At 69.9% G+C, this 57,179-nt stretch carries 49 protein-coding genes and 5 tRNA genes (1 of these 54 running past the window's edge); 27 read left to right on the top strand and 27 right to left on the bottom strand.

Going from position 1 to position 57,179, the window contains the following annotated elements; genetic code table 11:
• On the bottom strand, positions 1 to 447 hold the 5' portion of the coding sequence (locus Vlu01_RS26185; RefSeq protein WP_204004490.1) for an extracellular solute-binding protein. Its footprint begins 849 nt before the window's first position; only the first 447 of its 1,296 coding nucleotides appear in the window; the start codon lies at positions 445 to 447; the stop codon falls past the left edge of the window.
• 253 nt (positions 448 to 700) lie between these two features.
• Here Vlu01_RS26185 and Vlu01_RS26180 point away from each other — a divergent pair, with 253 nt between their 5' ends.
• The 3 genes from Vlu01_RS26180 (at position 701) to Vlu01_RS26170 (ending at position 4,703) form a co-directional block, all read left to right on the top strand.
• Positions 701 to 2,323, top strand: coding sequence for a glycoside hydrolase family 43 protein (locus Vlu01_RS26180; RefSeq protein WP_204004487.1), 1,623 nt, complete (start codon positions 701 to 703; stop codon positions 2,321 to 2,323).
• A gap of 430 nt (positions 2,324 to 2,753) precedes the next feature.
• Complete coding sequence (locus Vlu01_RS26175) at positions 2,754 to 3,947, top strand: endo-1,4-beta-xylanase (RefSeq protein WP_204004484.1); 1,194 nt, start codon at positions 2,754 to 2,756, stop codon at positions 3,945 to 3,947.
• A gap of 96 nt (positions 3,948 to 4,043) precedes the next feature.
• Positions 4,044 to 4,703: a polysaccharide deacetylase family protein gene (locus tag Vlu01_RS26170; protein ID WP_204004482.1), complete on the top strand. Its 660-nt coding sequence runs from the start codon at positions 4,044 to 4,046 to the stop codon at positions 4,701 to 4,703.
• A 151-nt stretch (positions 4,704 to 4,854) separates the two neighbouring features.
• Here the strand turns inward: Vlu01_RS26170 and Vlu01_RS26165 are convergent, their stop codons facing one another.
• Positions 4,855 to 6,396, bottom strand: coding sequence for a lysyl oxidase family protein (locus tag Vlu01_RS26165; RefSeq protein WP_204004480.1), 1,542 nt, complete (start codon positions 6,394 to 6,396; stop codon positions 4,855 to 4,857).
• A gap of 150 nt (positions 6,397 to 6,546) precedes the next feature.
• Between Vlu01_RS26165 and Vlu01_RS26160 the strand changes: the two genes are divergently transcribed.
• A complete protein-coding gene (locus Vlu01_RS26160; RefSeq protein WP_204004478.1) occupies positions 6,547 to 7,290 on the top strand; it encodes an AfsR/SARP family transcriptional regulator in 744 nt (247 codons plus the stop codon).
• A 32-nt stretch (positions 7,291 to 7,322) separates the two neighbouring features.
• Here Vlu01_RS26160 and Vlu01_RS26155 read toward each other — a convergent pair.
• Together Vlu01_RS26155 and Vlu01_RS26150 are read right to left on the bottom strand one after the other, a co-directional pair.
• A tRNA-Val gene (locus Vlu01_RS26155) sits at positions 7,323 to 7,397 on the bottom strand.
• 38 nt (positions 7,398 to 7,435) lie between these two features.
• A tRNA-Gly gene (locus tag Vlu01_RS26150) sits at positions 7,436 to 7,508 on the bottom strand.
• 151 nt (positions 7,509 to 7,659) lie between these two features.
• Here Vlu01_RS26150 and Vlu01_RS26145 point away from each other — a divergent pair.
• Positions 7,660 to 7,905 (top strand): DUF6458 family protein, encoded by a 246-nt coding sequence (locus Vlu01_RS26145; RefSeq protein WP_204004476.1) that lies wholly within the window; start codon positions 7,660 to 7,662, stop codon positions 7,903 to 7,905.
• Between the two features lie 48 nt (positions 7,906 to 7,953).
• Here the strand turns inward: Vlu01_RS26145 and Vlu01_RS26140 are convergent, their stop codons facing one another.
• The 5 genes from Vlu01_RS26140 to Vlu01_RS26120 all read right to left on the bottom strand — a co-directional run bounded on the left by Vlu01_RS26140 (position 7,954) and on the right by Vlu01_RS26120 (position 10,165).
• Positions 7,954 to 9,174: an FAD-dependent monooxygenase gene (locus Vlu01_RS26140; protein ID WP_204004474.1), complete on the bottom strand. Its 1,221-nt coding sequence runs from the start codon at positions 9,172 to 9,174 to the stop codon at positions 7,954 to 7,956.
• Positions 9,171 to 9,767: a PadR family transcriptional regulator gene (locus Vlu01_RS26135; RefSeq protein WP_204004472.1), complete on the bottom strand. Its 597-nt coding sequence runs from the start codon at positions 9,765 to 9,767 to the stop codon at positions 9,171 to 9,173. The genes Vlu01_RS26140 and Vlu01_RS26135 overlap by 4 nt, the downstream gene beginning before the upstream one ends.
• Before the next feature lie 133 nt (positions 9,768 to 9,900).
• Positions 9,901 to 9,975: transfer RNA gene (locus tag Vlu01_RS26130), tRNA-Val, on the bottom strand.
• 12 nt (positions 9,976 to 9,987) lie between these two features.
• A tRNA-Cys gene (locus tag Vlu01_RS26125) sits at positions 9,988 to 10,058 on the bottom strand.
• A gap of 34 nt (positions 10,059 to 10,092) precedes the next feature.
• Positions 10,093 to 10,165, bottom strand: a tRNA-Gly gene (locus tag Vlu01_RS26120).
• Positions 10,166 to 10,340: 175 nt separating this feature from the next.
• Here Vlu01_RS26120 and Vlu01_RS26115 point away from each other — a divergent pair.
• Positions 10,341 to 10,943: a TetR/AcrR family transcriptional regulator gene (locus Vlu01_RS26115; RefSeq protein WP_204004470.1), complete on the top strand. Its 603-nt coding sequence runs from the start codon at positions 10,341 to 10,343 to the stop codon at positions 10,941 to 10,943.
• An 82-nt stretch (positions 10,944 to 11,025) separates the two neighbouring features.
• On the top strand, positions 11,026 to 11,601 hold the full coding sequence (locus Vlu01_RS26110; RefSeq protein WP_204004468.1) for a TIGR03086 family metal-binding protein: 576 nt from the start codon (positions 11,026 to 11,028) through the stop codon (positions 11,599 to 11,601).
• Between the two features lie 49 nt (positions 11,602 to 11,650).
• Here the strand turns inward: Vlu01_RS26110 and Vlu01_RS26105 are convergent, their stop codons facing one another.
• Positions 11,651 to 12,562, bottom strand: a complete 912-nt coding sequence (locus Vlu01_RS26105) for a hypothetical protein (RefSeq protein WP_204004465.1) — start codon at positions 12,560 to 12,562, stop codon at positions 11,651 to 11,653.
• A gap of 176 nt (positions 12,563 to 12,738) precedes the next feature.
• On the opposite strand from Vlu01_RS26105, the gene Vlu01_RS26100 reads away from it, so the two are divergent.
• Positions 12,739 to 13,407 carry a class I SAM-dependent methyltransferase gene (locus Vlu01_RS26100; RefSeq protein WP_204004462.1) on the top strand — a complete coding sequence of 223 codons (669 nt, stop codon included), beginning with the start codon at positions 12,739 to 12,741 and terminating at the stop codon, positions 13,405 to 13,407.
• A 9-nt stretch (positions 13,408 to 13,416) separates the two neighbouring features.
• Positions 13,417 to 14,607 carry a cytochrome P450 gene (locus tag Vlu01_RS26095; RefSeq protein WP_204004459.1) on the top strand — a complete coding sequence of 397 codons (1,191 nt, stop codon included), beginning with the start codon at positions 13,417 to 13,419 and terminating at the stop codon, positions 14,605 to 14,607.
• Between the two features lie 13 nt (positions 14,608 to 14,620).
• On the opposite strand, the gene bioD is transcribed toward Vlu01_RS26095, so the two are convergent.
• On the bottom strand, positions 14,621 to 15,349 hold the full coding sequence (gene bioD, locus Vlu01_RS26090) for a dethiobiotin synthase (RefSeq protein WP_204004457.1): 729 nt from the start codon (positions 15,347 to 15,349) through the stop codon (positions 14,621 to 14,623).
• Positions 15,346 to 16,482 (bottom strand): 8-amino-7-oxononanoate synthase, encoded by a 1,137-nt coding sequence (locus Vlu01_RS26085; protein WP_204004455.1) that lies wholly within the window; start codon positions 16,480 to 16,482, stop codon positions 15,346 to 15,348. The genes bioD and Vlu01_RS26085 overlap by 4 nt, the downstream gene beginning before the upstream one ends.
• A gap of 180 nt (positions 16,483 to 16,662) precedes the next feature.
• Here Vlu01_RS26085 and bioB point away from each other — a divergent pair, with 180 nt between their 5' ends.
• Genes bioB through Vlu01_RS26075 form a run of 3 tightly spaced genes read left to right on the top strand, consistent with a single transcriptional unit; the run spans position 16,663 to position 18,376 of the window.
• Positions 16,663 to 17,658: a biotin synthase BioB gene (gene bioB / locus Vlu01_RS26080; RefSeq protein ID WP_204004452.1), complete on the top strand. Its 996-nt coding sequence runs from the start codon at positions 16,663 to 16,665 to the stop codon at positions 17,656 to 17,658.
• A 5-nt stretch (positions 17,659 to 17,663) separates the two neighbouring features.
• Positions 17,664 to 17,864 (top strand): biotin synthase auxiliary protein BsaP, encoded by a 201-nt coding sequence (bsaP, locus tag Vlu01_RS27870; protein WP_308440987.1) that lies wholly within the window; start codon positions 17,664 to 17,666, stop codon positions 17,862 to 17,864.
• A gap of 2 nt (positions 17,865 to 17,866) precedes the next feature.
• A complete protein-coding gene (locus tag Vlu01_RS26075; protein ID WP_204004449.1) occupies positions 17,867 to 18,376 on the top strand; it encodes a GNAT family N-acetyltransferase in 510 nt (169 codons plus the stop codon).
• Between the two features lie 74 nt (positions 18,377 to 18,450).
• Here Vlu01_RS26075 and Vlu01_RS26070 read toward each other — a convergent pair whose 3' ends face one another.
• Positions 18,451 to 21,294, bottom strand: coding sequence for a glycoside hydrolase family 9 protein (locus Vlu01_RS26070; protein ID WP_204004495.1), 2,844 nt, complete (start codon positions 21,292 to 21,294; stop codon positions 18,451 to 18,453).
• Between the two features lie 317 nt (positions 21,295 to 21,611).
• Complete coding sequence (locus Vlu01_RS26065) at positions 21,612 to 22,313, bottom strand: ACT domain-containing protein (protein WP_204004446.1); 702 nt, start codon at positions 22,311 to 22,313, stop codon at positions 21,612 to 21,614.
• Positions 22,314 to 22,461: 148 nt separating this feature from the next.
• Between Vlu01_RS26065 and Vlu01_RS26060 the strand changes: the two genes are divergently transcribed.
• The gene (locus tag Vlu01_RS26060) at positions 22,462 to 23,514 is read left to right on the top strand and encodes a phosphotransferase family protein (protein ID WP_204004443.1); all 1,053 of its coding nucleotides are present in this window, start codon (positions 22,462 to 22,464) and stop codon (positions 23,512 to 23,514) included.
• Positions 23,514 to 24,734 (top strand): acyl-CoA dehydrogenase family protein, encoded by a 1,221-nt coding sequence (locus Vlu01_RS26055; protein WP_204004440.1) that lies wholly within the window; start codon positions 23,514 to 23,516, stop codon positions 24,732 to 24,734. Before Vlu01_RS26060 ends, Vlu01_RS26055 begins: the two co-directional genes overlap by 1 nt.
• A 478-nt stretch (positions 24,735 to 25,212) precedes the next feature.
• On the opposite strand, the gene Vlu01_RS26050 is transcribed toward Vlu01_RS26055, so the two are convergent.
• From Vlu01_RS26050 to Vlu01_RS26025, 6 genes are all read right to left on the bottom strand, one after another.
• The gene (locus Vlu01_RS26050) at positions 25,213 to 26,259 is read right to left on the bottom strand and encodes a LacI family DNA-binding transcriptional regulator (protein ID WP_204004436.1); all 1,047 of its coding nucleotides are present in this window, start codon (positions 26,257 to 26,259) and stop codon (positions 25,213 to 25,215) included.
• Positions 26,260 to 26,341: 82 nt separating this feature from the next.
• Positions 26,342 to 27,775 (bottom strand): GH1 family beta-glucosidase, encoded by a 1,434-nt coding sequence (locus Vlu01_RS26045; protein WP_204004433.1) that lies wholly within the window; start codon positions 27,773 to 27,775, stop codon positions 26,342 to 26,344.
• Positions 27,772 to 28,614 (bottom strand): carbohydrate ABC transporter permease, encoded by an 843-nt coding sequence (locus Vlu01_RS26040; RefSeq protein WP_204004430.1) that lies wholly within the window; start codon positions 28,612 to 28,614, stop codon positions 27,772 to 27,774. Before Vlu01_RS26040 ends, Vlu01_RS26045 begins: the two co-directional genes overlap by 4 nt.
• Before the next feature lie 10 nt (positions 28,615 to 28,624).
• A complete protein-coding gene (locus Vlu01_RS26035; RefSeq protein ID WP_204004427.1) occupies positions 28,625 to 29,593 on the bottom strand; it encodes a carbohydrate ABC transporter permease in 969 nt (322 codons plus the stop codon).
• A 110-nt stretch (positions 29,594 to 29,703) separates the two neighbouring features.
• Complete coding sequence (locus Vlu01_RS26030) at positions 29,704 to 30,993, bottom strand: ABC transporter substrate-binding protein (protein ID WP_204004424.1); 1,290 nt, start codon at positions 30,991 to 30,993, stop codon at positions 29,704 to 29,706.
• A gap of 291 nt (positions 30,994 to 31,284) precedes the next feature.
• Positions 31,285 to 31,830, bottom strand: a complete 546-nt coding sequence (locus Vlu01_RS26025) for a plasmid pRiA4b ORF-3 family protein (protein ID WP_204004421.1) — start codon at positions 31,828 to 31,830, stop codon at positions 31,285 to 31,287.
• A gap of 151 nt (positions 31,831 to 31,981) precedes the next feature.
• On the opposite strand from Vlu01_RS26025, the gene Vlu01_RS26020 reads away from it, so the two are divergent.
• From Vlu01_RS26020 to Vlu01_RS25980, 9 genes are all read left to right on the top strand, one after another.
• Positions 31,982 to 32,728, top strand: coding sequence for a pyrimidine reductase family protein (locus Vlu01_RS26020; RefSeq protein WP_204004418.1), 747 nt, complete (start codon positions 31,982 to 31,984; stop codon positions 32,726 to 32,728).
• 215 nt (positions 32,729 to 32,943) lie between these two features.
• Positions 32,944 to 34,695, top strand: coding sequence for an ATP-binding protein (locus tag Vlu01_RS26015; protein ID WP_204004415.1), 1,752 nt, complete (start codon positions 32,944 to 32,946; stop codon positions 34,693 to 34,695).
• Between the two features lie 20 nt (positions 34,696 to 34,715).
• On the top strand, positions 34,716 to 35,864 hold the full coding sequence (locus Vlu01_RS26010) for an exonuclease SbcCD subunit D (RefSeq protein WP_204004412.1): 1,149 nt from the start codon (positions 34,716 to 34,718) through the stop codon (positions 35,862 to 35,864).
• Positions 35,864 to 38,338 (top strand): AAA family ATPase, encoded by a 2,475-nt coding sequence (locus tag Vlu01_RS26005; protein ID WP_204004409.1) that lies wholly within the window; start codon positions 35,864 to 35,866, stop codon positions 38,336 to 38,338. The genes Vlu01_RS26010 and Vlu01_RS26005 overlap by 1 nt, the downstream gene beginning before the upstream one ends.
• 7 nt (positions 38,339 to 38,345) lie before the next feature.
• Positions 38,346 to 39,314 (top strand): hypothetical protein, encoded by a 969-nt coding sequence (locus Vlu01_RS26000; RefSeq protein WP_204004407.1) that lies wholly within the window; start codon positions 38,346 to 38,348, stop codon positions 39,312 to 39,314.
• Positions 39,314 to 40,171 (top strand): spermidine synthase, encoded by an 858-nt coding sequence (locus Vlu01_RS25995; protein WP_204004404.1) that lies wholly within the window; start codon positions 39,314 to 39,316, stop codon positions 40,169 to 40,171. The genes Vlu01_RS26000 and Vlu01_RS25995 overlap by 1 nt, the downstream gene beginning before the upstream one ends.
• 83 nt (positions 40,172 to 40,254) lie before the next feature.
• Entirely contained in the window at positions 40,255 to 40,947 is a 693-nt protein-coding gene (locus tag Vlu01_RS25990) for a sigma-70 family RNA polymerase sigma factor (RefSeq protein WP_204004401.1), read from the top strand.
• Positions 40,944 to 41,720: an anti-sigma factor family protein gene (locus Vlu01_RS25985; protein WP_204004399.1), complete on the top strand. Its 777-nt coding sequence runs from the start codon at positions 40,944 to 40,946 to the stop codon at positions 41,718 to 41,720. The genes Vlu01_RS25990 and Vlu01_RS25985 overlap by 4 nt, the downstream gene beginning before the upstream one ends.
• Positions 41,721 to 41,929: 209 nt before the next feature.
• Positions 41,930 to 42,598, top strand: a complete 669-nt coding sequence (locus Vlu01_RS25980) for a COG4315 family predicted lipoprotein (protein ID WP_373307517.1) — start codon at positions 41,930 to 41,932, stop codon at positions 42,596 to 42,598.
• A 63-nt stretch (positions 42,599 to 42,661) separates the two neighbouring features.
• On the opposite strand, the gene Vlu01_RS25975 is transcribed toward Vlu01_RS25980, so the two are convergent.
• From Vlu01_RS25975 to Vlu01_RS25965, 3 genes are all read right to left on the bottom strand, one after another.
• On the bottom strand, positions 42,662 to 44,428 hold the full coding sequence (locus Vlu01_RS25975) for a stealth family protein (protein WP_204004397.1): 1,767 nt from the start codon (positions 44,426 to 44,428) through the stop codon (positions 42,662 to 42,664).
• 55 nt (positions 44,429 to 44,483) lie between these two features.
• On the bottom strand, positions 44,484 to 47,213 hold the full coding sequence (locus tag Vlu01_RS25970; RefSeq protein WP_204004395.1) for a bifunctional glycosyltransferase/CDP-glycerol:glycerophosphate glycerophosphotransferase: 2,730 nt from the start codon (positions 47,211 to 47,213) through the stop codon (positions 44,484 to 44,486).
• A 66-nt stretch (positions 47,214 to 47,279) separates the two neighbouring features.
• A complete protein-coding gene (locus Vlu01_RS25965) occupies positions 47,280 to 49,094 on the bottom strand; it encodes a stealth family protein (protein WP_204004393.1) in 1,815 nt (604 codons plus the stop codon).
• Positions 49,095 to 49,588: 494 nt separating this feature from the next.
• On the opposite strand from Vlu01_RS25965, the gene Vlu01_RS25960 reads away from it, so the two are divergent.
• A complete protein-coding gene (locus Vlu01_RS25960) occupies positions 49,589 to 50,506 on the top strand; it encodes a DNA-3-methyladenine glycosylase family protein (RefSeq protein ID WP_204004391.1) in 918 nt (305 codons plus the stop codon).
• 19 nt (positions 50,507 to 50,525) lie between these two features.
• On the opposite strand, the gene Vlu01_RS25955 is transcribed toward Vlu01_RS25960, so the two are convergent.
• Entirely contained in the window at positions 50,526 to 50,738 is a 213-nt protein-coding gene (locus tag Vlu01_RS25955; protein WP_204004389.1) for a hypothetical protein, read from the bottom strand.
• Positions 50,739 to 50,874: 136 nt separating this feature from the next.
• Here Vlu01_RS25955 and Vlu01_RS25950 point away from each other — a divergent pair, with 136 nt between their 5' ends.
• Both Vlu01_RS25950 and Vlu01_RS25945 read left to right on the top strand, forming a co-directional pair.
• Entirely contained in the window at positions 50,875 to 51,975 is a 1,101-nt protein-coding gene (locus tag Vlu01_RS25950) for an ATP-dependent DNA ligase (protein WP_204004386.1), read from the top strand.
• 54 nt (positions 51,976 to 52,029) lie between these two features.
• Positions 52,030 to 53,592: an alpha/beta hydrolase gene (locus Vlu01_RS25945; RefSeq protein ID WP_239096132.1), complete on the top strand. Its 1,563-nt coding sequence runs from the start codon at positions 52,030 to 52,032 to the stop codon at positions 53,590 to 53,592.
• Between the two features lie 41 nt (positions 53,593 to 53,633).
• On the opposite strand, the gene Vlu01_RS25940 is transcribed toward Vlu01_RS25945, so the two are convergent.
• From Vlu01_RS25940 to Vlu01_RS25930, 3 genes are all read right to left on the bottom strand, one after another.
• Complete coding sequence (locus tag Vlu01_RS25940) at positions 53,634 to 54,785, bottom strand: Clp protease N-terminal domain-containing protein (RefSeq protein WP_204004379.1); 1,152 nt, start codon at positions 54,783 to 54,785, stop codon at positions 53,634 to 53,636.
• 187 nt (positions 54,786 to 54,972) lie between these two features.
• Positions 54,973 to 55,866 carry a hypothetical protein gene (locus tag Vlu01_RS25935; protein ID WP_204004376.1) on the bottom strand — a complete coding sequence of 298 codons (894 nt, stop codon included), beginning with the start codon at positions 55,864 to 55,866 and terminating at the stop codon, positions 54,973 to 54,975.
• 269 nt (positions 55,867 to 56,135) lie between these two features.
• Positions 56,136 to 56,804, bottom strand: a complete 669-nt coding sequence (locus Vlu01_RS25930; protein ID WP_204004373.1) for a winged helix-turn-helix transcriptional regulator — start codon at positions 56,802 to 56,804, stop codon at positions 56,136 to 56,138.
• A 62-nt stretch (positions 56,805 to 56,866) separates the two neighbouring features.
• On the opposite strand from Vlu01_RS25930, the gene Vlu01_RS25925 reads away from it, so the two are divergent.
• On the top strand, positions 56,867 to 57,179 hold a 313-nt coding region (locus Vlu01_RS25925), incomplete at its 3' end, for a DUF899 family protein (protein WP_204004370.1).

The raw sequence follows: 57,179 nt of genomic DNA, 5'->3' as shown, positions 1-57,179 counted from the left end.
GTCGAACGGGATGCCGTAGATCTTGTCGTTCACCGTGTACGGCTGCAACGAGGCGGGCAGCAGCTGCCCGATCCACCCTTGGACCTCGCTGGTGATGTCCTTGACCAGGCCGGCCTCGACCTGCTGTTGCAGAGCGCCGCCGCCCCACGACTGGAACAGGTCCGGCGGCATCGCCGCCTCGACCGCGCCGTTCAGCTTGGTCTTGAACGCCTCGACCTCCAGCGGCTGAACCTCGATCGTGACGTTCTCGTGGGTGTTCTCGTACTGCCGTGCCATGTCAGCCCAGACGCTGAGCATCGGCTCCGCGTCCTGGACGTGCCACCATCTGATCTTCTGCGGGCTCGCGGAAGCGCCGCCGTCCCCATCCCCGCAGGCGCTGAGCAGGAGCGCGCCGGCGCCTGCGCCGGCCAGCCCCAGCAGCGACCGGCGGGAGAGGTGCGATGTCATGGTTCATCCCTTCGGGAGGCGAGATGCACGGAGGGAGCACCACCGCGTTCAGCGGCGGCCATGAAAACGGGATCGCGCAAGTTTCGCTTTGATACCGATATTTTCGAGGTGATGGCCGGCACGTTACGACGGCTCTGCGTCGCCGGTCAAGGGGGTGACGAGAGCCGACGCCAGCCGATACCGTGAGCGCAATCTTGGCACTTCCGGAGTATTTCCGGGAAGAAACCGGGATCGTGACCTGAAGGAGTCGAACATGTCGACCGACATCGCAGACGTGGCTATCGGCCGGTCGATCCGCAACCCCGTCCTGTCCGGCTTCCATCCGGACCCGTCCATCCTGCGGGTCGACGACGACTACTATCTGGCAACCTCCACCTTCGAGTGGTACCCGGGCGTACGGGTGCACCACTCGAGAGACCTCGTCCACTGGCGGGAACTGGGCGGGATCATCACCGAACGGCGTCTGCTCGACCTGCGGGGTTGCGGCGACTCCAACGGGATCTGGGCACCCGACCTGACGTACCACGACGGGCTGTTCCACCTCGTCTACAGCGATGTCGCCAGCTTCGCCAGCGGGTACTGGGATGCACAGAACTTCCTCACCACCGCGCCGACCATCACGGGACCGTGGTCGGACCCGGTACGGCTGCACTCGCACGGCTTCGATGCCGCGCTGTTCCACGACGACGACGGCACCTCCTGGCTGTTGGCGATGAGTGCTGACTGGCGGCCGGGTCGCGACCGCTTCGGCGGCATCGAGATTCAGCAGTATGACCCGGCCCGCCGGCAACTGGTCGGCCGACCCCGGATCATCTTCACCGGTACCGAGGCAGGTCTGACCGAGGGACCACACATCTACCGGCACGACGGCTGGTACTGGCTGGTCACCGCCGAGGGTGGCACGAGTTGGGAGCACCAGGTCACGGTCGCCCGGTCACGGGATCTGTTCGGACCGTACGAGGTGGACCCGGCCGGACCGCTGCTCACCTCGGTCGGCCGGCCGGACCTGACGTTGCAGAAGGCCGGCCACGGCAGTCTGGTCCGCACCCAGCGTGGCGAGTGGTACCTGGCCCACCTGGTGGCCCGCCCCTACAGTCCGCTCGGCAACTGCGTCCTCGGACGGGAGACCGCGCTGCAGAAGGTCGACTGGTCGCCGGGCGAATGGCCGTCCGTTCCCGGCCGGGTTCCGGCCGACGAGATCCCCGCTCCGGACCTGCCGGCCCATCCCTGGCCCGACGAGCCGGCCACCGACCACTTCGACGCCGCACAGCTGGGTGCCGGCTGGTCGACCCTGCGCCGGCCAGCGACGGACGATTGGATCGATCTGCGCTCCCGCCCGTCGCACCTACGCGTGTACGGCGGTCAGTCCCCGGTCGGCAAGCAGACGCCGAGCCTGGTGGCGCGGCCGGTGGGGGCCGTCCGCTGCTCGTTGGAGACCGTCGTCGAGTTCGACCCGGGCGACCACCGGCACCTGGCGGGCATCGCCGGTTACTACAACACCGAGAACTGGCACCACCTCTACCTGACCCGGGCCGACGACGGACGATCCGTGCTGGAGCTGCTCAGTTGCGACGGCGGTCACCGCACCGCGTACCCGCAGCTGACCGTCGACACCGAGGGCCGGCTACGGGTGGGCCTGCGGGTCACCTTCGACGGCCCGGTGCTGCGCTTCGCGTACGACCTGGGTGACGGCTGGCAGCAACTGCCGGTGGAGTTGGATGCCACCATCCTCTCCGACGAGCACGCTGCCCGGATCATCGACGGCGAGCCGGCGGCCTGGGGTTTCACCGGTGCCCTGCTCGGTCTGTGGGTGCAGGACCTGGGCGGCGACGGTCGCTACGCCGACTTCGACCACGCCACCTATCTCGAACACTGATCCGGTCGACCGGCGGCCTGCGGCCGTCCGCCGACCACCCCGCTGCCGGCGGGCCCCTGGACCCGGGCCGGCTCGATCCCGTCACGGAACCCGCGGGAGCGAGCCGGCCCGGCCCTCTTCACGAGGTGTGTCGGGAGCTTGACCGAGCGCCACGCAGCGGAGTGGATCCGGAAGTTTCCGGTTGGAAACCGCCCGTTCCAGCAGTGCACACGGCCTACTTCCGGAAGTTTTCGTGGTTGACGACGCCCATTGATGGCCCTAACGTTTCGACCAAGTTACCGATCGACATCCGGAAAAATATCGGTGCCCTCCGCGACCACGTTCACACCCGGTCACGGCGCCGCGTACCACCTCCAACCTGCTCGGCACCGGCCCGAACCCCTGCACTTCATGATCGATGTCTGTCGATCGTAGATCGAGAGGAATGCAGATGAAGTTGAGACGGTGGATGACCGTCGGCACGGTCGCCGTGGTGACCGCGGCGACGTTGAACATGGTGCCGGCCACCGCCGGCCGGCCGTACGACCCGACCGCACAGACCCTGGGCGCCCTCGGCCTGCGCCACGGCCTGCAGATCGGCACCGCGGTCAGTATGGACGCCCTCAACGACAGCGCCGACCCGCAGTACCGCAAGATCACCGCATCCGAGTTCGTCTCGGTCACCGCGGAGAACGCGATGAAGTGGGAGAGCCTCGAACCCACCCGCGGCAACTACAACTGGGGCCCGGCCGACGAGCTCGTCGCGTTCGCCAAGCGCAACCGGCAGAGCGTACGCGGGCACGTGCTCGTCTGGCACAACCAACTGCCGCAGTGGCTGACCGAAGGGGTCGCCGACGGCTCCATCAGCAAGCAGGAGCTGCGCGAGCTGCTGCGCAAGCACATCACCACGGTGGTCAAGCGCTACAAGGGCAAGGTCTGGCAGTGGGACGTCGTCAACGAGGCGGTCAGCGACCCCTGGGACAACCCGCCCACCCTGCACTACAAGGGCTTCTGGGCTGAGAACCTCGGCCCCGGCTACCTTGCTGACGCGTTCCGGTGGGCCCGCGCCGCCGATCCCAAGGCCCTGCTCTTCTACAACGACTACAACATCGAGGCGTTCGGCTCCGGCAACCCGGCCGACGACAAGACCCAGTTCGTCTACGACATGGTCAAGCGGCTGCGCGCCCAGGGCGTACCGATCGACGGTGTCGGCGCGCAGGGCCACCTCGGCACCCAGTACGGCAACTTCAGCACCTTCCAGGTGACCGAGGCGTTGAAGAAGTTCACCTCGCTCGGGGTGGCGACCGCGTTCACCGAGGTCGACGTCCGCAGCCAGATGACCGAGGCCGTCCAGGCCGGCAACTCCGAGGAGATCAACCCCCGGTTGCAGGCGTCGGCCGCCAACCACAGCGTGCTGATGAAGGCCTGCCTGGCCGTCCGTAGCTGCCTGTCCTACACCGTCTGGGGCTTCAGCGACAAGCACTCCTGGGTGCCGGGCTGGTTCAGCGACCCGCCCGAGGGCCTGGCCACCATCATGGACGAGAACTACCAGCCCAAGCTGGCCTACCACGAGATCAAGTCTGACCTGATCCTGGCCGGCCCGCCGTACGTACTGCCCCGCACCGCACCCAAGCCCCGCCGCTGACGCTGCTCACGGCGGGCGGACCAGCCATCCACCACCAGCGGGCCGTGTGGGGCGTCGCCGCCCCACACGGCCCACCCACAGCGGGAGGTCCGACCGATGACGCCCACTACGCGATCCCTGGGTCTCCCGCGTGCCGCGTCCGGGCCGGGCGTCGGGCCGCCGCCGGTACAACCGACCGAGGTGATCGGCACCGAGCGGGCCATGTGCCTCACCTTCGACGACGGACCACACCCGGAACACACCCCGCACCTGCTCGACATCCTGGCCGCCCACCACGTCCGGGCGATCTTCTTCGTGCAGGGTGATCGCGTCATCGAGCACCCCGAGCTGGTCCGTCGGATCGTCGCGGCCGGACACGCGCTGGGCAACCACAGCATGCACCACGACGACATGGGCTCCTGGACCGCCGGCCGGATCGCCTCGGACCTGTTGGAGACCAACGCGGTCATCCGGCACGCCGTCCCGCACATCCGGGTCCGCTACTTCCGGGCACCGTACGGCGCGTGGGGCCAGACGCCCGGCGTGGCGACGGCGCTCGGGATGCGACCGATGGGCTGGCGGCTGGCTGTGACGGACTGGGAACCACCCGGCACGGACGAACTGCTGCGGCGGCTCATCGAGGGCGTCGCACCGGGCGCGGTGGTGCTGCTGCACGATGGCGGCGGCGACCGCAGCCAGACCGTCGACGCCGTCGACCGGGCCATTCCCGCCCTGCACGCCGACGGTTGGCGCTTCAACCTTCCTGCTGACCGGTGAGGTGTCCCACCAGGTCGGCGTCCGGCCTGCCGTGCCCTCGCAGCTGATCGCGCATCGACAGAACACCCTTGGTCGGTGGTCTTCCTGGTAGCGGAAGACCACCGACCAAGGGTGTTCCCGGCCACGAGGGCGCAGGGCCGTTCGATGAGAATCAGCCCTCGATGCCCTCGTGCGGTGGCACCGTCACAGTGCGGGTGCCGGGGGTGCCGCCGAGGATGATCCGGCGGTACGAGTTGTTGTTGGTCAGGTTTGACTCCTGAAGCCGCTTGGCCGGGTTCGCGGCCACCTCGATGTAGTACGTGCCGTTGGGCAGGTCGGTGATGTCGAACGACTGGCCCGGCAGGTACTGGGCGTAGGTGTCACCCCCGCCGATGTCCAGCACCTGCCGGACCGCCAGCGAGGTCTGCCGGCCGCAGGAGGTGCTCAGGTCGGTGTTGGTGGGGCGCCACTTGGCGTTCGGCAGCGTCAGGTCGACCGCGTCCGTGTTGGCCAGGCAGAACGCCTCCTTGCCGCTGCGCACCGCCACCGTCCGGGCCGCGTCCAACAGTCGATACTCGGCGAAGTCGGTGAAGTGCCAGTGGTGGTGTCCCGTGCGCGGGTCCCACTCCATCGTCCCGGCCTGCGTGTACCCCACCTGGTTACCGTTGGCGTCGTAGAAGTACTGGTACGCGTCCATCAGGTCGCTGTCGGTACGCCGGAACCCGTCCACCACCAATGGCGACGTGCCGCCATTCCACACGGTGGCGTTGAAGGTGACCTGGTCCTGGCCGGTCCCCTCGTCGTGCTCGACACCGATCTCCCAGGCGGGCAGCGAACGCAGGTCCGGCCGCGGGCCCGACGGAGCGGCCTGCATCCGGGCCGTGGGCCGAGTACCCGGCTTGAGACCGGGAGCGCTGTCGCCGACCGCCTTCTCCGCGTGCGCTGCGTGCTCGTCGTTGCCCGGAGCCCCGAGCACACCCTGCTTCGCGTTGGCGCGGCCCCGGCCTTCGTCGTCGACCGACGTGACGGTGACCGCCAACGTCAGCGTCGCTGCCGAGTCCGGAATGTTCAGCAGCTTGCGGTAGGGCGGGTTGATGCTCACCGTGGCCGTGTACGAACCGTCTGCCAGATCCACCGGTCCGGAGGACCACCAGTTGGAGGTCGAGGCGCTCCATCCGGCTTGGATGCCCCAGACCCCGCCGAGGACGAACGGATTCCGCTCGCACCCGGTGGGATACGGCGTCGAGTCCGGCGCGTCGACCCGGGTCCGGGTGGAGTCCCAGTCGTTCGGGCAGAAGTTCTCGTCCCGCTCCAACACCGTACGCCCGGCTGAGTCGGTCAGTTCGAGGTGTGTGAAGTCGGACAGGCCGGTGAAGTCCTTGACCATGCCAGCGGGCAACGGCACCGCACGCTGCTTGCCCCCCGCCGACCGGATCACCTGAAAGGCGTCGATCGGCTTGCTGTACGCGCTTCGCTTCGCTCGGAACTCCAGCGGATCCTTGCCGGCAACCAGGTGAGTGCCCAGTTCGAGATACACACCCTCCTCACCCCATCGTTCGACGGTGACCGAGGTGCTGGCCGCGGTGAACCGCGCCTGCGCCTGCGGGGTCGCCACCGGAGCGGCGGTACCGGCCCCGGTGCCCAGCACCAACGCGCCAGCGACCAGCGCCGCAAACGCGGGCAGCCGGCACAGCTGTCGGGTTCTTGCGTCCATGGAGTCTCCTTCGCGAAAGGTGGCGGAGCCGAGGATGCCGATTCGCCGTATCACCCGAGTGCCGAATGCAACCGACCACCGTCTCCCAACCGTCTTCCTCATGGAGAGTTTCGGATCGGGGGGATTCAATTGGTGGGGACAGAGCCGGTCATGCCACGCGACGACGATCCGGCGCACGCGGCAAAGCTGTTACGGCTGCTACCTGTCTTCTCCGTCGAGCACGACGGGGTACGCCGGATGGTGCCGCCGCTGCCCGAACGGATCCTGTCCTACCTGGCGGTGGCGTATCCCACCTGGGTTTCCCGGGACGCGGTGATCGAGGCATGTCAGCTCAACGGGGCGGGTGATCCGCGGGCCCGGTTGCGCCAGGTCTGCTGGCTGCTGCGGTCGCGGCTCGGCTTCAACCCGATCGTCGGGGACCGTCATCGGATCGGCATCCTGCCCGCCTGCCGGGTCGACCACCACGCGGCGCAGGAGTGGTGCCAACTGCTGCTGGAACAGAGGTTCACCGACACCGCCGTGCGTAGGGTGCCGAACTGGTTGGTGCCAGCTCTGAGCCAGCCGCTGCTGGCGGACTGGAGTTGGGACGACGGCTGGCTACAACCGGTGCAGTCACGCTGGGACGTGCTGCGCCGGGAGACCCTGGAGCAGCTCGCCGGCAGCCTGCTCGTCGCCGGTCGCTACCACCAGACCCTGATCTGCGCGCATGCCCTGCTCCAGCAGGACCCACTGCGGGAGACCACCTGGGAGGTTCTCATCGAGGCGTTGATCCGCAGCGGTCAGCGGGCCGAGGCACGCGCCCAGTTCGACCGGCTGGCCACCATGCTCAGCGCCGAGCTGGGCGTGCACCCGAGCGACAGCGCCCATCGGCTGATCGCCGACCTCTACCGTTGACCATTGCAGAGCCGAGGGGCCTGAATCCAGCATGGTGGGCGATACTGGGTTTGAACCAGTGACCTCTTCCGTGTCAAGGAAGCGCGCTCCCACTGCGCCAATCGCCCGTGATGACCCGCGCACCCACAGGTGCGGTCAGGCCGCGAGCGGACGACGGGATTCGAACCCGCGACCCTCACCTTGGCAAGGTGATGCGCTACCAGCTGCGCTACGTCCGCGTGCCCCCGGCGGTGCCGGCGACGGGCCAACTCTACCCGATGACAAGATCGCTGGGGACGCCGGCCCCGGTACGGGTGATTGCGCCGCTCATCCCCCGGGTACAGACCTTCCTCGACAGCACACCGCATCCCCTGGACAAAGGAGGCTGTCGTGGGTATCGGCACCAGCATCTTTCTGTTGGCGCTCGGCGCCATCCTCACCTTCGCGGTCAACGCCAGCATCGGTGGCCTCGACCTGGACGTGGTCGGCTGGATCCTGATGGCCGCCGGCGTACTCGGTCTGATCATGACGACACTCGTCTGGGGCCGCCGTCGCCAGACGGTCGCCACCACCACCGACGAGCCGGTGGAGTACCGCCGGGTCGAGGAGCGCCGGGACGTCACGCCGCCGCTGTGACCGGCAGGGCGGTCGGCGGGAACCGTCCGCCGACCGCCGGGTGCCGGCTCAGGAGCGGCCGGCAGCCAGGTCCGTGGCGACCGGCGCATCCCAGTCGATCCGGTACCGCTGCTCCGGGCCGAGCGTCCGCTCCGGGTCGAGGAAGGTACGCAACGCCAGCGGCATCATGAGCCGCATCATCCGCTTCGCGATCGGGCCGACCGTCTTGGTGGAGGTCGTCTGCCGGCCCCGCCGGATGACCTTCTCGACGCGCCTGCGGCGCAGCCGCTCGTACGCCTCGAACGCGGTCGGCACGTCGGAGTGGTCCCGCAGGCAGCGGGCGAGCTGCACGGCGCTCTCCACCGCGAGGGACGCGCCCTGACCGGAACTGGGTGAGGGGGCGTGCACCGCGTCACCCACCAGCACCATCCGGCTGTCGTACCAACGTGGCACCGACGGCATGCTCTCGATCGATCCGATGGCCACCAGGTCGTCCGGCTCGGTGTGCGCCAGCACCTGTCGGGCCGGCACGTCGTCGGCGAACACCTCACGTAGCCGGTGCAACCACTGCTGCCTCGGGATCCGGCTCGCCTCGGCGTAACTGGTCGGCCGGCGGTCCGGAACGTTGGCGAACCAGGCGGTGCGGCCGTCGGGCTGCACCCAGTAGCCGAAGAAGGCCCGGGAGCCGAAGACGAAGTACATCGCATCCGGTTCGGCGTCGGGCACCGCGTACCGGGCCGCGCCGCCGAGGTTCAGCAGCGGCCGCACCTGCGGTCCGGGTGCCTGCGGGTCGATCAGCGTACGGACCCGGGAGCGGATGCCGTCCGCGCCGACCAGCACGTCGGCGCTGGCGGTGGAGCCGTCGGCGAACCGGGCGAGCACGCCGTCCCCGCTCTGCTCGGCGTCGACCAGCCGCTTGTCGTACACGATGGGCACGCCCTGCGCCTCGGCTCGTTCGCGCAGCGCCCGGGCCAGGTCGTCGCGCCAGAGTCCGAGCGTGGTCGGTTCGACCGCCACGTGCGGGAAGGCACCGATGCGTCCTCCGCCGCCATCGGTGACCACGGTCCGTCGCATCGGCAGCCCGACGCTCTCGACGGACTGCTCGGCATCGACCAGACGCAACGCGGCCAGGCCGTTGGGCGCCAGGGTCAGGGTGACCCCGCTCCCCTCGGCCGCCGACGGGTACGCCTCGTGGACGGTGGCTTCGATCCCGGCACGACGTAGCGCCATCGCGGTCACCGGGCCGGCGATCCCGCCACCGATCACCAGCGCGGTTCGGACTGCTGTCATGCGCGACCCCCCATGGTCTCCTGCCAGGACTTCGCATAGTCCGGCTGCTTGAGTGACTCCACCAACTCGGTGACGAACCGGCGTTCGGCCTCCAGCAGCGCCAGCGCGTACTGCTCCTCGACCAGGAAGATCCACGCGACGCCGTCGACGCGGGCCTCCTCCATGGTCGTGCGGGTCTCCTCGATCCGGCCGGCCAGCGCCGCGGACCGGCGGCGCAGCACCTCGACCGCCTCCTCGGGCGGGAGCAGGCTGAGCAGCGACAGCGCGACGGCGAAGTGCGGATACTCCGCGCGGGGCTGGGCGAGCAGGGAGCGCAGCCAGTCATGCACCTCGTGCCGGCCCTCGTCGGTGATCGCGTACACCGTGCGCTCGGGACGGGCGCTGTCCCGGACCGTCTCCTGCTCGGTGACGAAACCGGCCCGAGCGAGTTGTTCGATGACCATGTAGAGCGAACTGCGGGTGTACCGGATGTGCCGGTCCTTGCCGGTCTGCTTGAGGCGTCGACCCAACTCGTAGGGGTGCATCGGCTCACACAGCAGCCAGGCCAGCACGGCCAGGGCCAGCGGGTTGGGCACTCTCCGACGTCGCTCCACCACAGCTCCTTTAGTCAGGATCGACTATCCAGGACTGACTAGGGAGGCGTCAACCCGGTTCGATGCGACAAGGGGACACGAGAAAGGCCCGTCACCGGAATTCCGGTAACGGGCCTTGTCTGTTGGATCTTTATGGTGGGCGATACTGGGTTTGAACCAGTGACCTCTTCCGTGTCAAGGAAGCGCGCTCCCACTGCGCCAATCGCCCTTGCTCTTTCCGAGGTGGGGACGGGATTTGAACCCGCGTACACGGCTTTGCAGGCCGTTGCCTCGCCTCTCGGCCACCCCACCGAGGTTGCCCCCGTCACGCGTGGCGGCAGCTCCGAGCGGACGACGGGACTCGAACCCGCGACCCTCACCTTGGCAAGGTGATGCGCTACCAACTGCGCTACGTCCGCACGCCCCGGGCATTCCCGGTGACGGATGAGAACTCTAGCCGAGCGGTGGAACGGATGCCAAATCGGGCTCCCGCCCCGGCGAGTCCGAAACTGTCCGGCTTCTGACTGTCGCAAGCCAGATCAGAAGGGGTTTGGTGACCGGCCGTATCCGGTCCAATCGGATACGGTGACGGACGTGACGAGACGTGCGGCCGAAATCCGCCTGGATGCCCTGCTGCGCACCGCATGTGACGTGATCGGGCAACGCGGGTTGGCGAACACCCGTACGGCGGATGTGGCGCAGGCCGCCGGGGTCAGCCAGGCGCTGGTCTTCTACCACTTTGCCACGAAGGAACGGCTGCTCGCCCAGGCCTTCGCGTACGCCGTCGAGCAGGATCTGGCCCGGCTCGACGCGGTGACCCGTTCCAACTCCCCGCCGCTGACCAAGCTCCGCCGGATCCTGCGCCTCTACACCCCCACCGGGCGGGCCACCTCCTGGTCCATGTGGATCGACGGTTGGGCGGAGTCACTGCGTACCCCCGAACTGGAGAAGGTCTCCCGCAAGCTGGACCTGCGCTGGCGGCAGGACCTCGCCACGGTGATCTCCGACGGGGTCGATGAGGGGATCTTCGTCTGCACCGACCCGGCTGGCGCCGCCTGGCGGATCAGCGCCGTGATGGACGGCCTCGCGGTGCAACTCGCGGTCCACGACCGGGTGATCTCACGCCGGCAGTTCGGCGAGTGGGTGCGCCTGGTGACCGCCCGCGAGCTGGGGCTGGACCCGACCCAGCTCGAATGACCCGGCGCAACGCCCCGCAGGAGTCATCCGCGCCCGCCAAATCCGGCGGGTTACCCCCGTCCTCGGCGGGAACAAGGGCGGCATGGAGCTGCTGAAGACATACCGGCGCAGTTTGGCCGAGTTCACCGAGCGGGTGGAACAGGTGCACCCCGGGCAGTGGTCGGCCACCACCCCCTGCCCGGGCTGGGACGTCCGCACCCTGGTCAACCACGTGGTCAGCGAGGAACGCTGGAGCGTCCCGCTGCTTGCCGGGCGCACCGTCGAACAGGTCGGTGACCGTTACGGCGGCGACCAACTCGGCGGTGACCCGGTCGAGGCCGCCCGCGAGGCCGCAGCGCAGGCCGAGGTCGCCGCCACCAGCCCGGGCGCCCTGGACCGGACAGTGCACCTGTCGGCCGGCGCCACCCCCGCCGAGGAGTACCTGCACCAACTGCTGGCCGAACACCTCGTACACGGCTGGGACCTGGCGGTGGCGATCGGCGAGGACCCCACGATGGACGCCGACACGATCGCCGAGGCGGCCCGCTGGTACCTCCACCACGCCGAGGACTACCGGCGCAACGGACTCGTCGGACCCGAGGTCGAGCTGCCCGCCGGGGCCAGCGAACAGGACCGGCTCCTCGCCGCGTTCGGCCGCGACCCCGACTGGGCACCGTGACCCGTCGCCACGGTGAGGGCGGGTCCGCCCACCCCCACCGTGGCCCGGATCAACTCAGGTAACCCTCGTCGCGAGGTACGGTCCGCCACCGGCTGCGCGAGCCCGACCGCCGTTCCCAACGTTCGGGCCCCGGCCCGACCGCGTCCGTCGCGGCCTCCGGCTCCCGGGTCAGGTGCCGCAGCCGCAGCAGCAGACCCACCCCGAGGAAGAGCAACAGACCGCCGAGGAGGAACGCCACCTCGGTCAGGCCGAGCCCGCTGCCGGTCTGCGACAGCCGGTTACCGGCCGTATCGGCGGCCGGCGGGTCGGCCGCCCCACCGGCGTACCCCGCGTCATCGGCGGCCTCGCTCTCCTCCTCGGTCGGATCGACCGTCGGTACCTCGACCGGCTCCTCCGTCGGGTCCACCGTCGGTACCTGCGACGGGGTCGGTGAGGCGGTCGTGGGCCGAACCTGGACGTCCCGGCCCACCACCTCGCGGGTCGCCGTCTGGCGCGACAGCAACCGCAGGTTCCGGTCGTACGCCTCGGCGGCGAGGCTCACCCGGCCCCGGTCGACGTCCCGGTCGAACGCGATCCGGTACTGCGCGGTGACGGTACGCCCCGGACACAGCGTGCCCGGGTCGAGCTGACGGTCGGTCAGCCGTGCCGCGTCACCCTCGATCCGCACCTCCACCGGGAACGAGCCGGTCTCCTCGATCCGGTCCACCCGCACCTGGTCCAGGCGCAGCCCCTGCACGCCCAGCACCAGCGACCAGCGCACCTTGATGCAGTTCCCCTGGTCGTTGCGGGACACCACAGCGGAGACCGTCGCCGCCCGCCCACCGGCGGTGAACCGCTCCGGCAGACCGCCGAGTTCGGTGGCGAACGCCGCGTGCGCCGGCGCGGCCATGGTCACGTCCACCCCGGTGAGACATACCAGTGCCACCCCGATCCGTAGCGTGTAACGCCACAGCCTCTTCACGATCCGTCCTCCCGTCGGTTGCCTCCAGTCGCAACGCTAGGAGCGCGGGAAGGCACCCGGTAGACGGGCGTGTTCGCATGGACCGTGAAGCAAGATGCCCGTTTTCACGTACGGTATTGAACCGGTAACGGATCATCCGCGACACGCCGTGAACGGTGACGGTGGACAATCACCAGATGTCCGCGCTCTCCACCGCCTTCGTCCGGCTGCACGCCCGGCTCACGCCCGTCGCCTTCGTACCCGAGGTGCGGCTGCACCAGGCGGACGAGCCGATCGGGTTGTGGGAGCTGACCGAGGGCGAGTTCCGCAGCGACCGGCCGCCGCCGTTCTGGGCCTTCGCCTGGGCCGGCGGTCAGAGCCTCGCGCGCTACGTCACCGACCACCCGGAGACAGTCGCCGGCCGTCGGGTGCTCGACCTGGCCTCCGGCTCCGGCCTGGTGGCCATCGCCGCCGCTCGGGCCGGCGCGGCGGCCGTCCGCGCCGTGGAGGTCGACGAGCTGGCCGTCGCGGCTGTCGCGCTCAACGCCGAGGCCAACGGGGTACGCGTCGACGCCGAACTCGGCGACATCCTCGACGGTGACTCGGGCGCCGCCGAGGTGGTCCTCGCCGGCGACGTCTTCTACAGCGAGGCGATGGCCAACCGGGTGCTGCGGTTCCTGCTGCGCGCCGCCCGGTCGGGGGCGTCGGTGCTGGTCGGCGATCCGGACCGGGCCTTCCTGCCACGGGAACGCTTCGACGACATCGCCCACTACGACGTGCCGGTCAGCGAGGCGCTGGAAAGCGTACGGGTGAAGCGCACCACGGTGTGGCGGTTGCGCGCCGGACGGCCGGGAACCGCCGACTAGCGTGGCGCCGTGCTGTTCCGCAGCTGGGAGCAGGTCCCGACGACGACCGCAGGTGCCGGGACCGGTGGCGACGTCCACTGGCCCGAGGTGGCCCGGGTCGCCGACCACGTGGGCGTCGAGCACCTGCTGGTGACCCGGCACGCTCTGGTCCGGCAGGTGCTCACCGACCCCGACGGGTTCCGACCCGACAACGCGCTGGACGCGGTCACCCCGATGCCGGTGGCCGCGCTGCGGGTGCTCGCCGCGCACCGGTTTCGGCTGCCACCGACGCTGGCCAACAACGGCGGTACCAGTCATCCGGAGATCCGCGCCCTGGTCGCCGACGCCCTGCACCCGACCCGGGTGGCCGCCCAGCGGGACTGGCTGGCCGCGCTGGTCCGCCAGCGGATCGCCGAGCTGACCACCACCCTGGACACCGGCGCACCTGTCGACCTGCACGCGGGCCTCGCCGCCGACCTGCCGTTGCTGGTCCTGGCCCGGCTGATCGACCTGCCCGACGCGCCGGTCACGGCGGTCAAGGAGTTCGCCCGCGCGGCGCTGGAACTCTTCTGGGCGCCGCTGGACGCCGCCCGGCAGCAGGTGCTCGCCGCCGAGGTGGGCCGCTTCCACCGGCTGCTGCGGGAGTTCGCGGCCACCGGCGACGGGTTGGCCGCGTCCCTGCGCGCCGCCGGGCACCCGCCCGACGCGGTCGTCGGCGCGCTGTTCTTCCTGCTGGTCGCCGGCCAGGAGACCACCTCGCAGTTCCTCACCCTGCTGCTGCACCGGCTCACCGGTGAGCCGGCGGTGCTCGCCGGCCTGCGCGACGGCACCGTCGCGGTCGCCGACGTGGTCGAGGAGGGGCTGCGTCTCGAACCGCCGATCGTCACCTGGCGGCGGGTCGCCGCCCGGAACACCACGCTGGGCGGGACGGTGGTGCCGGCGGGCAGCAGTGTGGTGCTGTGGCTCGCCAGAGCCGGCCGGGATCCGGCTGTCGTGCAGTCGCCGAACGACTTCCGCCCCGGGCAACGCGGCTCGCGCCGACATCTGGCCTTCGGGGCGGGCGTGCACCGCTGCGTCGGCGACCAACTCGCCCGGATGGAAGCCACCACACTGGTGGCCGAGGCCGCGCCGCTGCTGGCCGGGGTACGCGTGGTCCGCCCGCCGCGCTACCCGGACAATCTCACCTTCCGGATGCCCGACACCTTCGTCGTGCGGCGCTGAGCGTCGCCCAGCCTCAGTTGATCTCGTCGGCCCAGGCCCGCCAGTCGTCGAGGACCCCGTACAGCGCCGGAGTGAGCCAGCCCGGCGCGGACCGCCGGAAGACTCCCGGGTCCATCGTTCCGGCCCCGGCCGGCAGCGCGCCGAGCAGATCCGGCAACAGATCACTGACATTGGCCCAGTGCACCAGCTCAGGTTCGGCCGGCCAGGCGCCGATCACCACGCCGGCCGGCACGGCCCGCCGGTCAAGTGCCTCCAGGGTGAGCGCGGTGTGGTTGAGGGTGCCCAGACCGGCGCGGGCCACCACCACCGCCGGAGCACCCAGCGACACGGCCAGGTCGGCGACCGTCCACGGCTCCCCCGAGGGCCGCAGCCCCATCGGTACGAGCAGCCCGCCGGCCCCCTCGACCAGCACCAGGTCGTGCTTGTCCGCCTCTTCCCGCACCGCGTCGACCGCGTTGTACAGCTCCAACGGCGGCAGTTCGGCCACCCGGGCGGCGGCCAGCGGAGCGAGCGGGTCCGGGAAGCTGGCCAACGTACGCCCGGTCATCGGGGCGGCCAGTCGGGTGACCACCTCGACATCGCCGGGATCGCCGGTGGCCGTACCGGTCTGGCCCGGTTTGACCACCGCGACCCGTAATCCCGCCGCCTGCGCGGCAGCCGTGATCGCCGCGGTCACCACCGTCTTGCCGACCTCGGTGTCGGTGCCGGTGACCAGCACCGGTCCACGCCACTGATCCGTCATGGCGCACACTTCACGATGACCTCCAGGGCGTGTTCGAAGTCCGCCCGCGGCGCGCCGGCGCTGACGGTCAGCCGTAGCCTCGATCGGCTGTCGGGGGTGGATGGCGGGCGGAAACAGCCGACGGCCACGCCCCGGTCCCGGCAGGCGGCGGCCCACGCCGCCGCCGCCTCCGGACCCGCAGCGGTGATCGAAACGACGGCGGCGTCGGCTGCGGAGACGTCCAGACCGGCGGCGCGCAGCCGGTCCACTGCGAGGGCGGCCCGCTCGGCCAGCTCGGCGCGCAGACCAGCGCCGGAGCGGGCCAGACCGACGGCGGCCTGCACCCCGGCCGCCACCACGGGCGGCAGGGCGGTGTCGTAGATGAAGGTTCGGGCGGTCTCCACCAGGTGCCGGACGAACTCGGCCGGGCCCGCCACCACGCCACCGGCCCCACCGAGCGCCTTGGACAGGGTCGCGGTGATCACCACGTCAGGCTCACCGGCCAACCCCGCTCCGGCCACCGCGCCGGCACCGTCCGGGCCGACCACGCCCAGCGCGTGCGCGTCGTCGACCAGCAGTACCGCCCCATGTTCGCGGGCGACGGCGTGCAGCCGCGCCAACGGTGCCAGATCACCGTCGACCGAGAAGACCGACTCGGTGATCACCACCGCCGGTCGGCCCGGCGCGCCCTGGAGGGCGGCGGCAACCGCCGTCACGTCGGCGTGCGGGGTCACCACCGTCTCGGCACCGGAGATCCGACAGCCGTCGATCAGGGAGGCATGGTTGTGCGCGTCGGAGACCAGCAGCGTGCGGGGACGCACCAGCGCGCGGATCGCGCCGAGGTTGGCCAGGTACCCGGAGGAGAAGACCAGGGACCGGTCGGTGCCGAGCCAGTCGGCGAGCGTCGTCTCCAGCGTGTGGTGGACTTCGGTGGAGCCGCGGACCAGCCGCGAACCGGTCGCACCCAGCCCGTACGCGGCGAGAGAGCGGGCCGCGGCGGCGATCACCTCGGGGTGCGTGGCCAGACCGAGATAATCGTTGCCGGCCAGGTCGACCATGCCGTCGGTGGCGGCGCGCGAATGCAGCCGGCGCGTCAGCCCCGCCTTCGCCCGCAGCTCGGCGCGGCGGTCCAGTGCCGCCAGCCAGTCCGCCACCGCCACGTCCCTTCCCCGCCGGTTCCCGCCCGTCAGGCGCTTCCGCCGGGCGAAGTTACCACCCGCCGTGGCTGCCCCGGCGTGGCGTGGTGCGGCTCGCCGCACCACGCGGACGCGGGTCCGCACGCCGCCGTGCGCGCTCGTTTACCGTCCGCGAAAGGGCCTTGTAGGGTACGTGCCATGCCAGAGATCCTCGACCAGGCCCGGGACCAGGTGCTGAACAACGGCGTCGGTCTCGACGAGGCCGGTGTCCTCGCCGTGCTGAACCTGCCCGACGAGCACCTGTCCGCCACGCTCCAGCTCGCCCACGAGGTCCGGATGCGCTGGTGCGGCCCGGAGGTCGAGGTCGAGGGCATCGTGTCGCTGAAGACCGGCGGCTGCCCGGAGGACTGCCACTTCTGTTCCCAGTCCGGCCTGTTCACCTCGCCGGTGCGGTCGGTGTGGCTGGACATCCCCTCGCTGGTGCAGGCGGCGAAGCAGACCGCCGCCACCGGGGCGACGGAGTTCTGCATCGTGGCCGCCGTACGCGGTCCGGATACCCGGCTGATGAAGCAGATGCGTGAGGGCGTCGCCGCGATCAGGTCCGAGGTCGACATCCAGGTCGCCGCCTCGCTCGGCATGCTCACCCAGGAGCAGGTCGACGAGCTGGTCGACATGGGTGTGCACCGCTACAACCACAACCTGGAAACCTGCCGGTCGTACTTCCCGAACGTGGTCACCACGCACTCCTGGGAGGAGCGCTGGGAGACCCTGCGGATGGTCCGCGAATCCGGCATGGAGGTCTGCTGCGGTGGCATCCTCGGCCTCGGCGAAACCCTGGCGCAGCGGGCCGAGTTCGCCGCCCAGCTCGCCGAGCTCGACCCGCACGAGGTGCCGCTGAACTTCCTCAACCCCCGGCCCGGCACGCCGCTGGGCGACCGGCCGGTGATCGAGGGCAAGGACGCGTTGCGGGCCATCGCCGCCTTCCGGCTGGCCATGCCGCGCACCATCCTCCGGTACGCGGGCGGCCGGGAGATCACCCTGGGTGATCTCGGCACCCGCGACGGACTGCTCGGCGGCATCAACGCCGTGATCGTCGGGAACTACCTGACCACCCTCGGCCGTTCGGCAACCGACGACCTCAAGCTGCTCGACGAGCTGAAGATGCCGGTCAAGGCGCTGTCGGCAACCCTGTGACGGTGATGGGCGATCGCGAGCCGCAGGCACCGTGGTGCGACCGGTGCGGCGGAGCTGCCGTCACCGGTGAGCACGACAGGTGCGCGGCCGCCCGGTCACTGGAGCCGCCGCGCTTCTGCATCCACTGTCGACGCCGGATGAAGGTGCAGGTGCTGCCCGTCGGCTGGACGGCGACCTGCGTCGAGCACGGAGAAGCACGGGGTTGAGCATGGAGCTGCGCGGACAGACCGTGACGCTGCGGCCGGCGACGACCGCGGACGTACCCACGCTGGCGACGATCCGCGCCACTCCCGAGGTACGCCGCTGGTGGCGCGGCGGCGACGACCTGGTCACCGCCGTCGAGGAGGACCTCGCCGACGAGGGCCTCTCGGTGTACGCCATCGAGCACGGCGACCGGGTGATCGGTGCGATCCACTGGCACGCCGAGGACGACCCGGACTACCGGCACGCCGGCATCGACATCTTCCTCGACCCCTCGGTACGCGGTGCCGGGCTCGCCGGGGACGCCATCCGCATCCTGATCCGGCACCTGATCGACGTCCACGGCCACCACCGCTTCACCATCGACCCGGCGGCGTCGAACACCGCCGCCATCCGGGCGTACGCGAAGGTGGGTTTCCGGACGGTAGGGGTGATGCGCCGCTACGAGCGGGGCGCGGACGGCCGCTGGCACGACGGCCTGCTGATGGATCTCCTCGCCGACGACCTGCGCGACTGACCGCTCCCGCCACCCGGACACCGCCAGGCCGGGAGTGGTTCCCGGCCTGGCGGTGCGACTCGGTCGGTCGAATGTCAGGCGATGGTGCAGGTGGCGCCGTTGAGCGTGAAGCTCGTCGGCGGCGGGTTGCTGCCGGTGTGCGTACCGTTGAAACCGATGCTCGTCGAGCCGCCCGGTGCCAGGTTGCCGTTGTAGGACAGGCTCGTCGCGGTCACCGCCGTGCCGCTCTGCTGGAAGGTGGCCGACCAGCTCTGGCCCACTCGCTGTCCGGCGTGCGGGAAGGTGAACGCCAGCGTCCAGCCGTTGATCGCCGAGGTACCGGTGTTGGTGATCGTGATGCTGGCGGTGAAGCCGCTACCCCAGTCGTTGACGCCGTAGCTGATCCGGCAGGGCGAGGTCGGCAACGGCACCGACGTGGTCACCGTCACCATCTCCGACGGCGGTGAGGCGTTGCCGGCCGCGTCGATCGCCACCACGTAGAAGTGGTATCTCGTCTCCGGGTCCAGCCCGGTCACCGTGTACGTGGTGCCGGTGACGGTGGCGACCAGGACCTCGCCCAGCAGGGTGCGGTAGATCCGATAACCGGTCACGCCCACGTTGTCGGTCGACGGGGACCAGGTCAGGGTCGCGCCGTCGGTGGTGATCCTCGATGCCGCCAGGCTGCTCGGCGCGGTCGGCGGCGTGGTGTCCCCGTCGTCGACGGCGGGGGTGGTCACCGTCAACGTCGGCGACATGGACGAGAGGTTGCCGGCCTTGTCCCGGGCGTAGACGCCGAACACGTACGTCCGGGCGGGCGTCAGGTCGTTCAACGTCAACGAGTTCGTGGCGGTGTTGCGGAGCTCGATCGCATCACTGCCGACCATGCGGATGCTGACGCTGTAGTTGTCGATCCCGCTGCCGGTGTCGGTGGATGGCGTCCAGGTCAGGTTCACCGAGCGGGAGGTGAGCCCGGAGGCGACCGGCGTACCGGGGGTGGTGGGCGGGGTGGTGTCCGCGCTGGACGTCGGCTCTTCACCCCACACCCGCACCCCGCCGGCGTAGAGCGGCACGTTGCGGTTCGGCCCGGCGGTGGCCTGGAACGACGGGTCGTTGGCGGTGTTCCAGGTGCCACCCTCGGGCACCCCTACCTTGAACTGCACCTCCATCCGGTGCTGTGACTGGCCGGCCGGTGCGATGGTGTGCCCGGTGCAGTCGACCTCCACGTACCAGAGGTCACCGCTGGCCTGTCGGGCGGTGGACGGCGCTGGGCAGCCCTGGGTGTAGCCGGGGGTGACGGTGACCGGGCCGGTGCCGTCGGGGCGGAAGTAGTAGCGGAACTTGGCGTCGGTCAGTGCCCGTGCCGGGAACGCCGACTTGTTGTAGATCATGACCTTGAGCCCGGTGGCCCGGGTCTCGTTCTGCATGACCGTGGTTTCCACGGTCAGCTCGTCGATGTCGGGCCGCTCGGCGACCGGGAAATTGGCCAGCGGGGTGCCGCCGTACTCCTGGGACAGCCGGGCCAGCGCGGAGGTGAAGCCGGCGTTGTAGTCGGTAGCCACCTCGTTCATCACGTAGTCCGACCGGTTGTCGGTGTACGCGTCGTTCGGCGAGGACGGGCCTCCGACCAACGCGCCGTAGAGGGTGTGCCGGGTCTCAGTGGGTACGGTCATGCTGTCCCACCAGGAGCCGTGCGCGGTGCGGTGGTGCGGGTTCTTCGGCGAGTTGGTGCCGAACCCGATCAGGTAGCTGGAGTTGCGCGGGTTGTCGCCGAGCGCGTAGTTGATCTGCCGGACGGCGAAATCGTGGTAGCGCGCCTTGCGGGTCGCGTCGGTGGTCTTGTCGCTGTAGACCAGCGCGGCGAACGCGGTGTTGGCGGCGTAGCGCAGCGCACCCCACGAGTCGAGCACCGCCATCCCGCCGGGCGAGTACCGGATCCGCTCGCCGTTGACGCCGACGGTCCAGAAGTCCAGCCACCGGTTGGCGTCGTCGATGTACTTCTGCTTGCCGGTCAGGTTGGCCAGCAGCACGTACGCCCCGAACTGCTTGTTGTCCCAGGCGACGGTCCACTTGTAGGAGCGGGTGGTGGTCTGCGGCTCGGTGCCGAGCTTGTCGTACTCGCTCTCCGCCTTGGCCAGGTACGTGGCGTCGCCGGTGGCCCGGTACAACCAGATCGCGCCCCAGACCAGTTCGTCCTGGTAGCCGCTCCAGGAGCGGTAGAAGCTGGTGGCGTCGGTGATGCACTCGTGGTAGTTCTTCCGCACGGTGTCGGCGAAGGTGTAGAGCTGCCGCGCGTGGGTGAGCAGTTTGTCGGCGTAGGCGGCGTCCGTGGGCCGGAAGACCATGGACGAGGCGGCCATCGCGGCGGCGGTCTCCCCCGCCAGGTCCGCGCCGCCACAGCTGGCGTCGATCTTGTACGCGGGCCGCGCCATCGGCATCACCTCGGCCGGCCCCCACCACTTGTGGTCGTCGTCGCCCTTGCCCACCTGCCCGTAGAGGACGTTCGGCGACGGGTGTGCCTTGACGAAGTAGTCGTTGACGAAGCGCAGATTGTTCAGCAGGTGGGTGAGTTGGCCGGAGGCGGCGTACCCGGCCCGGTACTCGACCGCGCCCCAGGCCAGCATGGTGGTGGTGAACGCCATCGGGAAGCCGAACTTCACGTGGTCACCGGCGTCGTACCAGCCACCGGTGAGGTCGATTCCGACATCCGAGCCGTCGCGAAGTGCCGAATCACCGCGCCACGAGACCCGGTTCCAGTCCGGCAGTTTCCCGGACTGCTGCGCCTCGTAGAACAGCAGTGACTTCTGGAGCGCCTCGGCGTAGTTGAAGGCCGGCGCCGCGGCGGACACGCCTCCGTCGGTCGGCGCGGCGGAGGCGGCAGCCCCAGGTACGCCGATGGCGAGTGCGAGACCGGCGGCGAGCGCGGTGACCGTGGCGAGCATCCGGCGGGGCCAGGGCTGATCGGGACGGCGGTGCGGCCAGGGCTGATCCGGTCGGTGTCGATGGCCGTCGGAACGGCCCAGCCGGGTCGGTTCGTGCATGGACGACTCCTGTCGATGCGTGGCCGGCAGCGTCGACGGAGGCGGGGCCAGGTCGGGCGGAACGGGCTGCCGACGGTGGTGGCGAGGTAGCTCCAAACAGGACCGGGAGCGCTCCCATGGATAGTCAGCAATGTAATGCTCCGGTCACCGCTTTGTGAAGACCGACCCGGTCGTATCGGCCGGCTACGCGGCCATCGCCACCACGTGACAGTTGCCGGTCAGGGGTTGGCGCTGACCGGCGGAGCGCCCACCAGGTCGAGCCGGTCCCCCAGGATCACCGCGCTGGCGCGGACCAGTTGCGCGAGCCGGTCCACTTCGGTGGCGTGGAAGGCGGCCGGCGTCAGCGTCTCGCTGTGCTCGCGGGAGACCACCAGGACCAGCCCGGCCCGGCCGAACGGCGCGACCGCGAAATGATCGTTGTCGGTCGCGGTCATCGCCCGGGCACGCAGCGGGGTCACCTCCGGCAGCTTCGGCGGCACCGGCGTACGCCAGCTGGCGTGCCCCACCGTCGCACCACCACCCCCGGTGCGGGACGCCCAGTCGACCGGCACCATCGCGACGACCGCCCAGTCGGCGGCGAGCAGCCCGGGTACCGCGTCGACCAGGGTGGCCAGCCCCTCGACCGGGTTGGCGGCGACCTGGGCCAGCAACTCGGCGTCCTGGCCGGTGGTGGTGGGCGCGCCGATCGCCCGCCAGACCCCGTCCACCCGTACGCCGGGGATCACCGCCAGGCCGGCCAGCAGCCGCTCCACCCGCGCGGCGCCCGGCCACACCACCGTGAAGTCGTCGACCGCCCGCCCGCCGAGGCGTTCGAGCACCACCACCTGGACGATGTCCGCCCCTGACACACCAAGGGTGCGTGCCACCTGACCGAGCGTGCCGGGACGATCCGGCAGGGTGACCCGAACGCGCAGCAACATGTCAAACCCCTCCGCTTGGCGGGCCGGCACACTGGCCGGCAGGCTGGTCTCAGCCTGGCAGTTGACCATTTCGTCCCTGTTGCGGTGCCATGTCCCGAGCGTCAATCCTGACCTTGACAACCCGCCGCACCTGCCATGGACTGTCCGGATGACCGAGCCGACCGCCGGCTCGCCCGCTGGTCTGGATCTGGACCGGCTGGGCGGTTACCTGGCGGCCCACCGCCCCGACCTGGCCGCTGGCGCGTTCCGCGCCGAGCTGATCGCCGGAGGTCGGTCCAACCTGACCTACCTGGTGCACGCCGGTGGGCGGGAGGTGGTGCTGCGCCGCCCACCGCTCGGGCACGTGCTGGCCACCGCACACGACATGGCCCGGGAGTTCCGGGTCATCTCGGCACTCGCCCCGACCGACGTCCCGGTGCCCGAGGCCCTGCTGCTCTGCTCGGATCCGGACGTGCTGGGTGCGCCGTTTTACCTGATGGAACGGGTGCCGGGCGAGGTCTTCCGCAGCCGTTCCCGGACCGACCGACTCACCGGCGAGCAGCGACACGGGCTGGCCATGGCGATGATGGACACCCTGGCTGCGCTGCACACGGTCGAGCCCGCAGCGGTCGACCTGGCCGACTTCGGCCGCCCGGAGGGCTTCCTCGCCCGCCAGGTCCGGCGCTGGTCAGGGCAGCTCGACCGCTCCCGCAGCCGGCCGCTGCCAGGCATCGACGAACTGCGCGACCGGCTCGCCGCCACCGCACCCGAGGGGGCCAACGCCGGCCGGATCGTGCACGGGGACTTCCGGCTGGACAACCTCCTCGCCACCGTGGAACCGGTGACGGTGACGGCGGTGCTGGACTGGGAGATGGCCACCCTCGGCGACCCGCTGGCCGACCTCGGGCTGCTGCTGACGTACTGGGACGTGCTCGGTGGCAGCGAGGCGTCCGACGGCAATCCGGTCGCCGACGGCCTCGGTCCGCGGGCCGGTTTTCCCAGCGGTGCCGAGCTGATCGACAGGTACGCCGGTCGCAGCGACGTCGACGTCGGTCCCCTGCACTGGCACGTCGCGCTGGGCTGCTTCAAGCTCGCCGTCATCTGCGAGGGGATCCACTACCGGCACACCCTCGGCCAGACCCTCGGCGAGGGCTTCGACACCATCGGCGGCCTCGTTGCCCCGCTGGTCGCACACGGACTGACCTCGGTGAGGGAGGCTTGATGGACTTCGCGTACGACGCCCGGACCGAGCAGCTGCAGGCGGAGCTGACCGATTTCCTGGAGCAGCACGTCTACCCGGCCGAGGAGGTGCACGCCGCCCAGGTGGCCGCCGCCGGTGACCCGTGGGCCCGGCCTGCCGTGCTGGCCGAACTGAAGGCTGAGGCCCGCCGACGCGGCCTGTGGAACCTCTTCCTGCCCGATCCGCGCCACGGTGCCGGGCTGACCAACCTCCAGTACGCTCCGCTGGCGGAGCTGACCGGGCGCAGCCCGCACCTCGCTCCGGAGGCGCTCAACTGCGCCGCACCCGACACCGGCAACATGGAACTGCTCGCCGAGTTCGGCTCCCCGGCCCAGCAGGAGCGCTGGCTCACCCCCCTGCTGGCGGGCGAGATCCGCTCCGCGTTCTGCATGACCGAACCAGACGTGGCCTCCTCCGACGCGACGAACATCGCCACGTCGATCCGTCGCGACGGTGACCACTACGTCATCGACGGACGCAAGTGGTGGTCTTCCGGCGCGATGGACCCGGCCTGCCAGATCCTCATCGTGATGGGCAAGACGGACCCGCACGCCGACCGCCACCGGCAGCAGAGCATGATCCTGGTCCCCCGGGACACTCCGGGCGTCACGATCCGCCGCGGCATGCGGGTGTTCGGCTACAGCGACGCCTCCCACGGCGGTCACGCCGAGATCGACTTCGAGGGCGTACGGGTGCCGGCGGAGAACCTGGTCGGCGCCGAGGGCAGCGGTTTCGCCATCGCCCAGGCCCGGCTCGGCCCCGGCCGGATCCACCACTGCATGCGCCTGATCGGGATGGCCGAGCGAGCCTTGGAGCTGCTCTGCCGCCGAGCCATCGAACGGGTCGCCTTCGGCCGCCCCCTCGCCGAGCAGGGCGTGGTACGCGAGTGGATCGCCGAGGCCCGGGTCCGCATCGAGCAGGCCCGGCTGCTGGTGCTCAAGACCGCCTGGCTGATGGACACCGTCGGCAACAAGGGCGCGCACACCGAGATTCAGGCCATCAAGATCGCCACCCCGGCGATGGCCGAGTGGGTCATCGACAAGGCCATCCAGGCGTACGGCGCGGCCGGGGTCAGCCAGGACACCCCCCTCGCCGCACTCTGGGCCTCGGCCCGCACCCTCCGGCTGGCCGACGGTCCCGACGAGGTGCACCGCAACAGCCTCGCCAAGCGCGAGCTACGCCGCTGGTCCAACCCCACCTGACTGCTGCCCGGCCATCCCCGGCTGGTCTGCCGCACCGCCGTGGCCGCCACCGGACGAGGGAGCGTTGCCGGTAGGACCACCACCAATCCCCGCGAATCGCAGAACGTCACCCACCGTGTCCACCGAGCCTCCCCCCGGATGTCGCGGACAGACCTTTGCTCTGCTTCAACGGACGCAACGGTCACGCTCGGTGTCCGGGTCAAGCCAATCGTCGTGTTTCACCTTCCCGTTACCGCTGCTCAACGGCCTGTGCGTGGGTTGAAGCAGAGCAAAGGATGGGAGGTGGTAGGTCGGCACCTTCGCGAACGGTCACACAGCGTCAAGCGCACGGAGAGTTATCGACCGTCGAGGGCCGAGATCGGCGCGCAAGCCGATCTCGGCGGAGTCACACAGCGCGGCGGAGTCACACAGCGCGGCGGAGTCACACAGCGCGGCGGGGTCACACAGCGCGGCGGGGCTGCGGACGGCGGCGCGTACTTCAGGCCGAAGCGCGCTCCACGAACTGGGTGTCCAGGACGACGTGTGGTGCGGGAACCTCGTCACCGCGGATGCGGGCGACCAGCAGCCGCGCCATCTGCCGGCCCATCTCCTCCACGGGCTGGAACACCGACGTCAGGGGTGGCTGAGCCTGCCGGGCGATCGGCTCGTCACCGAAGCCGACCATGGCCACGTCCTGCGGTACCCGGCAGCCGGCCTCACGCAGCGTCCGCAGGGCACCGAAGGCCATCAGGTCGGCGGCCACGAACACGGCGTCCAGGTCAGGGCAGCGCTCCAGCAGCTGCCGCATCGCCGTCGCCCCGCTCTCCTCGCTGAAGTCCCCGTACGCGATCAGGTCGGGGTCGACGCCGAACCCGGCGGTGCGGACCGCGTCCCGATAGCCGGACAACCGGGCCAGGCCGGCGCCCATGTCCTGCGGGCCGGCGATGGTGGCGATCCGCCGCCGTCCCCGGGCGGCAAGATATTCGACGGCATGCCGGGCACCGCCGGCATTGTCGACGTCGACGAACGAGACCGGCTGCGCCTCGGGGTGCAGCATCCGCGCGGGCCGCCCGCCGAGCACAGTGGGCAACTCACGCTCCTCCAACAGGGTGGGCAGCGGATCGTCGTCGTGCAGCGACAGCAGCAGTACCCCGTCGACGTGCTGGTTGGTCAGATGGTGCTCGACCCGTTCCCGCTCCAGCGGCGACTGCGCCATGGCCAGCCACAGTTGCAATGGCGTCTCCAGCAGGGCGGAACTGATCCCCCGGACGATGCCGGCGAAGAACGGCTCGGCAAAGATCCGCTCACCGGACTCACTGACCACCAGGGCCACCGAATCGGTCCGCTGGGTGACCAGCGCGCGAGCGGCACGGTTCGGTACGTAGCCCAGTTCGGCGATGGCCTGTTGCACGGCGGCCCGGGCCTCCGGACTCACCTGCGGAGAGCCGTTGACCACGCGGGAGACTGTGCCACGGCCGACTCCGGCGCGGGCGGCGACCGCGTCGAGCGTCGGCCGCCCGAGCGACCGGGTGCGCTGCGTTGTCATCGTGTGCTCCTCCGACATCAGGCGGCCCCGGCACCTTCACCAGCGTCGGTGCCGGGCCGCCTGTTACTGGCTGGCCATCGCCCTATTGTGCGGCCAGACCGTTGCGTCGGATCACCTCCGCGTACCACCTGGCACTGGACTTGGGGATACGCGTCTGCTTGTCATAGTCGACGTAGATCATGCCAAACCGCTTCGTGTAGCCCCAGGCCCACTCGAAATTATCCATCAGCGACCAGGCGAAGTATCCACGCAGGGGGACGCCCGCGCTGATCGCCTCGTGCGAGGCGCGCAGGTGGGCGTCGAAGTAGGCCAGCCGGTCGACGTCGTCGACCTGGCCGTCGACCACCTCGTCGACGAAGGCGGACCCGTTCTCGGTCACGTAGAGCGGCAGGTCGGTGTACTCCTCGTGCACCCGACGCAGCGTCTCCACCAAACCGGGAGCGTCGATCTCCCACCCCATGTCGGTGACCGGCACCCCTCGGTTGACGAACCGGACGTCCTCGCTGCCGGGCCAGCAGGCCTGGTCCCGCCAGTAGGCCTCCGGCTGCTCGCCGGGGATCGGCGCAGCCACCACGTGCCGGCTGTAGTAGTTGATCCCCACCACGTCCAGCGGCGAGGAGATGACCGCCAGGTCACCCTCGTGAACGTGGTCGAAGTCGGTCACCTTGGCCAGGTCGGCGACCAGGTCGTCCGGGTACGCGCCACGCAGGATCGGGTCGAGGAAGAAACGGTTGGCCAACGCGTCGATCCGCCGGGCCGCGTCGACGTCGCCCGGCGAGTCGCTGACCGGGGTGACCGGGTACAGGTTGACGGTCACCCCGAGCTGCGCTCCCGGCACCGCCGTACGCAGGGCCTGCACGGCGAGACCGTGCCCGAGCATCAGGTGGTGTCCGGCACGGACCGCGTCGGCCCCGTCGGAGCGACCCGGGGCGTGCACCCCGGAGCCGTAGCCGAGGAAGGCCGAGCACCACGGCTCGTTGAGGGTCGTCCAGTACTTCACCCGGTCACCCAGCGCGTCGGCCATCAGCAGGGCGTAGTCGGCGAACCGGGCGGCGGTGTCCCGGGCCGGCCAGCCGCCGGCGTCCTCCAACTCCTGCGGGAGGTCCCAGTGGTAGAGGGTCAGCCAGGGCTCGATCCCGTTGGCCAGCAGCTCGTCGACCATCCGCTGGTAGAAATCGAGCCCTTCGGCGTTCGCCGGACCCGACCCGCCGGGCTGCACCCGGGGCCAGGACACCGAGAAACGGTACGACTTCAACCCCAGCTCGGCCATCAGCCGGACGTCGTCGCCGAGCCGGTGGTAGTGGTCGCAGGCGACGTCGCCGGTGTGCCCGGCAACCGTCCGACCCTCGGTGTGGCTGAAGGTGTCCCAGATCGACGCGGTCCGACCGCCCTCGTTCGCCGCGCCCTCGATCTGGTACGCGGCGGTCGCCGCGCCCCAGAGGAAGCCGGGCGGAAAGGTCAGCGGCGCACGCTCGTCGAGGACGCCGACAGCGGGCGGGGTGGCGGGGTTGCTCACGACTTGACTGCACCTTCCATGATCCCGCCGATGATCTGGCGGCCGAACAGGATGAAGACGAGCACCAGCGGGAGGGTGCCGACCGCCGTGGCGGCGAAGACCTGCGAGTAGTCCGTGTAGTAGGCGTACGAGAGGAAGGAGAGCGAGACCTGCAGGGTCGGGTTCTCCGGGGTGAGGATCGCGTACGGCCAGAGGAACGAGTTCCAGGTCTCCATGAAGGTCAGCAGACCCAGCACACCGGCGGCCGGACGCAGCGCGGGCAGCACGACGTTCCAGTAGATCCGGAACGTGCTCGCGCCGTCGACGCGACCCGCCTCGATCAGCTCGTCGGAGATCGCCTGGCTGGCGTACTGCCGCATCATGAACACGCCGAAGGCGCTGACCAGGAACGGCACGGTCACCGCGTAGAGGGTGTCGTACCACCCGAGCGACTGCATCATGCTCCAGAGCGGGATCAGGCCCATCTGGGTCGGGATCATCATGGTCACGATGATCGCCAGCAGCAGCACGTTGCGACCGCGGAAGCGCAGCTTCGCGAAGGCGAAGCCGGCCAGGGAGCCGGTGAGCACCACCGACACGGTGACCACCGAGGAGACGATGATCGAGTTCATCATGCCCTTGAGGAAGTTGGCCGCGTCGTTGTCGAGCACCCGTTCGAAGTTGTCACCGAACGCGCCACCCGGGGTCATCGGCGGCGGCACGTCGTTGATCGACTCCAGGCTGCGGGTGCCGATCACCACCATGTAGTAGAAGGGGTAGATCGACAGCAGCGCCGCCAGGACGAGCGCCATGTAGGTCAGGGGACTGGTGCGCCACAGGCGCTTTGAAGCCGAGATCATCGATCTCTCCTCACTTGGCCGCGCGGCGGACGAGTACGAAGTTGATCAGCGACACGAAGACGATGATCATGAAGATCGCCCAGGCGACCGCGGCTCCGTAACCTGCGGTACTCAGGTTGTAGATGCCCTTCTCATACATGTACATGGCCAGCGTCTGGTACTCGCGCTGGTTGCCGCCGATGATGCTGCCGTTGGCGAAGAGCAGTGGCTCGGTGAAGAGCTGCATGCCGCCGATCGTGGAGAGGATGACCACGAAGATGAAGGTGGGCTTGAGCATCGGCAGGGTAATTTGCCAGAACTGCCGCCACTGGCTGGCGCCGTCGATCGCGGCCGCCTCGTACAGGTCCTTCGGGATGGCCTGCATGCCGGCGAGCAGGATCAGGGTGTTGTAGCCGGTCCACCGCCAGTTGACCATGGTGGCGATCGCGGTCCAGGAGCTCCACTCCTGGGCGCGCCAGTCGATCTGGTCCACCCCGACCAGGCTGAGCAGCCAGTTGAACAGGCCGAAGTCGCGCTGGAACAGCATGCCGAAGACGATCGCGACCGCAGCCACCGAGACCACGTTCGGTACGAAGATGGCCATCCGGAAGAAGGTCTTGGCGCGCAGCAGGGTCTGGTTGAGCAGGTTCGCCAGGAACAGCGCCATCAGCAGCTGCGGGATGGTCGACAGGGCGAAGATGCCGAACGTGTTGATCAGCGCGTTCCAGAAGTACTCATCGGAGACCAGCTCGGTGTAGTTGTCGAGCCCGATGAAGGTGTGGTCGCCGATCATGTCCCAGTCGTGCAGCGACATCCAGGCGGTGCGCAGCATCGGGTACAGCCCGAAGGTCCCGAAGATCAGGAAGAACGGCGCGATGTAGAGGTACGGCGAGTACTTGAGATCCAGGCGGTTGAGGAGATATCCCCGGCGGCGTCGGGAGGAGGCGTCAGGGGGTGGTGCTGCAGGCGACGGCGGCGCCGTGGTGGCCGAAAGGCTCATGACGGGTTTCCTTTTTCAGCGAGGCCCGAGGGCCCTCGCGCAGAACGCTGCGCGGTGGGGACCGACCGGTGGCGTCCGGGTAGTCCCGAACGCCACCGGAGGGGAATCACTCAGAAGGCACCCTGAGTCTGTGCATCCTTCGTGAACTGCTCCCAGGCCTTGTCCTTGCTGGCCTGCCCGTTCTCAAACGCCCGCATCGCCGGCTCGAACGCGTTCTCCTTGACCGCCTGGTGCTTCGGGCCCAGGTGCACCGGCTGGATCTGGGCGACGCTCTCACCGAAGATCTTGCCGGTCGGCGCGTTGCTGAAGTACTCGTTGGTGTAGCTGAGGAAGGCCTCGTTCTTCAGCGCCTCCAGGTTGGTGGGCAGCGGGCCCTTGGCCTTGAATGCCTCAACCTGGCTGGTGGCGTTGGTCAGGAACTCGGCGAGCTTCGCCGCTTCCTTCTGGTACTTGCTCTGCTCCGGCACGGCCAGCCACGAGCCGCCCCAGTTACCGCCGCCGCCCGGCACGGCCGCGACGTCCCACTTACCCTTGTTGGCCTCGCCGGAGTTGTCCGCGACGATGCCGAGCATCCAGGACGGGCAGAAGGTGGTCGCGAAGGTGCCCTGCTTGAAGCCACCGGACCACTCCGGCGACCAGGTGGACGCCTTGGCGGAGATGTCGACCATCGAGGTCGCGGTGTCCCAGGCGGCCTTCACCCCGGGGCTGGAGTCCGCGATGATGTTGTTTTCCTTGTCGTAGAACAGGTCGGTGCCCTGCTGGAAGAGCACGCCGTTGGAGACGGCGGTGATCGAGTCGACGAACGCCTTGCCAGTGGCCTGCTTGTACTTCTGGCCGGTCTGGTGGAAGCCGTTCCAGTCGGGCCAGAGCGCCGCGACGGCGTCCCGCTCGGTGGGCAGGCCGGCCGCCTCGAACAGATCCTTGCGGTAGCAGACCGCGAGGCTACCGACGTCGGTCGGCAGGCCGATCAGCCGACCGTCCGGCGCCTTGCCCAGCTCCCACTTCCAGGGCAGGTAGTCGTCGGCGATCTCGGACGACACCAGCGGGTTCAGGTCAGCCCAGTTACGCGGGTTGGCCTTGAACTCGTTGAGGATGCCCTCTTCCAGGGCGGTCACGTCGGCCGCGCCCTTGCCGGTGGCGAGGTAACGGACCAGCTTGGGCCGGTACTCGCCGAGCTGAGCGGTCTTGCGCAGCTCGACCTTGATGCCGGTCTGCTGCTCGTACTGCTTGACGAGTTCGTCGTAACCCATCTCGCCAAAGGTGTCGACAACCAGCTTCGCGGGCTTCTCGCCCTCGGCCGGCGCGTCGTCGTCGTTGCCGCAGGCCGCGAGACCGCTGGCGACGAGGACCGCCGCCAGGGCGGTTGCCGCCATGCGGGAACGCCGCGTGGTGAGGCTCATCCTGACCCCTCTTTCAGTGGTGAGGCTGCTGGATTATTCGTGGTGGGGGGTGCCGCAGCGCCTGCCGACGCCGACTGGATAAGCCAGCGTCGACGCCCAGGAGCGGGTATGTGATCCACGCCTCTTGGGAACGCTCCCATGAGATTGCCGGCAGGTGTCGGGAGTGTCAATAGTCCAGTGGGAGCGATCCCAGATCGTTACCACGCAGCTCGTTTGACCGAACAGACAATCGGGAAGTACTGATGAGTTGCGGCCTTGACCACCCGGCCGGCCAGCGGAGAGACACGGCAGTCAGCAGAGACGCCGCAGCAGCGTGTCGACACGACCGGGGTCAAAAGCCTCCGGGTCGAACCCGGCACCCACCCACTCGCGCATCGTCTGATGCTCCGGATGACTCGACTCGGCCAGCGCGGCGAGCAGGACCAGGTAACCCTGCGGCCCGCCGAGGTCCTCCGGTGGGCAGGCCCGCTCCCCGTCCAGGCAACTCGGATAGCGTTCGTCAGCTTCGGCGGCGAACACGTCCTCCACCAGCAGGTCATGCTCCCACCAGTCACCGAAGTCGTACGTGTAGTGGAACCTGCTGCCCTTGCCGACCACCGCGTCCAGCCGGACGTCCAGCTCGTCGTGCAGGGCGAGCTCGCCGTCCGGGTCGGGTTCGCCGTACTGCACGCCGTCGATCTCGAACGAGTGCAGGTGACAGTCGCGCCAGCCCATCGCGTGCTGCACCACCCGGTGTACCCGATCCAGGGTGTAGCCGCCGGGTACCAGCACCCGGCGCCAGATCGCCGGGCGGACCCCGGCCAGGGACATCCTCAGCTGGAAGATCTGACGCGGCATGGGTGTCCCATCCTCCCGCGGCATAGGCTGCGAGCATGATCTGCCGAGCGTGCCGGGCGCGGCGGCACGACGACTGCCCGGGCCGAAACTGGTGCGACTGCCAGCACCGTACCCCTCGACCCACCCCTCCTGTCACCGGTCCGGCCGGCGAATGAGCGCCGGAGCGGCGATTTCCGTCCTCTGGCCGGATCCGTCATCCGAGCCGGTGGACGACGACACGCTCATCGCCAGGTACGGCCGCGCGGACCGACCGCACCTACGGATGAACTTCGTGACCAGTGTCGATGGCGCGGTCAGTCTCGACGGCTACTCGGCCGGGTTGTCCGGCGGGCCGGACAAGCGGGTCTTCGGGCTGCTCCGGATGCTCTGCGACGCGCTGCTGGTGGCCGCTGGCACGCTGCGCCACGAGGGTTACGGAGCAATCCGGCTGGACGAGCGTCGCCGGGCCTGGCGACGCGCGCACGGGCTGACCGAGTACCCGACCCTGGTCGTGGTCTCCGGCACCCTGAACCTCGATCCGGCCCAGGCCGCCTTCGCGGACGCACCCGTACGTCCCGTGGTGCTCACTCGCCGGGACGCTACGGCACCCCCCGGCCTGTCCGCGGTGGCCGACCTGGTCCGCTGCGGTGACGGCCGCGTCGACCTGGTCGCCGGGCTGGCCGAACTGCGCCGTCGCGGACTCGGTCAGGTGCTCTGCGAGGGCGGTCCGCAACTCTTCGGTGCCCTCACCGCGGCCGACCTGGTCGACGAGGTGTGCCTCTCGGTCGCTCCCCTGCTCGCCGGGGCCGGGCCCGGTCGGATCACCGCCGGGGAACCGAGTCCGGCGCGTGGCCTGCCGCTGCGGCACGTGCTGCTCGCCGACGACGGCACCCTGCTGCTCCGCCACGCCCGACACTGACCGGCCGCCCGCCACACCCGTTGGGCCGCCGCCGCGAGTTGCCCGAAGATTTCCCTGGCCGGCGCACACCCGGCGTCAGAACTCGATCGCCGTGCGCGTTCGGCGCGGTGTCGTTACGTGGTCTGCGCCGCGTCGCGTGGCGGCCTGTCGTACTCCTCCGGCAGGATGCAGGGCGTGTGTGCCGACCACGACGATCAGCCGAGCGGAGTTGCCCGATGACTGACCAGGGGTTCGACGGCCCGGGCGAGGGGGTGGGCCGGGTGCTCGGCACCGCCGACGCCACTCCCCTGCAGTTCTGGACGGCGGTCTCCCCCGGCAGCTATCTCCAGCTCGATGACGTGGTGGTGACCCGGCGGGAGCTGCCCGACCGCGAGCCGGTGACCATCGCCGGGGTGGTCACCCAGGTCCGGGCACGACACGAGGGCGCACAGTTCGACTCCGACGTCTTCGCCATCGCCGACGGCACGCTGCCCGCGCAGGTGCAGGAGGCCGCCGAGATCACCACCACCCGGGTCGATCCCGAGTTCTACGTGCCGCCGCAGCCGGGTGCCGTGGTGCACCGGGCGGAAGGCGATGCCCGGGCCCGCGCGCTGCACTTCGACCGGATGGAACGACGGATCCCGATGGGCACCGGCCGGGACGGTGTGCCGGTCTATCTGAACGCCGACTTCCTCGACGGCAGCCGGGGCGCGCACGTGTCGATCTCCGGCATCTCCGGGGTCGCCACCAAGACCAGCTTCGCCACCTTCCTTCTCTACTCGGTGTTCCGCTCCGGTCAGCTCGGCGGCGACGCGGTCAACGCCAAGGCGCTCATCTTCAACGTGAAGGGCGAGGATCTGCTCTTCCTCGACCATCCGAACGCCCGGCTCGACGATCCGACCCGGGCCGCGTACGCCCGACTCGGCCTGGTCGCCGACGCCTTCCCCGACGTGCGGGTGTACGCGCCGCCCCGGGTCGGTGACTCGTCCGGCACCCCGGACGTGAGCAGTCGGCTCACCGGGGTGGACAGCTTCTACTGGACGCTCACCGAGTTCTGCGCCGACCGTCTCCTGCCGTACGTCTTCGCCGACGCCGACGACGAACGTCAGCAGTACACGATGGTGGTCCACTCCGTCGCCGCCCACCTGGCCCGGTACGCCCAGCCCGCCGACGGCGGGGTCAGCATCGACGGGGTCCGCCTGGGCAGCTACGGCGACCTGGTCGACCACATCGTGGAGCAGCTCAGCGACGACGAGACCCGAGGCGACTGGGCGGGCAGCGCGGTGGGTCTGGGCACGGTGAACGCGTTCGCCCGCCGGTTGATCGGCAGCAAGAAGGACCTGTCCCGGCTCATTCGCGGCGACCTGGCCACCCGCCGCCCGCACAGCATCAACACCTCCGAGAGTGCCCAGGTCACCGTCGTCGACCTGCACAACCTGCCGGATCGGGCGCAGCGCTTCGTGGTCGGTGTGACGCTCAAGAGCGAGTTCGACCGCAAGGAGAAGTCCGGCACCGCCCGGCCGCTGCTCTTCGTCGTGCTCGACGAGTTGAACAAGTACGCCCCTCGGGAGGGGTCCTCCCCGATCAAGGAGGTGCTGCTCGACATCGCCGAGCGGGGCCGCTCCCTCGGGGTGATCCTGATCGGCGCGCAGCAGACCGCCAGCGAGGTGGAGCGACGCATCGTCACCAACTCCGCCATCCGGGTGGTGGGCCGGCTGGACCCGGCCGAGGCGTCCCGCCCGGAGTACGGTTTCCTCCCCCCGGCCCAGCGGCAACGCGCGCTGCTGGCCAAGCCGGGCACGATGTTCGTCAACCAGCCGGACATTCCGGTGCCGCTCTGTCTGGAGTTCCCGTTCCCCGCCTGGGCGACGCGGGTGTCCGAGGCGGGAGCCGCGCCGTCGCAGACCCTGCGTTCGATCACCCAGTCCGCCGACCCGTTCGTGGTGGTCGGGTCGGGCGGCGGCGCCGACGACGACATTCCCTTCTAGCCCCGGGGTGGGATGACAGCATGAAGATCCTGCACACCTCCGACTGGCACGTGGGCAAGGTCCTCAAGGGGCAGTCACGGGCCGAGGAGCACAAGCAGGTGCTGGCCGAGGTCATCGAAATCGCCCGGCGGGAGCGGCCCGACCTGGTCGTCATCGCCGGTGACCTCTACGACACCGCGGCACCGACCCCGGAGGCGACCCGCCTGGTCACCCGGGCGTTGACCGCGCTGCGTCGTACCGGCGCGGACGTGGTGGCGATCGGCGGCAACCACGACAACGGGCCGGCGCTGGACGCGCTGCGCCCGTGGGCCGAGGCCGCCGGCATCACCCTGCGCGGCGGGGTACGGGAGGACCCGGCCGAGCACGTCATCGACGGCACCACCGCCGCCGGGGAGCGCTGGCGGCTGGCCGCGTTGCCGTTCCTGTCCCAGCGGTACGCGGTACGCGCGGTGGAGATGTACGAGCTGACCGCCGCCGAGAGCACCCAGACGTACGCCGACCATCTGGGCCGCATCCTCGCCCGGCTGACCGAGGGTTTCGACGAGCCGGACCGGGTGCACCTGGTCACCGCCCATCTCACGGTGGTGGGCGCGGCCACCGGCGGCGGCGAGCGGGACGCGCACACCATCATGGGGTACGCGGTGCCCGCCTCGGTCTTCCCCGGCACCGCGCACTACGTGGCGTTGGGGCACCTGCACCGTGCCCAGCGGGTGCAGGGGCCGTGTCCGATCCGCTACAGCGGCGCCCCGCTCGCGGTGGACTTCGGGGAGCAGGAGAACGTCCCGGCGGTGACGCTGGTCGAGGTCACCGCGACGACGGCGGCACGGATCCGCGAGGAACCGGTGACCGTGGCGACCGCGCTGCGCACCGTACGCGGCACCCTCGCCCAGCTCGCCGAGATCACCCCGCCGGAGGGCTGGCTGCGGGTGTACGTGCGCGAGCAGCCCCGCGCCGGCCTGCGGGAGGAGGTGCAGCAGTTGCTGCCCCGGGCCCTGGAGATCCGGATCGACCCGGAGCTGGTGCCGGCCCCCGGCACCGGCACCCGGGTGGCCCAACGGTCCGGCCGCTCACCCCGGCAGTTGTTCGCCGACTACCTGGACAACCGGGGGCATGCCGACGAGGGCGTCCGGGAACTCTTCGACGAGCTGCTCGAGGAGGTCGATCACTGATGCGGCCGATGCGGCTGGATCTGGCCGGTTTCACCGTCTTCCGCGACGCCACCACCATCGACTTCACCGACGCCGATTTCTTCGCCCTGGTCGGGCCGACCGGTTCCGGCAAGTCCACAGTGCTCGACGCGATCTGCTTCGCGCTGTACGGCACGGTGCCCCGGTGGGGCGGCACCCGCGGGCTGGGCAACGCGCTCGCCCCGTCGGCCACCGAGGCGCGGGTCCGGCTGGTCTTCGAGTCCGGCGGTGCCCGATACGTCGCCACCCGGGTGGTGCGTCGGGACGGTCGGGGCAACGTCAAGACCGCCGGCGCCGGGCTGCAGCTGATGCCGGAGGGTTTCGACGTCACCAAGCTGGACACCGGGCTCAGCCCGGACGACCTCGGCGAGGTGGTGGCCGGCACACCGGCGGAAATGGACGCCGCGGTGCTGGCGGCGGTCGGCCTGCCGTACGAGCAGTTCACCAGTTGCGTGGTGCTGCCGCAGGGCCAGTTCGCCGACTTCCTGCACGCCCGCCCGGCCACCCGTCAACAGATCCTGGTCAACCTGCTCGGTCTCGGCGTGTACGAGCAGGTGCAGCAGCGGGCCACCGCCCGGGCCGGGCAGGCGGAGGCGAAACTGGAGGCTGTCGACCAGTTGCTCGCCGGGTTGACCGACATCGACGACGAGGCGCTGGAACAGGCCGCCGGCCAGGTCGACCGGATGCGGGAGCTGGCCGGGGCGGTGACCGCCGCCGTACCGGAGCTGGAGGTGGCCCGCACGACGGTGCGGGAGGCCAATGCGGCGCTGGCCATGCTCGACGCCGACCTGGCCGCACTGGACGAGGTCCGGGCGCCGGACGGGGTCGCCGAGGTGGCCCGGGCAGTGACCGAGGCGCGGGCCGAGTCCGACGCGGCGACGGCTGCGGTGTCACTGGCCGAGGAGCGTGAGGAGAAGCTGCGCGGCGAGTTGACCGCTGCCGGCGACGAGAGCGCTTTGCGGATGCTGCTGCGGGCGTACGCCGACCGGGAGCAGCTCTCCGATCAGGCGGAGCGGGTGCGGGCCGGGATGGAGGCGGCCGGCGTCGAACACGACGCGGCGGTACGGTCGCTGACCGAAGCGCAGGCGGCGGCCGAGCGCGCCGAAGCGGAGCTGGCGGCGGCCTTCCAGGCGCACGAGGAGGCGAAGACCGCCGACCAGGCGATGGCGTTGCGGGCCCACCTGACCGGCGGGGACGCCTGCCCGGTCTGCGAGCAGACGGTGGCGCAGGTGCCGGCGATTCCCGCCGGCTCGGCGGTGACGAGGGCGGTGACGGCCGGCAAGGCGGCCCGGGTGGCGAGCGAGGCGGCCCGAAAGGTCGTCGCCGCGCGGGACGCCGCCGCGCGGGACCTGGAGCGGGTGCTGCTGCGTGCCCGCACCGAACATGACGGCCTCCGAGCCCGCCTGGCCGAGTTGGACGAACAACTCGCGGGTGCGGCAAGCGTCGAGGCGCTGCGGTCGCGGCTGGCGGAGTTGGCCGGCCTGCGGCAGGGGTTGGACGCGGCCACCACCGCCGTCCGCACCGGCCGGGACGCGGCCCGCAAGGCCCGGGGCGCGGTGGAGGCGGCGCAGGATCGGCTTCGGGGAGCGTGGCGACGGTTCGACGGCTCCCGCGACGCGGTGGCCCGGTTCGGGCCGCCGGCCACCGATCGCGAGGATGTCGCCGTCGCCTGGGCCACGTTGGCCGAGTGGGCGCGGGATCAGGCGCAGCGCCGCCGGTCGGAGCGGGCCGGGCTGGTCGCTGCCGTGGTCGAAGCCGAGACGGCAGCCGGGGCGGCGGCGGACCGCATCGCCGGCATCTTCGCCGACGCCGGGCTGCCCGCCCCCGACGATCCGGTACGTGCCGCCACCGTCGCCGTGGAGCGGGCCGAGGCTGACCTGCGCCGGCTGACCGAACGACGCGAGCAGGCCGGGGCACTGCGGGAGCAGCGGGCCGGGCACGACCGCGAGGCGCAGGTGGCTCGGGCGCTGGCGGGGCACCTGCGGGCCAACAACTTCGAACGGTGGCTGCTGGCCGAGGCGCTGGACCTGCTGGTCGACGGTGCGTCGGGGATCCTGCGGGAGCTCTCCGGCGGCCAGTACGACCTGGTCCACGACAAGGGCGAGTTCTTCGTGGTCGACCACCACGACGCCGGGCTGCGGCGCGGGGTGCGGACGTTGTCCGGCGGTGAGACGTTCCAGGCGTCGCTGGCGTTGGCGCTGGCGCTGTCGGAGCAGTTGGCCGGGATGTCCACCACCGCGGCCAGCCTGGAGTCGATCGTGTTGGACGAGGGTTTCGGCACTCTCGACGCGGCCACCCTCGACACCGTCGCCGCTACTCTGGAGAACCTCGCCGCCCGGGGCGACCGCATGGTCGGCGTGGTCACCCATGTGTCGGCGCTGGCCGAGCGCATCCCGGTCCGCTTCGAGGTGCACAAGGACGCCCGCTCGGCCCGGGTGGAACGGACCGGCCGGTGATGGGGTCGTGAACCGCTTTTTCGTCGACGCCTGGGATCCGGGCTACGGGGCGTCGTTCGAGGCGTCCCCGGCCGGTCCGGCCGCACCGAGCAGCGCCCAGGTCGAGGCGGAGCACGAACTGCCGGTGGTGGACTGGCGGGCGATCGCTCCCCGCCCGGGGGTGCGGGCGCCCGACATGGTGCTGCTGGTCGACGGGGTACGCCGGATCGACGCCAGCATCTGGACGGCCGAGGAGGACGGCGGTTCCTTTCCCGGGCTGGCCGCCTCGTACGCCGCCGGGGTGGTGCGGTGCGACCTGGACCGCGGTGCCGCCCAGCTGGCCGGTGCCACGGTGGGGCGGGGCCTGTTCACCGCCAGCCCGTCGGCCACCGACGTGGTGGCCGGCAACGTGCGCTACGCCGTACACCGGGTCAGCGGGACCGGCGAGCTGGCCAAGCTTCCGGCGGCGGTGCAGGGGCCGTTGACGGCCCTGGAGGTGCAGGTCTCGGAGGCCGCGCGTACCGACGACGACCTGCTGGTGGTGGACGGGCCGTTGCGTAACCGGCGGCAGCTGCCCCGCACGCTCGGCTACATCAAGACCCAGCACAGCCAGTACCTCGACGCCCGACTCACCGCCGTGGTCACCGGTCTCGCGCCGGGCCACCGCTCGCCGGTGTTCCGGCTCGGCACCGCCTGGGGCGGCTGGTCGTGGTATCTGCGGCTGCCGGTGGCCACGGGTGCGCCGTGGGCGGGGATCGTGCGGTTGGAGTGCTCCGCCGACCTGGAGATCGCCGAGGCGGTGCGGTTGGCCGACCTGTCGCTGGTCACCCTGCCCCGGTTCGCCTCCAGCCCGTACAAGGACCCTCGGGCCCCGCAGAACCTGATCCCGATCGCCGGGCTGGAGCGGTTGCTGCGCTCCCGGCTGGGCGACGCGCGGCTGCTGCATCGTGCGCTGACCGGCGCCGCCCGCAACGCTGCCGCTCGGGCGGGTCGCTGATGGGCCGGCGGCGCGACGCCGACCGGATCACCGAGCAGGTCGACACGGGGGTCGCCGAGTTGCTGCCGGATCCGGACCGGCCCGGTTCGTGGACGCTGCTGCTCGACGGCGCACCGCAGTCGCATGTGGACCTGACCGACCCGACGCATCTGGAGTTCGAGTACGTCCGACGGCTGGCCGCCGCGATCGATCTGGTGGCCCCCGCAGGTGCACCGCTGCGGGTGCTGCATCTGGGCGGCGGCGCGCTGACGCTGCCCCGGTATGTCGCCGCCACCCGCCCGGGTTCGACGCAGCGGGTGGTCGAGGTGGACAAGGCACTTGTCGATCTGGTGCGACGGACGTTGCCGTGGCGGGCCGATCCGCGCCTGAAGGTCCGCGTGGGTGACGCTCGGGCGGTGCTCGCCTCGTGCCGGGAGGCCAGCTACGACGTGGTGGTCGCCGACGTCTTCGCGGGCGCTCGGACACCGGCCCGGCTGACCTCGGCGGAGTACGCCGCCGACGCGGCCCGGGTGCTGAATCCGGCGGGCTGGTACCTCGCCAACGTCGCCGACGGTCCACCGTTGCGCCACGCCCGGGGTCAGGTGGCCACCGTGCGGACGGTGCTGCCCCGGGCGTGTCTGGTCGCCGATGCCGCGGTGTTGCGCGGCCGGCGCTACGGCAATCTGGTGCTCGTGGCCGGCCGTCAGGACCCGCCGGTTGCCCCGCTGGCTCGCCGCGCCGCCGGTGACTGGTTTCCTGGTCGGGTGCTGGCCGACGCGGAACTCGACCGCTTCACCGGAGGCGCCGCAGTGGTGCACGATGACGCCGCCGTCGACTCGACGCCGCCTCCGCCGGGGATTTTTTCCACCCGACGTTGATCCGTTCGGTGCCGCCCTCCGTACCAGTCAGCAGCCATGCCCGTGGGGGGACGGCTTTCTGTCCATGGACGTCGGAGGTCTGCATGCACGCACTGGCGGTCGGTTGGCAGGGCGACCGGGTGCGGGTGGACTGGATGTCCGCCCGGTCCCAGTCGCGGCCGACCACGTCCACCCGCGGGGTCGACTCTCGGGCGGCGGCTCGCCAGAATAGCCCGGTGACGCCGCGACCCACCCCTGGCCGCCACCAGGCTTCCACCACCGAGGCCGCCCATTCCGACCAGTTGGTCCGCACGCTCTACGCGGAACACGCCGGACCGCTGCTGATGTTCGTGATGCGGCTGACCGGCGGCGACCGGCAACGCGCCGAGGACATCGTCCAGGAGACGCTGCTGCGGGCCTGGCGCAACGCTCATCGGCTGGGCACGCAGGGCCAGGGGTCGCTCCGACCCTGGCTGGTGACGGTGGCGCGACGAATCGCCATCGACGAGCACCGCAGCGAGCAGGCTCGCCCGGCCGAGACGTACGACCGGGACCTGACCGCCTTCGCCGAGGCCGACAGCACCGACCGGGTGCTACGCACGATGACGGTGGCGGACGCGCTGCGGACGTTGAGTCAATCGCACCGGGAAATCCTGGTGGCGACGTACTTCCGGGGCCGCACGGTGCCGGAGGCGGCCGAGGAGCTCGGTCTGCCATTGGGCACCGCGAAGTCGCGGGTCTACTACGCGCTGCGCGCGCTGCGCACAGCTCTGCAGGAGAGGGGGGTGACGGAATGAGCCGGGTTGACCACATGGACGTCGCCGCGTACGCGCTCGGCGTGCTGGACGAACAGGACATGGAGCGGTTCGAGGAACACCTCGCGACCTGCTGGGCCTGCGCCGCCGAGTTGGAGACGATGGTGCCGGTGGTCGGGCTGCTCTCCGACATCGACGAGGAGTCGATCACCGCGCTGGAGCAGACCCACTCGGATCCGGTGCTGTTGGATCGGACACTCGTGGCGCTGCGTACGCACCGTCGGCGGGCCCGGTTCCGGCAGGTCCTCGCGACCGCGGCGGCCGTCGTGGTATTCGGTGGGCTGACCGGCGTCGTCTTCAGCAACCTGACCGACAGCAGCACCCCATCACCCATCGCCGGGCCGACCACCGCTCCGGTCGGCCCACCGACCGACCGCCCCGGCAACCCCGGCGGTCCCAACGTCGGTGGCAACGAGCAGGAGGGCGACCAGATCGACGTCACCGACTCGGCGACCGGCGTACGGGCGACGTTCTTCCTCATCTCGAAGGACTTCGGCACCAAGATGGACTTCAGCCTCAGCAGGTTGCCCGGGCCGCGCACCTGCCGGCTGGTGGTGGTACGCAACGACGGCTCCACCGAGGTCGTCTCCACTTGGTCGGTGCCGGACGGCGGGTACGGCACCAACACCAACCCGCAGTTGCTCGCCCTGTCGGCGGCCACCTCGACGAAGCTGGACAACATCAAGCGCTTCGAGGTGCAGGAGATCGACTCGCGGGGGGACACGGACACTCTGGTGACCATCCCCACGGCCTGATCCACGTCCACGATGGCCCGCCTCGGTACCGAGGCGGGCCATCGTCGTATCAGGCGCACGCCGACGCCGACCTGGGGATATGGACTCACACGCACAGACCGGCCAGACGGTTCAATAGGTTCTTGTGAACTTGCCCACCCTTTCGCATTCAACCTTGACAGCGCTCACCCCGTATTTCCCGGTGAACTAGTCAAGTATGAGGAGGGCACGTGGCACAGATGAAGCGGACCGTCATCGCCGTGGGCGCCATGTTCGCACTTACGGCCTGCGCTCCCGCGGGTTACGGCGGGGCGGACGCGGGCGCGGCCGAGCCGGTCGCCGTCGCCGCGGCCGACCCCAGCGCGACCGCCGACCCCGAGGCCAGCGCGGAGCCGGGCGCCTCGGCGTCACCGGGCGCGGAGGCCGAGGACGACGCTCCCCTGCCCGACGGCGTCGAACTCACCGAGAGCCTGACCGGCAAGAAGTTCCCCCGGATGGGCAGCGCCGTGGTCAACCAGGACGGATTCATCCTGTACCGCTTCGACCGCGACAGCAACGACCCGCCGTCGTCCAACTGCGACGGTCAGTGCGCCGAGGTGTGGCCGCCGGCCCTGACCAATGGCAGCCCCAAGCTCAAGGGTGTATCCGACGACGCGGTCGGCACCATCACCCGGGAGGACGGCACCCGCCAGATCACCCTCGACGGCTGGCCGCTCTACACCTACATCGGTGACAAGAAGCCCGGCCAGTGGAAGGGCCAGGGCGTCGGTGGCACCTGGTTCGTGACCAACCCGGACGGCAGCAAGAACCTGGAGTGCCTGCCCAAGGGCAAGCCGAAGGCGGTCGCCCCGCCGTCGAAGAGCGAGTCGAACGACTCCGGCTCCGACTACGACTACTGACCCCGTCAGCACGGCGAGTGGCCGGCCGCAGCCAGCAATGGCACGGCCGGCCACCGCCGTCTGTCAGACACGCTCCCAAGGACTGGGCACCGGGAAGTAGGTGTCGAGGAACGGCGTGACGACCTTGAGTTGCGCGGCCAGGTCCTCCTCGGTCGAGAACGCGTCGTTCAGGCAGAACACGTGCCGGTCACGCTTGGCCAGCAGGTGCGCGAGGCGGGCCGGAGTGTCGGGGTGGGACAGCTCCGCGATGGTGTACTCCAGCTCCCCCGGTATCGCCCGCCCGGTGTGGAACGCGTAGTAGTGGTGCAGTGACGAGGCGATCGAAATATCGGTCAGGCTCCGGAATCGGCTCGCGGCGGTACGGCTGTGCTCGGCGGCGAAGGTCTCCTCGATCTCGTACAGCACGCTACGTCGCAGGGCGTGGGGCATGTGCTTCATCTTCTGGGTCAGCACGGTGCCGAACCGCTCAGTGATCAACCCTCGGTTGTTCTTCCCCGCGGCCGAGGAGGGAATATCCTCGCCGGACGGTGCACCGGGCGGCACCAGGGCCGGCGACGGGAAGAACCGGGAGATCCCGTTGGCGAGGAAGAAGTCGCGGGGCAGCACCTCACAGCCGAGGAAGACATCGTCGTTGAAGTAGAGGAAGTGCTCAGAGAGCCCGTCGATGTGGTGCAGCTGGCTCTCGATGGCGTGTGAGTTGTAGGTGGGCAACACCGACCGGTCGGCGAAGATCTCCCGATGGCTGACCACCTGGATTCCGGGCGCCGATTGATCCAGCCAGCCCGGTACCTGGTCGTCGGTGACCAGGTACACATTGCGCACCCAAGGTGCGAACAGGTGCAAGGACCGCAGCGAGTAGCGCAGCTCGTCCCGGCTGAGGAACCTGGCCGCACTGGCTGCCTCGCTGTGGTACGGGCTACCGGTCGCCGCGGCACGACGCCGCAGCCACTCGGGATCCGTACCGTCGACCCAGGTGTAGACGACATCGATCGGGAACGCGACGTCGTCCGGACGTCGGCCCGCGAACTCCGGCCTCGTCCGAGCCGTCGCGGGAGCTGACGCGGGCACCAGTGCGGTAAACAACGATTCGGACGCGGCGACCGCCGACGTGTCCGCCGCGATCTCCTCAGCCACCGGATTACGACGGGGCGCCACCAACGCCGCACCCTGCCGATTCCAGAACTCGACCTCACATCCGTACGCCTGGCCCAGGACGAGGCGTTGCCGGGGGTCGGTCCAGTACCAGGTCAGCCGGATCACCGTGGCGCCGACGAGACGCTTCCACGACTTCGCCTCGAAGCCCGGCAGCGGCGCCTGTTCGCTGCCGTCGCGCACCGCCGCCACGTAGCCCGGCACCCGGGCGCAGGCAGCCGCGAGAGCGGCGTACGCCCGCTCCCGGTCCGCAGCGTCCACCGCGACCACCGACGACAGCTGCGATCGACCGCGAACCCGGAAGTACTCCACCCCGGCCGCGTCGAGCGCGGTGGTCACCGCCGCCAGGTTCTCCGTCCGGGCGTGCAACGGCGTGCTGTCCCCCGTGACCCGGGCCACCCGGGGCGACTGGTCCGCGACGACGACCGCGCGGTCGCCGCCGACGAGCAGTTCCGGCTGCCGCCGCGCCAACCACTCACCCCGACGGCCCGCGAGCTGAGTGTCCCGGGATGCCTTGGCGACCCACTGCTTCAACTGGTGCCGGGCCCGCGGGCTCACCTTCCTGGCGATGGCCCGCCGGGTCTGCGGGCTCAGCACCCGCCGGTAGACGTCCACCAGCCCGGTCGGCTCCGCCAAAGCTCGCGGAGTATCCGAGTCGCTGCTACTGCCGTCAGTCATCTGCGCCACCGCCCTACCCCGGCTGCCCGCCGCGAGAGGTGAGACCCTCCGCTGTTCACCGCTGGGGTCCCGGCAGCGCGGCGATGGCGGCGGTTACCCGCCGGCAGTTCTGCTGATCCTGCACCTCGAAGAACTCAGCTGCGCGCCTCGAATACTTCTCCTCGCGGGCGCACCCGTTCTCCAGATAGGCGACGATGGCCTTGACCGTCTCAGCAGCCGACTCGCAGACCGGGCCGAACCCATGGTCTCGGTGCTCGAAGTAACCACGACGGTAGCCGCCGATGGCGAAGTACTCGTCGCTGTCGAAGTGGGCGTAGATCAGCGGGGTGCCCAGATAGGCCACATCGAAGGCGGTGGAGGAGTAGTCGGTGATGAACAGATCGCACTGCCGAAGGGCGTCCTGCACACTGCGCTGAGTCTGATCCACGACGGCGAAGCAGGATTCCGCAGGGACCATGCTCGTCGACATGGTTCGCATCTCGTAATGCGGAAGGAATTCGAGCACGTACCCGTGGCGCTGAAGGCTCTGCTTCAACTCGTCGCTACCGAAGAGCTCTCGGAGAAACTCCGCGTATCGGGATGACTCAAACGGAAACCGGGGACGCAGCGACGGGTTGTAGGACGGGCTCACCAGATAGCTGCGCCAGGTTGGCATCAGCAGGATCCGTCGGTGTCCGCGATCCGGGAGCAACGCGTCGAAGCGTGGGAAACCGAGCCGTTGCGCGGCGCTGCCGTAGTCGAACTGGTTCGCCACAAACTCGGCTTCCTTCCCTGCGGCGGCCACGAACAGATCGACCCCGGTCTTGGCGCGGTGCAGCCCGCCGCTGACGTCCTTGTCCGTGACCCCGTGCTGAAGGAAGACGCGCGCCGAACCGATGCGCCAGTTCAGGTGTTTCAGGAAGGCGGTGCGCTCCCATCGGGACGGAAGCATGTACGAGTCGATGTCATAAGAGTTGATCAGCTTCGCAGCGTGCAGCAACAAGAACTTGTGTCGGAACGAGTCGTACGTGACGACATTGCCGAGCCCGCGCAGCCGCTCCCGGTCGGGGCTGTCCTTCTCGATGACGTAATAGGCGTTCCGCCTGCGTTCGGTGTTCCGCAGGTAGCGGAACAGGTGCCAGGAGTTGTCCTGTGCGGTGTCCTTACGCTCCCCGATCAGCCAGATGTCCCGTCGCCGCATGAACGGTTCGGTGAGCGCCCGCAGCAGGCGCTGCTTCCAGAACGGTTGTCGCGAGGCGGCGTGTCGCAGATCCTTGCGTAGCAGCATGCGCTGCCATCGACGCCGGCCTGCGGCGCCGCTCGCTTTGAGAACCTGCAGCGTGGCGTCTTCCCGCCCGCTGAAGCCGGGCAGAATTCGTGTGTCGCCAGCGACCTTCAGCGGCGCATCGCGCAGGAAGGCGGCGGAGATCAGACACTGCCGGGATGCCTGGCCGGTGTCGGTCATGAAAACCAACCGCAGGCTGTGGCGGCCGTTGCGCAGCTCGGCGACCGGAATCTCCGCCGTGAAGCCGGCCCACTCACGGTTGTTGTCCGGCGACTTCAGGTCGGCACGACGCTCCAGTGTCGCCGGGACCGTCAGGCTGCTACCTCGCACCCGCAACCCGAGAGGGGTCTTGATCGGACGGTTCATCGGAAGCCCGCTGATCTGCACATGCCCCGACACCTTGAGCTTCTCGCCCGAGTCACTCAGGCGCACCTGCTCAAGCCGCGCGGATACGGTACTCACCTTGGTGAGTGGAAGGAACGCCGGCGGAATCGGATAGTCCAGGAACAGCTCTCCCCCGCACGCCACCACGCCCTGCACCCGTTCCCAGGGGCGGGCGAACAAGTCAAAATCGTACGACTTGAAGGCTAGGTATGCGACTCGGTGACGAGTGTCGGCGGTCCATCGGGCAATGAAGGACGGCTCGATGTCCTGGTAGATCTTGCTGCACTTCTCGAAGATCCGCCACAGGTCCTTGTCTTCGAAAAGTGTGTGTGCCCGCATGGCGAAGCCCTGGTAACTGCGGACGAGGAAGCGCTCAAGCACCTCTCGGCGAAAAACGTCGAGTTCGGGGCGCAACTCCGCGAGGGTCTCACAAAGTTCGAGGTGATCCCAGTAGTTCTGCTCCCGCGTGAACAGGTTGTCCATGATGGAGTTGCCGCTGACCCGACGGCGGTACTGGTAGACCACTTCGTCAACGAGGGCGATCCGCTCCGCCTTCAGCAGCATGGGAATGGCGAGGAAGGCGTCCTCGAAGTGCACCCCTTCCCGGAAGCGGAAGCCTTGCTGCCGCAGTTGGTTCAGGTCGTAGAGCTTGTGACACGGTCCGGCATCGAAGACCAACTCCGGTGCGTCGACGACGGACTGCAGAAGGCGATCTCCCTTGCCGAACGGCTTCTTCCACAGGAAGGCCGTGGGCTTCGGGAAGGTGTCCATGTCACCGATCGCGATGCTCGCCTGATGCGTCACGATCGCCTTGAGCAGCACCTCGATGGCACGTGGCGGCAGGATGTCGTCCGAGTCCACGAACGCGACGTACGGCGTGTCCGCCATGTCCAGGGCCAGGTTCCGCGCGGCACCCGGCCCGCTGTTGTTCTGCCGGACCGCTGTGACGTTGGGATGCTCCGCGGCGAACTGCTTGGCGAGCAGATCGGACCCGTCGGTGCTGCCGTCATCGACCAGAATCACGCGGCATTGTGTGAAGACGGTCTGCGCCGCGATCGACTCAAGGGTCTCGGGCAGGAAGTCCTCGACGTTGTAGACCGGGACGATGATCGTGACCTGGGGGACAGGGCCTACCACTCGAAGCTCCAGTGAGGATGGTGTGCGGGGAATACGCGTTGACAGGTGCATCTACGCGTGCCGGGGTCAGCCGTCCGGCCTGGTGAGGATGTTGTGGCCGCCGGCTGCCCTGAATCTGGTGTTGGGCAGGGTCGGTGCGTCGACCTGGTTGGACTGCCGCCTGACCGGGGCGGCCTGCCGGGAGCGGCGCCACAGGACGCTGGCACCCTGCTTGCGTCGCTCAGCCACCGTCTCCTCGGGTAGTTCGAACGGTGCTGGGAAGGGCAGGTAGCGGGGCAGGAAGTCGGCCAGCATCCGCTCCTGCTCCTCCAGGGCGCGAGGGTCGGAGTCGGTGTCGTTGAGACAGAAGACGTCGCGGTGCCGTTTCGCCAGCAACTCGGCGAGGCGGGCCGGCGTCGAGGGGTGACCGAGGTCTGCGTACTCGTACTCGATGTCGGCTGGAACCGCCTGCGCGGTCATGTACGCCCAGTACTGGTGCAATGACGAGGGGATCGACAGGTCCTCGTGATGGCGGAAGCGGTGCTGCGCGGTGGCCGTCACGTCAGCCTGCAACACGGCCTCGATCTGATGCATGATGCTGCGACGCAGGGCGAACGGCGTGTGCTTCATCTTCTGCGTGATGGTCACGCCGAACTGACGCTGGATGTGTCGGCGGTTGTTCTTCCCGGCGGCGTTCACCGGCGGATCGCTGGGTTTCGCCTCACCGAGCCCGAACTGAGCGGGCGAGAGGAAGAACTTCGCGATCCCGTTGGCGTGGAAGAAGTGGGTCGGCAGCAACGGGCGCCCCAGGAAGACGTCGTCGTTCAGATAGAGGAAGTGCTCCGCGAGCCCTTCGATGCGGTGCAGCCGGGACTCGATGGCGTGCGAGTTGAACGACGACAGGCCGCCGAGGTCGGCGAAGAGTTCGGCGTGCGACACGACGGTGATCATCGGATGGCTCGGATCGAGCCAGCTGGGCAACTGACCGTCGGTGACCAGGAAGATCTTGCGCAGCCAGGGGGCGAAGCTGTGCAGCGAACGCATCGAGTAACGCAACTCGTCCCGGTTGTGGTAGCGCGACGAGTTGGCCGCGATCGCGTGCAGCGCACCGCCCGGGGCACCCAACGCGGCCCGCTTGCGCTCCAGCCACTCTGGATCCGAACCGTCCACCCAGGTGTACACCGCGTCGATCGGGAAACCGACCCGGTCCGGGGCGCGGACCGTGAGGTCGCGCCGGGTGCCGTACGTGTGGTCGTCCGCCTCCGGTACGAAGTGGCTGAGCAGCGCCGCGGCAACCCGCACCGGCTCGGCCCGGGCCGGCGCCTCGTCGATCACCGCGTTGTGCCGGGGCGCACGGACGACGTCGCCCACCCGGCTCCAGAACTCGATCTCGCAGGCGAACTGGGCACCGAGCACCACCCCGGCCCGTACGTCGGTCACCGGGAACCACACCTGGATCACCTCGGTCGGCGCCAGGTCCGGCTGGTTGCGCCCGGGGCGTACCTCGACGCTGCGCACGTGCGCCCCGGACAGCGCCGGCGCCGACTGGACCAGTCGGCGAACCGCGTCGCGCTGGTCCACCAGGATCGCCACCGAGCTGCGCAGGTAGTCGTCGTTACGCAGGCAGTGGTACTCAATGCCGGCGGTCTCCAGGGCCGCGGTGACCGCAGCCAGGTTCCGGTGCCACATCTCCAGTGGCGTCGCCGCGGCCACCACCTCGGCTTCGGTACGGGAACCGTCGTCAGTCACCGTCACCCGCGTGCCGACCGGGTGCAGGACATCACTGCCACGCGGTCGGGTGAAGCTACGCACGAGGCCGAGCCGTCGATGCTCGGGAAGCAGGTGCAGCAGCCGCCGCCGGAGAGCAGGCGGTAAGAGACGGTAGGCGCGCAGCGCGATCATCGAACGAGCCGTTCAGTATGGACGGTCACGGCACGATCAGCGCCGACGTACGCCGAAACGAACACCGTGCGCCAAGCACTCTGTGTGAACAACCGCTCCGGCAGCCATCCCCGTTACCCTTCTCACAGCTCCCCGTGGCAAGCGAGGCTCCGGCCGAGGATCTATTCGGCTCATCGCGCCGTTTCCGAACGGATCTGGCCCCGCGCAGGTCGGACCATAGCAGCGCGTTCACCTGTGGGACAGCTGCGTTACGACCGATGGCTATCGTGTCGACAGACGAAAGCCGGATAGGTCCACTCATGTGGGATTTGCCCCGAAGAATCCTGGCCGATCAGGTGGCCCGAAAACCAAACGGACGGCTGCCAGAACTGACCGAGCAACGTCTATCCATCGCATCCGGGATGCCTGCGCGACGACCGGGCCGGGCATGGTGACGGCCGGCCCGTCCCGTGGCCGGGATCGTCCGACTGCGGGCGAGGTGACACAGTGACGTGGTGACCGGGAAGGAACCGAACCTGCGCCGGGTGCTGCACGCACCGTCCGGCTATCGCTTCGCCGCTTCGGTGCGCCCGCTCACCTTCAGCCCGTACGACCCGTGTGCGCGGATGGTCGAGGGCGTCCTCTGGTGGGCGGCGCGCACGCCCGACGGACCGGCCACCCTCGCCCTGCGGCCCGAGGGCGACGGTCTGGTCGCCGAGGGTCACGGTCCGGGCGCCGGCTGGGTGGTCGAGCACGCCGACTCGGTGGCCGGGCTCCGCGACGACCTGACCGGCTTCGCGGAGCTCGCCGCGAACCACCCCGTGGTGGCCCGGCTGGCCCATCAGCAGGCCGGGCTTCGGATGCCGGCCACCGGGCTGATCTTTCCGTCGGTGCTGCGGGCCGTGCTGGAGCAGAAGGTCACCGGCAAGGAGGCCTACCGGGGGTACGCGGCGACGGTGCGCCACTTCGCCGAGCCGGCGCCGGGGCCGGTGCGGCTGCTGCTGCCACCCGATCCGGCGGCGATCGCGGCCGCACCGTACTGGGTCTTCCATCCGTTCGGGGTGGAGCAGCGCCGCGCCGAGACGTTGACGCGGGCCGCACGGGCCGCCGACCGGCTGCAACGGTGCGCCGATTCGGCTCAGGCCACCCGGCTGCTGCGATCGATCCCGGGCATCGGGCCGTGGACCGCCGCCGAGGTGGTCCGGGTCGCCTACGGCGACGCGGACGCGGTGAGCGTCGGCGACTACCACGTACCCAACACGGTCGCCTGGGCCCTGGCCGGAGAACCGCGCGGCGACGACACCCGGATGCTGGAGCTGCTGGAGCCGTTCCGGGGACACCGGGGCCGGGTCTGCCGGCTGCTGGAGGCCGCCGCCGTGCAGGCCCCGAAGTTCGGCCCCCGCGCGCCGATCCGCTCCTTCGCCCACTTCTGAGCGCCGGGCTCGGGCGGTCTCAGGCGGCCTCACGCAGGTCGGCCAGGTCGACCGGGGTACGCCGACGCAGCAGCTCCGCCAACTCGTCGACCGAGCCGACCTCGCCGAGCACGTTCTTGCCGCCGCCGAAGCGCCGGGGATAGCGGTGCACCACCCGGTACACGTACCGGCCGTGGATCAGCTCGACGCTGACCCGCCACCGCCCACAGCACCCGCACGCCCACTCCACCACCTCGCGAAAGTAGCTCTGACCTGCGGTTTTCCGATTCGCCCGAGCGGGACGCGACGGGTCGGAGACGGACACGCCGCCCAGCGGACGGCGGTGATCCGGCTCACCCCTGTCGGTACCATCTGGTTGACTGATCGCCGTGGACCTGCCGATCAACCCGCCGGTGGAGCCGATGCTGGCCCGCAGCGTCGCGTCGATCCCCACCGGCCCGGGGATGACCTACGAACCCAAGTGGGACGGTTTCCGCTGCATCGTCTTCCGCGAGGGTGACGAGGTGGAGCTGGCCAGCCGGGGCGGCAAGATGATGACGCGCTACTTTCCCGAGGTGGTCGAGCAGGCCCGCCGGCAACTACCGCCGCGCTGTGCGGTCGACGGCGAGCTGATCGTGATCCGCCGCGACGGCCCGGACGGGCAGCCCCGGCTCGACTTCGAGCTGCTGGCCCAGCGCATCCATCCGGCGGCATCCCGGGTGAAGCTGCTCGCCGAGACGACGCCGGCCGACTTCGTCGCCTTCGACCTGCTCGCGCTCGACGACGAGAGCCTGCTCGACGCCCCCTACCCGACCCGCCGGGCCCGGCTGGAGCAGGCGTTGGCCGGGGTACGTCCCCCGGTGCACGTCACCCAGATCACCACCGACGCCGACGTGGCGCGGCGCTGGTTCGACGTCTTCGAGGGCGCCGGCCTGGACGGGCTGATCGCCAAGCCCGCCGACCTGCCGTACGAGCCGGGCAAACGGCTCATGTCGAAGGTCAAGCACGCCCGCACCGCCGACGTGGTGGTCGCCGGGTTCCGCTGGCACAAGTCCGGTCCGGTGGTGGGTTCGCTGCTGCTCGGCCTCTACGACGACGCCGGGGTGCTGCACCACGTCGGGGTCAGCGCCTCGTTCACCATGGCCCGCCGCGCCGAGCTGCTGGAGGAGCTGGCCCCCTACCGCGACGCCGGGCCCGAGCACCCGTGGGTGCACGGCGACCACGAACGCGGGCAGCGCATCCCGGGCGGAGTCAGCCGGTGGACCGGCACGAAGAACCTGGAGTGGGAGCCGCTGCGCCCGCAACTGGTGGTTGAGGTGGCGTACGACGCGATGGAGGGTGACCGGTTCCGGCACACCGCGCGCTTCGTCCGCTGGCGGCCCGACCGGGATCCGCTCTCCTGCCGATACGATCAACTCGACCGGCCGGTCCGGTTCGACGTGGACCAGGTGCTGCGGGGCGACCCGACGGTGTCGGCCGGGTCCGCATAGCTTGGCCGTCGACCTGATCACGGAGGCTCGTTCGTGACCCGTACGCCCGACCGGATCCGCAGCTTCCGGCTCACCGTGGCCGGCCTGACCGCCGCCGCCGTGGTCACCGCCGGCTGCACGCTGCCGGCGTTCGCGCCGCGTACCGACGTCGACGGCGAGGCCGCGGCGCCGGGAGCCACGGCGACCTGGCGCCCCTGCCCCGAGGTGGCCGACGAGGTGGTCGGGCGGCGCGCCCCGGACATCCGTTACGAGTGCGCCCGCATCGAGGTCCCCCGGGACTGGGCGGGTGGCACCGCCGCCACGACCGGCCCCGGTGCCGGTGAGACCTTCGAGATCGCGCTGATCCGGGTCCGCTCCACCAACCAGCGCGACCGGATCGGCTCCCTGCTGATCAACCCGGGTGGTCCGGGCGGTTCGGGTGTCGACACCGCCGTCTACCTCTCCTTCGGCGAGCGGTTCGGCGGGCTGCCCGACAGCATCATGGAACGCTTCGACATCGTCGGCTTCGACCCCCGTGGAGTGGCCCGGTCCAGCCCGGTCGAGTGCATTCCGGACGGCGACCTCGACGCCCTCTTCGGCTTCGACCCCAACCCGGCGAGCCAGGAGATGTTCGACGTGTTCGTCATGGCCAACCGGCGTATCGGCCAGGGCTGCGGCAACAAGTACGGCGACCAGCTACCGCTGTACAGCACCGAGCAGGCCGCCCGCGACATGGACGCGATCCGGGCAGCCGTGGGTGACGAGAAGATGACCTACCTCGGCTACTCCTACGGCACCCTGCTCGGCGCCACGTACGCCCAACTCTTCCCGCAGCGGGTACGGGCGCTGGTCCTCGACGGCGCCGTCGACCCCCGACAGGGGCTCATCGAAGGCTCGGAGAGTCAGGCGAAGGGCTTCGAACGCGCCTTCGACAACTTCACCCGGTGGTGCGAGCTCAACGCCGGCCGCTGCCCCATCGGCCCGTACCCCCGGATGGCGGTCAACTCGGCATTGGAGAAGGCCCGGGTCTCCCCCGTCCGCAACACCGACGGTCGGGAAGCCACCGCCGGCTGGATCTTCTACGCGATCGTCGCCTCGTTGTACTCGGAATCCGGCTGGCAGCAGCTCGCCGAGGCCATCGACCGGCTGAACGAGAGCAACCCCACCGACGTCTTCCGGTTGGCCGACAACTACGCCGACCGCGACTCCGACGGCCAGTACAGCAACCTCTTCGATGCCAACCTCGCCATCAACTGCGCCGACGAGGAGGAACGCCCCAGCCTGGAACGGATCCGCCAACTCCAATCCGTGTGGAGCACGCAGTACCCGCTCTTCGGCCCGGCCCTGGCAGCCGGCCTGGTCTCCTGCACCGAATGGCCCGGCGGCAGCGACCCCTACCCCAAGGGACGCGCCGACGGCGCCCCGCCGATCCTGGTCATCGGCACCACCGGCGACCCGGCCACCCCCTACGAGCAGACCCCGGCGTTGGCGGAGATGCTCGGCGTCGGACGGGTGCTCACCTGGGAAGGCGAGGGCCACACCGCCTACCCGCAGACGGCCTGCATCACCGAGGCCGTCAACGCGTACCTCATCGACCTCACCGTGCCGGCCGACGGCGTGCGTTGTCCGGCCCGTTAGCCACCGGCCCTGACAGGGGCGTCTCGCAGTTGTCGTCGAGGTCAGTTCAGTCCGAGGCGGGCGGCGGCCAGGTCGCGAACGGCGCGGGGATCGACGCCCAGATCAGCGAGGAGTTCTCGGCCGGTGTCGTCGGAGTCGGAAACAGCGGCGTACACCAGGTGAGCGCTTCCCGCCGGCATCCGCGCGCCGAGGTTGGCCAGTTCCCGAGCCCGCTCGGCGATCCGGGCAGCCGCCGCCGTCCACGGCGGGTTGTTCCGTTCGGTCTGCCAGGACCGCTTAGGGCGTGATTCGGCGAGTTCCGTGCCGTAGCTCGCCTTCGCCACCCGCAGAGCGGCGTCCTGCCGGGTCACTCCGAGCCGGCCGAGCAGCATCTCGTTCGCGGCATCGGACGGCGAGACGGGCCGCAGATCCCCGGCCTGCATCTCCTCCTCGAGCACGAGAACTCCCATCATCAGGTGGGCCGGTGACGTACGGTCGTGCCCGAGACGGACCGTCTCGGCGACCGCCTCCAACTCCAACCAGTTCAGTGCCGGCGTGGTCTCCGCGAACAGCCGAGCGACCGAGAGCACGAGGCCTCTCTTCAACCGGCCGGTCTTCCTGCCCGGCTCCCGGGCGATGACCCCGACCTCCTGCAACGGCCCGGCGAGCCCCGGCCGTGGCGGCTCCCGGTCACCCTGTGGCCACAGCCGAGCGACCACGGCATCCAACCGGCCGGGCACGATCTGGTCCGACACGAGGTACTCGTGGGCGTGCCGGCCCGGATCCTCTAACAGCGCCTCGAGTACATGGGGGCTGCCCACGTACGGTGCCCGACGCCGCACCGCAAGGTGAGCGGCGAGCCGTAGCACCGCCACCGCAGGTGCCTCCCAGCCGAGCGCCTCGGCAAACCGGTCCCGCGCCGGGCCGGGCCAACCGAAACTCCGCCAGTACGCCTCCCGCATCGCCCGAACGACCTCAAGGGTCAGTTCCCCCGACAACTCCACATCACCGGTCAAGACGTTTGACGCCTCGCTACGCCGCCGCCGCGGCGGCTGCTGCGGCCGGACCGGGATCACCGACCGCAGCAGCGGATGACGCCCCAGCATGCCGAAGAGCACATCGTCGACGCCGATTGTCGTCTTCTTCAGGCGCACCGCCTCGCGCGCAGCTCGGCGCAGCACCGAGTAGACGCCTCCACCCATGACGATAGACATCGTGGCCTCCCAACTGGCGCTACGCTCTCCGGCACCACAATGACGGTCGACCTCAACTGCTCCGGGTCGCCCGATGTGGGCTGGACAGGTCAGTGTTCCTGCGAGGCGTGCAGGTACAACCGCAGCGCTCGGGCTGGCAGCAGCCTGCTCGAACACCTCGTAGTCGCCGAGCCGAGCTGATCGAGCCTCAGGGTTGGTCGGCAGTGAGCGTAGAGATCGCAGATCTCGCCTGCGGCATCGCGAACAGTTGCTCCAGGACCTCGGGATAACTGGCACCTTGCGCGACCCGGCCACGCGATTGTTCAAAGGCCGTCTCAACTTCGGGTGAGGCGACCGGTGGGCGGGCCGGGATGGTGAGCGACTCCCCAGCGGACGCAGACAGCGCAGAGCCGGCACGAGCGACGAGTCGGCCTATCAGGTCCGCGTAGGAGAGGCCGTACCCGTCAAGTATGGGCCGGGAACTGCGCAACTCCTCCGGCTCAGGAATCTCACTCAGCGCCAACTGATGAAGGATCGAGGCTGCGGCGAGCACGATGTGCTCGAACTGAACATCGGCAGACCCCTCACGGACGGCCTGCCGAACTGCCTCATCCTCCAGCGTCGTCAGCAGGCCGGAACTCGGCCCGTCGACCTTCCTCGGAAGCACGGTGATGGGCCACATCAGCAAGCGGCTCACCACGTTCACCCGCAGGAAACCTGTCCGTTCCAGCGAATCGACCGCAGGTGCCCACGGGTGCTGACCCTGGAATGGTTTCAGCCGGCCGGCCTCCGACAACAGCTCACCCCGATCGACGCCGCTACGCGTCACGAGGGCACTTGCCGTCGTCCCCTCGTTCGCGAGAAGCGCGAGCAGCACTTCACGGTCGCCGACCCATGGAAGTCCCCGCTCTGCAGACCTCGATCGCGCATCGGCCAGGACCTGCACGGCCCCTGCCGTCCAGCCGGGCAACACCGCAGGCTGCTCACCAATGAGGAAGTCAGACCCCTCGCGAGAAACCTCGCGAAGGAGGGCACGAGCCACATACGAAGAGAGCAGCTCTACGGTGCCACCCTTCCCCTCGTTGTCGAAACTCGCGCCCACAAACGCCGAACTGTTCGACCTCAGAATGGACCTGAGTAGGGGCAAACTACCGCCCAACCTCCGACAGAAATCAAGCAGCAAGTCACCGGATCCGACGGAAAATCGACCGCTACGTGATGCTCTTTTGAATGCCGGCATAAGGACCGCCATAACCGTCCAGCTTGAATAGTCAAGCACGTTCACATGAAGATCATTTCGTGAGGCTTCAAGTGCCGTCCCCGCATCCATCCGACGTGTTGCAACGAGCAGGTCGCCGTAGCGTCTCACGATCAGACTGCGACAGCGAGGTAGCGCCGCACAACGTCGGTGACGATGTCGCGGTCGCCCTCGACGCGTACGATGCCGGCGCGCTCGGCGTCGGTGAGCGGCACGCCGCCGAAGAGCACGTCGCTCCAGGCCGTCGAGTCGGCGGTCACGGTCGCCACCGGGTCGACTGCGGCGCCGGGCCGGACGTCCAGCAGCCCGTCGACGGTGGTCAGCCGATATTCGCGTACGGGAGGGTCGGGCTGGCGGGCGTCGTAGAGGCGCAGGGCGGTCGACGGCAGTCCCTCGGCGACCGGGGGTGCCATGGTGCGCATGGCGAGGACCATGGCGTCGGGGGTCATGCCACCGCTGGTGCGGGGGTCCGGTCCGGAGGTGTACCAGCGGCCCAGGGACGCGAGGACCGACTCCAGGCCACGGCCCCACTCGGTGACGGCGTACGCGCGGGTACGCGCGAGATCGGTAAGCGTCACCTGGTCGATGATGCCGGCCTGGCGGAGGGATCTGAGCCGGTCACTGAGGACGGCCGGCGTGATGCCACGGACGGACTCCTGAAGGTCGGCGAAGCGTTTGGGGCCGAGGAGCAGTTCGCGGACGACGATGAGCGTCCACCTGTCGCCCACCAGGTCGAGGGCGTTGGCAGCCCGGCAGGCGTCGCCGTGGTGCGCGTAGGTCAACTTGGCAGGCAATCCCGATCAACTTCTTTCACACGAGTGGGCGCTATGTTTATAGTAGCGGTATGCAGAGTATGGATACACCGCCAGCGCCTCCGGTGGTCGACCGCGACACCTGGCTCCGGGAGCGAAACGCACTGCTCGTCCGGGAGAAGGAGCACACCCGGGCGGGTGATGCCATCGCCGCCGCCCGCCGTCGCCTTCCGATGACCGAGGTCAACCCGGTCAAGCTGGTCGGCGAGCAGGGCCCGGTATCGTTGCTCGACCTCTTCGACGGGCGTGACCAGCTCGTGGTCTACAAGCACATGTGGCACCTCGGCAAGCCGTTCGAGGAGCAGTGCGAAGGCTGCACCATCAGCATCTGGAACTTCCACGAGG

Origin of the sequence: Micromonospora lutea, assembly GCF_016863535.1 — a bacterium.
GTDB classification, from domain to species: Bacteria; Actinomycetota; Actinomycetes; order Mycobacteriales; family Micromonosporaceae; genus Micromonospora; species Micromonospora lutea.
Note: the sequence above shows the minus strand (reverse complement) of the source record. Positions and strands in the feature narration are given on the sequence as shown.

What these genes read in the sequence shown, in the direction of transcription:
- Vlu01_RS26020 (WP_204004418.1), top strand. Translation starts at nt 31,982, where the DNA reads ATGAGCGCCGGAGCGGCGATTTCCGTCCTCTGGCCGGATCCGTCATCC.
- Vlu01_RS26170 (WP_204004482.1), top strand. Translation starts at nt 4,044, where the DNA reads ATGACGCCCACTACGCGATCCCTGGGTCTCCCGCGTGCCGCGTCCGGG.
- Vlu01_RS26070 (WP_204004495.1), bottom strand. Translation starts at nt 21,294, where the DNA reads ATGCTCGCCACGGTCACCGCGCTCGCCGCCGGTCTCGCACTCGCCATC.
- Vlu01_RS25975 (WP_204004397.1), bottom strand. Translation starts at nt 44,428, where the DNA reads ATGACTGACGGCAGTAGCAGCGACTCGGATACTCCGCGAGCTTTGGCG.
- Vlu01_RS26005 (WP_204004409.1), top strand. Translation starts at nt 35,864, where the DNA reads ATGCGGCCGATGCGGCTGGATCTGGCCGGTTTCACCGTCTTCCGCGAC.
- Vlu01_RS26030 (WP_204004424.1), bottom strand. Translation starts at nt 30,993, where the DNA reads ATGAGCCTCACCACGCGGCGTTCCCGCATGGCGGCAACCGCCCTGGCG.
- Vlu01_RS26025 (WP_204004421.1), bottom strand. Translation starts at nt 31,830, where the DNA reads ATGCCGCGTCAGATCTTCCAGCTGAGGATGTCCCTGGCCGGGGTCCGC.
- Vlu01_RS26060 (WP_204004443.1), top strand. Translation starts at nt 22,462, where the DNA reads ATGACCGAGCCGACCGCCGGCTCGCCCGCTGGTCTGGATCTGGACCGG.
- Vlu01_RS26140 (WP_204004474.1), bottom strand. Translation starts at nt 9,174, where the DNA reads ATGACAGCAGTCCGAACCGCGCTGGTGATCGGTGGCGGGATCGCCGGC.
- Vlu01_RS25990 (WP_204004401.1), top strand. Translation starts at nt 40,255, where the DNA reads ATGCACGCACTGGCGGTCGGTTGGCAGGGCGACCGGGTGCGGGTGGAC.
- Vlu01_RS26180 (WP_204004487.1), top strand. Translation starts at nt 701, where the DNA reads ATGTCGACCGACATCGCAGACGTGGCTATCGGCCGGTCGATCCGCAAC.
- Vlu01_RS26035 (WP_204004427.1), bottom strand. Translation starts at nt 29,593, where the DNA reads ATGAGCCTTTCGGCCACCACGGCGCCGCCGTCGCCTGCAGCACCACCC.
- Vlu01_RS25940 (WP_204004379.1), bottom strand. Translation starts at nt 54,785, where the DNA reads ATGTCTATCGTCATGGGTGGAGGCGTCTACTCGGTGCTGCGCCGAGCT.
- Vlu01_RS26065 (WP_204004446.1), bottom strand. Translation starts at nt 22,313, where the DNA reads ATGTTGCTGCGCGTTCGGGTCACCCTGCCGGATCGTCCCGGCACGCTC.
- Vlu01_RS26015 (WP_204004415.1), top strand. Translation starts at nt 32,944, where the DNA reads ATGACTGACCAGGGGTTCGACGGCCCGGGCGAGGGGGTGGGCCGGGTG.
- Vlu01_RS25995 (WP_204004404.1), top strand. Translation starts at nt 39,314, where the DNA reads ATGGGCCGGCGGCGCGACGCCGACCGGATCACCGAGCAGGTCGACACG.
- bsaP (WP_308440987.1), top strand. Translation starts at nt 17,664, where the DNA reads ATGGGCGATCGCGAGCCGCAGGCACCGTGGTGCGACCGGTGCGGCGGA.
- Vlu01_RS25985 (WP_204004399.1), top strand. Translation starts at nt 40,944, where the DNA reads ATGAGCCGGGTTGACCACATGGACGTCGCCGCGTACGCGCTCGGCGTG.
- bioB (WP_204004452.1), top strand. Translation starts at nt 16,663, where the DNA reads ATGCCAGAGATCCTCGACCAGGCCCGGGACCAGGTGCTGAACAACGGC.
- Vlu01_RS26165 (WP_204004480.1), bottom strand. Translation starts at nt 6,396, where the DNA reads ATGGACGCAAGAACCCGACAGCTGTGCCGGCTGCCCGCGTTTGCGGCG.
- Vlu01_RS26175 (WP_204004484.1), top strand. Translation starts at nt 2,754, where the DNA reads ATGAAGTTGAGACGGTGGATGACCGTCGGCACGGTCGCCGTGGTGACC.
- bioD (WP_204004457.1), bottom strand. Translation starts at nt 15,349, where the DNA reads ATGACGGATCAGTGGCGTGGACCGGTGCTGGTCACCGGCACCGACACC.
- Vlu01_RS26075 (WP_204004449.1), top strand. Translation starts at nt 17,867, where the DNA reads ATGGAGCTGCGCGGACAGACCGTGACGCTGCGGCCGGCGACGACCGCG.
- Vlu01_RS25965 (WP_204004393.1), bottom strand. Translation starts at nt 49,094, where the DNA reads ATGATCGCGCTGCGCGCCTACCGTCTCTTACCGCCTGCTCTCCGGCGG.
- Vlu01_RS26055 (WP_204004440.1), top strand. Translation starts at nt 23,514, where the DNA reads ATGGACTTCGCGTACGACGCCCGGACCGAGCAGCTGCAGGCGGAGCTG.
- Vlu01_RS26050 (WP_204004436.1), bottom strand. Translation starts at nt 26,259, where the DNA reads ATGACAACGCAGCGCACCCGGTCGCTCGGGCGGCCGACGCTCGACGCG.
- Vlu01_RS26160 (WP_204004478.1), top strand. Translation starts at nt 6,547, where the DNA reads ATGCCACGCGACGACGATCCGGCGCACGCGGCAAAGCTGTTACGGCTG.
- Vlu01_RS26040 (WP_204004430.1), bottom strand. Translation starts at nt 28,614, where the DNA reads ATGATCTCGGCTTCAAAGCGCCTGTGGCGCACCAGTCCCCTGACCTAC.
- Vlu01_RS26100 (WP_204004462.1), top strand. Translation starts at nt 12,739, where the DNA reads ATGTCCGCGCTCTCCACCGCCTTCGTCCGGCTGCACGCCCGGCTCACG.
- Vlu01_RS26010 (WP_204004412.1), top strand. Translation starts at nt 34,716, where the DNA reads ATGAAGATCCTGCACACCTCCGACTGGCACGTGGGCAAGGTCCTCAAG.
- Vlu01_RS26110 (WP_204004468.1), top strand. Translation starts at nt 11,026, where the DNA reads ATGGAGCTGCTGAAGACATACCGGCGCAGTTTGGCCGAGTTCACCGAG.